Consider the following 57,671-nt stretch of genomic DNA (forward strand, 5'->3'; position numbering starts at 1 on the left):
AGAAGATGCAAGCAAGCGTACTGGCCTTGCGCGTTCGACACTTTCTAAGATAGAAAACGAACAAATATCTCCTACCTTTCAAGCTATGCAAAAGCTCGCGAATGGTTTGAAGATAGATATGCCGCAACTCTTTGAACCACCTAGAAAAAAGGTGGCGACGGGGCGCCGGGATTTGACTCGTTCCGGAGAGGGGAAACCGCACCCAACACCAACCTATGAACACGAGCTGCTGGCGACTCAACTTTCCAATAAGAAAATGATGCCATTTAAGAGCCGAATCCGAGCGCGGGATTTTGACGATTACAGCGACTGGGTGAGGCACGATGGCGAAGAGTTTTTATTGATCTTAGAAGGGGAAGTACTCTTCTATTCTGAGTTCTATGAACCTGTGCCTATGACGGTCGGAGACAGCGTGTATTACGATGCCAATATGGGTCATATGCTGGTCTCTACCAGTGACGAAGATGCACAGATTTTGTGGGTCACAGCAAAATAATTCGAATTCTTAAAAGTTTCCTATAGTGAAGGCAAACGTTTGCTTTGCTTCTCTAACCCTCTAATTTTGCGGGCATTTCCTTCCATTTAACTGATTTTTTCATTAATACAACCATGTGAAATAGTTGTGAAATGTCACAAAAATGTTGGTCTTGCACGCAAAGCTGGTTTAAAACCAAGTCAACTTTATCTACTATTGGAAACAAATCTTAACTTCGTGGAAACAAAAAGCGTAACCACCAGGTGAGAAAGTCACAACAGGGAAGGGGGAAACACGCCATTTTCGCGTTTCTTTTCACCTTTCAGACAAGCAAGGAAAAGCAGACAGCTTCTTCCGAAACCAGTTAAACGTCTAAATTGTCAGCCAGGGTTTGGCGATATGGAGAATACAATGACAGAACTACTGAAAACCCCACTACACGCACTGCACGTGGAAGTAGGCGCGAAGATGGTGCCATTCGCAGGTTATGATATGCCTGTACAGTACCCATTGGGTGTAAAGAAAGAGCACCTGCATACTCGTGATGCGGCGGGTTTGTTCGATGTCTCTCATATGGGGCAGCTTAGACTGCACGGTGCAGATGCTGCAAAAGCGCTAGAAGCGTTAGTACCTGTCGATATTGTTGATCTTCCTGTTGGCAACCAGCGTTATGCTTTCTTCACCAATGAAGAAGGCGGCATTATGGATGACCTGATGGTGGCAAACTTTGGCGATCACCTGTTTGTAGTGGTAAACGCAGCATGTAAAGAACAGGACATTGCTCACCTTAAAGCTAACCTGCCAGCATCGGTTGAAATGGAAGTGATTGAAGACCGTGCGCTACTTGCTCTTCAAGGTCCTAAAGCCGCTGCCGTGCTTGCACGACTTGCACCAGAAGTGTCTGACATGGTGTTTATGGACGCTCGTGAAATTGAAATTCTGGGTGAGAAGTGTCTGGTTAGCCGTTCTGGTTACACTGGTGAAGACGGTTACGAAATCTCAGTTTCAGAAGGCAAAGCCGAAGAACTGGCACGCGCACTGACCGATTTTGAAGAAGTTGAGTGGATTGGTCTTGGTGCTCGTGATTCACTTCGCCTTGAGTGTGGTCTGTGCCTGTACGGTCACGACCTGGATACAACAACAACGCCAGTAGAAGCTAGCCTTCTTTGGGGTATTCAGAAAGTGCGTCGTACAGACGGCGAACGCGCGGGTGGTTTTCCGGGTGCGGATATCATTCTTGAGCAAATCGCGACTAAGAATGTATCTCGCAAGCGTATTGGTCTGGTTGGTCAAACTAAAGCCCCTGTTCGTGAAGGCGCAAAATTGTTTGATGCTGATGACAATGAAATCGGTATCGTGACCAGTGGCACAGCAGGTCCAACGGCGGGTAAACCAGTTTCTATGGGTTACGTGAAAACGGAATTTGCCGCTGTGGGAACCGAAGTATTCGCCGAAGTACGCGGTAAGAAATTGGCAATGACAGTAGAGAAAATGCCGTTTGTACCTCAGCGTTACTATCGCGGATAGTGGCATTGCTGCTACTCAATTAAATGATTAGAAACGGCTGCCTTATGGGCAGCCGTTTTTCCTTACACGCAATTACATTTGTGACATCGGACCTAAGACAGGAATTGCTATAATTCGTGAAAATATTTTAAATACATAATGAGTATGGCTAAAAGTCATTCGTGAGCAATCTACCAATTCGAGGGATCTTGATGCGTAAATCAGTTACCGCCCTGTTGGCTTCGCTTCCTTTCGCTGTTTCTGCCTCTGGTGAAGTTAACCCTTTCATCATCAATGGAACAGACGCGTCCGTCCAAAACTTCCCGTCCATCGTGAACCTGTATCTCGATGCTTTTGAATATAACCAACAGTACGGTTCATTGTTCTGTGGTGGAACCACACTCAATGAAAGCTACGTGCTTACCGCAGCCCACTGTGTGGATGACCGAACAGACGTTCACCTCTTTACAAAGGTGGTGCCTCAGCTCCAATATCGCACCGACTATCCTGGTAACGTGACTCGTCATCAGGTGAGTGAGATTTATATTCATCCCGGTTGGGACAGCAACACGAGCAAAAATGACATTGCCATTCTTAAGCTGGAATCCCCAAGAAACATTGATGTAAACAATGTGGCAATAAAGCGTCCGACCAACAAAAATTACGCCACCTCGGGGACTTCGTTCGTCACTATTGGTCATGGTCTGACTAATGATTCAACCAAAACCACCAGTAATACGCTCCAGCAAACTGAGTTAACGTATGTTGATGCCGCGACATGTGGGTCGGCGTTTACCAACACAACGATAGATCAAACTCAGCTCTGTACAACAGGGGCATTCAACCCCAATACCCAGAGATACAATAGTGCTTGTAGTGGGGATTCTGGTGGTCCGGTTTACATTAATAGCGGCAGCAAAAACATTCAGGTCGGTATTACCAGTTTCGGTCATTCCACCTGTGGATTCTTGCCGCAGACGACAACTGTGTTTACTGACGTTTATGAGTACAAAAGCTGGATTGACAGCGTGCTAGCTGGCTCAGTATCGCCCAGCTTCACCTCGACTCATGACAAGCGATTAGCCTTTTTTGGTGGTTCAACTTCATCGGGCGGGGCGATAGGTATTTTCGCCTTACTAGGCATGTTCCTATTCGGTTTCACTCGTAGAAAGTAAATATTCGCCCCAATTACTGGGGCGTTTCAATTCCATTTAAATAATATTTCCCTGAACCTTTCTCGTTTATCCAATAAACACATAACACACTGAAAAATATAGCGATTGTGGATGATTTACTTTTGTATGAATGTCACATTGATTTGATGTTAAATGATATATTCTTAGTTTAAATAGGAATAGGGGGAGAACGGATTCATGCATAAACAGATTTTATTTTCGAGCGTTATATTGGCGAGCTCAGTTTGCTCGGCATCGACAATCAAGCCTTTGATCGTCAATGGGGAAGTGGCAAAAAGCGCAGATTACCCGAGTATTGCAACACTATTTGTAGACTCACTGGAATACGACGGACGATATTCCAGTGGGAATTTCTGTGGAGCCAGTATTCTGGATGCCAATCATGTTCTGACGGCAGCGCATTGCGTGTATAACAGCACAGTCACGAGTCTGTTTACTACAGTTGTACCGCAACTTGATAATGAAGAAGATTTTCCAACTCAGGTCCAACCTTTTGGTAGTAAACAAAGAGTTCGGGTTAGCGAAATCTATTACCCAGACGACTATTCAAACGCCAATTCTGACCTGTTACCGAATGATATTGCAGTGCTAAAGCTGGAAACACCGCTGACCTTTTCATCCAGCGTTTTTCCATCTATCCCTCTTACTATGACTGACACCACAGAATCGACATATCGTGGCGCAGCTGGTGCTGCTTTTACCGCAGTGGGGCACGGAAATACTCAAAGCAATAATGATGACCGTAAACAGAAGTTCGGCTATCTGCCACTTTTAAAAACCAATTTTGAGGTCGCGAGTCAGGCGGAGTGTCGGGCGACATTTTTTAACGGAAATAAACTGAGTGATAAACAGATCTGTTTCAAAGACACCACCACGTTTTCTGGTTTGTTGAACAGTGCCTGTCAGGGGGACTCTGGAGGACCAGTATATTGGACCGACTCTAATTCTCAGATTCAATATCAGGTGGGGGTAGCCAGTTTCGTGACCGGAACTTGCGGGGTATCGAGTTCTGGTGTGACATCGGTTTATACGGAAGTGAAAGACTACCAGAGCTGGATAACCAGCGTTATCAACGGTAATGAAACTCCGAAGGCAGTTTCAACCGATGCGCTTCGCAAAGAATGGCTTAGCAAATACAGTTTGAGCAATTCTACTGAGTCGAGCGGCGGCAGTTTGGGTTGGCTGGCGTTAGCTGTTTTATTCATAACTGGTACGATCAGAAAGAAATAATCGTGCGCTCTGAGCTTTTCCAGATACCGGCAAGTTATTGATTAATTTATCCTTACTGGCTGAATTTAAAGAATAAAATATTGTAAATCGGCTTTCTTTTTATTTATAAATTAGCTCATATCGTCTGACTGCTTTACAATTCTTTACGGGTAATAGAACAAATCTCTCCTACACTAGAAGTAGAGCTTTGAACATCTTGGGATGTTTACAGGGGAGAGTTCTATGCGCAAAATGTTTCTTACTGCTGTTTTCTTAACGGCTCAGCCTGTAGTTGGCGCTGAGCAAGTGTCTCCTTCCATTGTCAACGGCAGCAATGCCTATATCTCAAATCACCCATACATGGCGAGCCTTTACTACGACAGGCGAGATGACTATGGCTACTACAGCAACTACTGCGGTGCCACCATTCTGGATTCCAAACATGTCATGACTGCGGCTCATTGCGTGCAGGACAATTTCTACAACAAATACACAACGGTTGTATTGCAGCTTGAGCGAGACGGAGATTTCAGCTCAGCACAAAAAATCAAAGCGAAATCTTTCTACTACCGTGATGACTACAAAGACGGTTCTTACTACTTGTGGGAGAACGATATTGCGATTATCGAACTGGAATCGGAAATGGTAGGAGTACCTTCAAACCAGTTTGTGCCTTTGCCTTCTGCTTCGGATATTGCCAACTACCGTGTCAGTGGCGCAAAGTTCAAAGCCATTGGTCACGGCAATACCAAATCTAATTACGACACATCCGATCATCTTCTTCAGGTTGATCTGGACTACGTTACTCACAGCAGCTGTACCTCTTTTGCTTCGGTGAAAGGCGGGCATATCTGCACCCGAGGAAGCTACAGTGCTACAACAGGTTTGTATGGCGCAATTTGTCAGGGGGACTCAGGTGGTCCATTAGTTTGGTTTGATGGTGGCAAGTTCATTCAAATCGGTATAGCGAGTTTTGGACCAAGCATATGCGGTAATCCGTCTTCCTCTGTTCATGGCGTTTTCACTGAAGTGGCGGATTATCTTCCGTGGATAAGCAGTGTACTCGCGGGGAATGAAACTCCGAAATACAATACCTCTGATCCTGCTTCTCAAAATGTGACACCAAAATCGGAGCCTGAACCAACAAACAATGGTGATACAGAGGCCGGTAGCTTGGCGTGGTGGATCGTGCCACTGTTAGCGCTGCTTAGGTTTAGACGGCGTGGAGTATAGACGACGTTAGAAGTGATAAAGAAAGGTGCTCAATTGAGCACCTTTTTCAGTTTAAGCGGTAGCGGCTTTCATTTCGGCTTGTTTCTTAAGCGCCACACAACCAAAGCCGGTCAATGCTGTACCCGCCGCGATGGCTGCAAGGTACATCAGTACCGGGCTGATTGCATTCGGGATAAGCAGCACGAACAATCCTCCGTGCGGAGCCAGGAGTTCTGCACCAAACAACATAGAAAGTGCACCTGTCAGCGCGCCACCGGCCATACACGCTGGAATGACACGCATAGGATCTTTTGCTGCAAATGGAATGGCACCTTCTGAAATGAAGCACAGCCCGAGAACAAATGATGCTTTTCCTGCTTCTCGCTCACTGGCATCGAACTTATCTTTAGCCAGGAAGGTTGCCAAACCCATACCCAAAGCCGGAACCATACCAGCCGCCATAACCGCGGCCATCGGAGCATACGTTTCGGTTGCCAGAAGACCAACCCCAAAGGTATACGCCGCTTTGTTAACCGGACCACCTAGGTCAAAGCACATCATAGCGCCTAAGATAATGCCAAGCAGGACGGCGTTAGTGGAGCCCATGTTGTTCAGAAACTCTGTCAGCGCATTCATAGCACTGGCGACCGGGGTTCCTACGACATAGATCATGATCAGACCGGTGAACAAGCTTGCGACAAGCGGAATGATCAAGATAGGTTTTAGCGCTTCCATGGATTGCGGCAGGGATACTTTTTCTGCCAGCCACTTGGCGGAATAACCCGCAATAAAGCCTGCTGCAATCCCTCCAAGAAAACCCGCGCCGGTAGAGCTAGCCAGCATGCCGCCAATCAAACCCGGAGCCAGACCCGGTCTGTCTGCAATAGAGAAAGCAATAAAGCCTGCTAGAATGGGAACCATAAGTGCAAAAGCAGAGCCGCCACCAATCGTCATCAAAGCGGCAGCTAAGGTGCCTTCTTCTTTGAACGCCTCGATCCCGAAGACAAATGAAAATGCAATCGCCAAACCGCCAGCGACGACCAAAGGAAGCATATGAGAGACGCCTGTCATCAGGTGTTTGTATGCCCCTGTCTTTTCTTTCTTAAACGAATTACTGTCTTGTTTGGCAGTGTGGGTGTAAGTGGTGGCTTGCTGGAAGGCATTCTCAAATTCTTGTTTGGTCTTCTTCAATGCCGGCCCGGTTGTGGTTCGGTACATGAGCTTGCCATTGAATCTGTCCAGAGGAACATCAATATCAGCAGCGATAATAACCAGATCTGCATTGGCGATGTCGTCGTCACTTAACTGGTTTTTAGCACCAACCGAGCCTCGGGTTTCAACTTTGATGTTGTGACCTAAGCGTTTCCCTTCGTCTTCTAAGGCTTCAGCCGCCATAAAAGTATGAGCCACGCCCGTTGGGCAGGCAGTGATCGCAACAATATTTTTGCTGGTGCTTTCTGCCGATGGGTCCTCAACCTTTTCGACAGCAGCGTCACTAGCAGGCAACAGCGCTGCATTTTCAATGGCATGGGAAAGCCATGCTTCAGCATTTTGCGCGACGTTTGATACGCTATCCTGATACACCTTTTTGCCAATAAAACGCTGGGTATCAATACCCGGATAACCTGCAATCACAATAATGTCGGAGCTGTCGATGGCACTTTGCGATAGCTTGTCTACCGGCATCACGCTGGACTGGCATTCAATGTGAGCACGGATATTGAGTTGCTGCGCGGCATTTTTGAGTAACCCTGCTGCGATGATTGAGTTTGCAACACCACTGGGGCAAGCGGTAACTATGGAGATGTTCATATTCTTGACCTTATTAATCTATGGCTTCAGTTAGTGACGTTATTTTTATTGTTTGTTGTAGAGAGGAAACTTTTTCGATATCCGGGACGCCAACACCTACTTGGCTTACGGCAAGGGCAGACAGAGCCGTAGCAAAGGCTAGGGCATCTTTATCATCCCATTGATTCAGGTGAGCCCAGCACATTCCAGCCACCAGAGTGTCTCCGGCGCCAACGGTGCTCACGATGTCGACTTTGGGTGGTTTGGCGTGCAGCCAGCGTTGCTCTTTTTTCCAGAGCACGCCCTCTGCACCCAGAGAGATAACGAGATTGGGAATAGTAAACTGGTCAAGATAAGCGGCAGCATTAAGGCATTCTTCAATCGATTCGATTTTCTTATCAACCAGATAACCTAGCTCTTCCTCATTGGGTTTGATTAACCAAGGCGAGACAGCGAGACCAGTTTTTAAGGCTTCCCGGCTGCTATCGAATAACACTTGCTTGCCGGAACCTTGAAGCATGGAGATCCAGTTCTGGCACTCTTCCGGTGAAACGCCAACAGGCAAACTGCCCGCGAGGACAAACACATCGTATTCCTGTGATAACTCTTTCAGTTTTTGCTCGAACTTCTGTTTATCGGATGAAGAAACAGACACGCCGGGGAAGTTTACGTCGCTGACCTTATCATTACTTTCCACAAGCTTTACGTTGATTCTGGTTGCACCGTTTACACGAACGAAGTGATCTTTTGCGCCAATTTTCTCAAACAGTTGGCAGAACATTTCCTGATTGTCTCTACCAAGAAAGCCCGTTACCGCAACTTCCGCGCCCAGATCCCGAAGTACCTGTGCAACGTTTACACCTTTTCCTGCCGCATGAAAGCTGCTCTGCTCGACCAGACTGACACCACCTTGGTTGAGGGAATTTAGAGAACCCGTGAGATCCAGTGCTGGGTTCAGGGTGATGGTTACGACTTTTTTCATGGTCTATCCTTCTCCTAAACCTGAAGCAATCGCCTGACCGATGGCATCTATCGCCTGTTGTGCGTCTTCACCCTGAGCGATGAATTTAAGTTCATGCCCACGTTTAACGCCTAGGGCTATCACTTTCATCAGGCTTTTAGCATTGGCTGACTGCCCACCCCCATTCAGATTGGTAACCTTGATAGTGGCGTCGAATTTCTTGGCTTCCGCTACCAGCATTGCGCCCGGTCTGGCGTGTAAACCGTGTTCGTTTTTAATGGAGAAAATACCTTGAACGCCGTCTGTGCCAGCCGCCTGTTCTGGGAGGGAAGGTTGATTTTGTTCAGAAGACAGTAGCGCGATAACGTCATCTTTGTTTGCGTTTACTAGACGCTCTACATCTTTACTCTCAATAAGCTGCTGAAGACGTGTCAGATAGGGGAGGTGGGCATCATCTTTGGCGGCAAACGCAATCATGGCTTTTACGCTTTGGTGTTCATACTCAAAGGGTTCGCTGACAGAAACAAAAGACACGCTAGTGTGTTCGACCTGCTCATTGGTGCTGACCAACCACAACCCTTTGCCTAAATGGGTTGGAGAGCTTGAGATAAGGCTTGCGATGGCGTGCTGATTTTGCTGATGGCAATTGATTAGCCCTGCGGATACCGCTTTCAGTTGCATCATTTCGGTGGCTGGGAAATCGATTAGGACAGATGCCTCGGTTAAAACCGAATGATCGGCAGATTCGCCATTGATGATTTGAACAATGCTTTCCTGAGAGTCTGCGTTTTTTAGTCGCTGTTCCACACCATCAGCAGAAAGTACTTTTGTTAACTGTTTTAAGATGGAGAGATGCTCATCAGACTTAGCTGCAATACCTATCGCTAGGTAGACCGTATTGCCTTCTCCCCAGTCAACGCCATTCGGGAAGTGATGGATACTCACGCCTGTTTTTGTTACTAAGGTTCTGGTGTCTGTGGTGCCGTGAGGAATCGCAATTCCGTTGCCCAGAAAAGTAGACGCCTGAACCTCCCTTACTTTCATTCCTTCTACGTAATTGGAACTGACCAATCCTTTTTCAGTCAGGGCTTCGCCAATGAGCAATATCGCCTGCTGCTTGTTTTCAGCCGAGCAGTTTAAGGTGATATCGGATTTATCTAGTGTCAGCATGGTGACCTCTTTGCATTAGGGTACTGGCTTTCTAATAATTTAAGCTGAATCGTTTCAGCAGTATTTCCAAAAAAATTCAGCAAATGAAATGGACGTCATTTTGGTGTTTCAGTCACATTGATGGATTTGCTGAATCCTTTCAGCTTTTATACTGAAACGATTCAGCTTATAATTCAATTCCCAAATATCATTAGGATCCGGAAGTATGATCCATCGCACACAAGCTAGGTTTTGATATGACACTGGATGAAATCGCGAAACTGGCTGGCGTATCTAAAACCACAGCCAGCTATGTGATTAACGGTAAAGCGCAGAAATACCGAATCAGCGAAAAGACACAGAAGAAAGTGATGGCTGTCGTCGAGGAGCATAAGTTTCGCCCCGATCATGCGGCGTCAGCACTCAGGGCTGGCAGTAGCCGATCTTTCGGTCTGGTGATTCCTGATCTGGAAAACACCAGTTATGCGAGGCTTGCCAAGTTGCTTGAAGCGCACTCGCGACAGGCTGGCTTTCAGATATTGATTGGTTGTTCAGACGACGATTCCGAGATAGAAAAAAATGTCGTTCAGGCACTCATTAGCCGTCGTATTGATGCTTTGTTTGTTGCCAGCGCAATGGCGGATGGCTCGGACTATTACCATGCGATTCAACAAAGTGGTACGCCAGTTATTGCGATAGACCGTGCGTTAGATGACGAACATTTTGCCTGTGTCATCAGCGAGGATTTTGAGGGGGCTAAGTCTCTTACCCAATCTATTATGTCTGAACCGGTAAAATCTATCGGGCTGTTAGGGGCAATGCCAGAACTGAACGTGTCTAAAGAACGTGAGTTTGGTTTTCTGGAAGCGTTGAAAGACCTCGATTGTCAGACTCACAAGGCATACGGAAATCATTTCGACAGAGAAAACGGCAGAAGGCTGTTTGAAAAGTGGGTGAGAGAAAACACGGTCCCGGATGCGATCGTTGTGACTTCTTATACGCTATTAGAAGGCATTCTGGATGGGTTGCTGGAAACGCCTGAACTACTGAATAAGATTAAGCTGGCGACATTTGGCGATAACCGTCTTTTGGATTTTCTGCCTATCAAAGTAAATTCCTTACCCCAACAATTTGAGTTGATTGCCGACCACGCAATGGAAATGGGCATCAATGCGTCCGCTAAAAGATACAAACCCGGATTAGAGCTGGTCCACCGAAAGCTGGTGGTTCGTCAATAACGGCATATTAATTATTATATACCCAAGTAACCTCAAGATGCTCGGTTCAGCGAGAATTAACTGGCTTTCAGACAAGACAGCGATTTGAAGATCTAGTGGCTCTAAATCAAGAATCGGTAACGCAGTATGAAAGCCAGTTAAACTCGCCCTTGGGAGCCCATATTCTGTCCCATTTCATTGTCAAAGAACTTGGAAAGGACCAGTCATTCCGCTGCGTTCTTTTCCTTGAACTGAAACAGAATATGAGGCTCTGAATCCTGCATCTTGAGGTCCCTTGGGTATACCACCAGTAGGTCGAATACTTTTATCTAAGGTCAACCGACAGGATACATGGGCAGCATAATTTAGCTGCCCATTTTGTTTCTTCGTTTATCTAAAGCCTCTTTATATTAAATCTATTTATATGCCATTTCGGATTAATATGTGTTAAATACCATATGATTCCAAAGGAAAGATTTAACTAATACACCTTTTAAATTGTACGAAATGGAAATTGTGTGAGCTGCAATCAAAAAAAACATCTGGCTTTTACATCTAATTGACTTTGATTTTATAAAATCGTGTAAATATAATTATCAATTAGGTTTAAATAAGAGGATTTCAAATTAAAAAATAAATTATAACGGTTTCCTACCAATACTTAATTACGGCAAATAACACATGGTTGTAGGCTTTTATTTTATAAAGGTATCTAATTAACAATCAATGTTATTTGTAAGTTATTAATGATTTACATAAATAAACTGATGTTTTCTGCATGGGTTGGCTTTTAAGTTTCAACAAATTAGCGTTGCTATGTTTGGTTGGTTTTGTGCCCTCATATGGATTACATTCCTTTGGTGACTATGAAATAACAATAAAGGAGTCTATTGTGTTTGATAGCTTTTCGTCACAATTTAAATTCAATAACATTGTTAAGCCTATGTTCCTTTCTTCTGGGATATTCCTTCTGGCTTCCACAAGTGCTTTTTATTCTCAAGCCCAAGTTGATCCCGTTTCTTATGCGGAACAGTATTGTAAAACTCATATTTCTCAGAGTTCCTCAGTAAATAATTTTCCTCATAATCATTGTATCGCTCATGCGAAAGATAAATTATCTGCAATGCAGAGCTTACACACCAAATACCTCAGTATACCTAGGCACGTTTCTATTGATCACGTCGCAGCGGAAATTGTTGCCAAACGATTCTATGGCGTGGAAATCCCTTCTGAACAGCAAATCCAGGATGTATTAGAAACGCAATACGAGTTTTTTTTTGATGAACAAAGCAGTTCTCCGGGAAGCCCGACAGGCTCTGCGGCACCAGACGATAAAGGACCTATCTCCCAAGGGCATGCTACTTTGGTTCAGCTTTACAAAAAAGACATCTTACCTTACCTGGACTGGAAAAACGGCAACTCTCCATTAGGGTTTGGTCTGGTAACGATTCCTTCAATTCCGCTTCATATTCGTGAGAACTTATATACCTTCACTAGCAGCGGTCAATATCCAGAATTACAGACTGAATTCGATAAAAAATTCAATGAATTCCTGGCTTCTCCAGAGTTTTCTAACATTGCTTTTGACACGCTGAAGCAGCAGTTTGTTGATGAAGTCAATCAGTTACTTCAAGAGGATAAGATTGATGTCTGGGACTTAGAAAACCTGTTAGGGCTGCAGCGTGGTCATCAGTCTCTTTATGACAAGCATCCGGATGCCAATCTAATTAGTTGGACTCTATACGGACCTGCAAAAGACAATATCCACCACATCAGTTGGCATAGGCTTTTTGAATTCGGTGGTCACCCCGCTGAGTCAGCGGATGGTATAACTATTCCTGAAAGCTATCGCGGTAAGAGAATTGAACCGCGATATCTGGCAAGGCTTTACCAGATGTATTTTGATGTCTACCGACAGCTAAATGACGATACTGTTGTTAACCAGTACGAGTTTACTAGTAGCCTTTGGAAACGTGCCTTGGCACATATCCCAATTCTCGGTGGGATTGTTGATGGCGTTTGGGACTTGGCTGATGGACACACAAATCAAGGCATTTTTGAGATTTTGCATGGTGCTCTTCAGGTTGCTGATATCGTCACCGGGTTCCCAGTCGCCGAGGTGGAGCTTGCTGGTGAAGGGTTATTTAGATATTCCATTGGTGAGCATGATCAGGGCAGAGAAATGATGATTTCTGCTGGATTGGGAGCACTCGACTTAGGAACAGGAGCACCAATCTTCGCGACTGTTCAGGGAATTAGAGGCGCCGTAACAAACAACAAAGATTTGATTTTTGATGCAGTTGTTATGGGCACATTTTATCAGGTGGCGCACCTTCGCGGAAAGATGCATGAACAAGCAAATGAAGTGTATACCGGGGTCAGGACCCCAGAAACATTTTATGATGTTCAAGCTGCTGAAGCGATAGAGATGCAAACTCTATATAAGCCTGTACGAGAAATAAATACAGGACAACCACAAGTTGACACTGACACATTTAATACTCACCTACGCAAACTGACGACACCGGAAGCCAATATCGAACCTAACGGTGAGTATGCTCGTTTCGACGGGGTACGACACAAATTTGTGCGTGTTAGGCATCAAGGGGAAGTGTATATTTTTCCGGCTCGGGAAATCAGTGTCGCAGGAAGACCTAAACTAGAGATGAATAATAACCCAGGTTATGAGTTTTTCCCTCTGGATATCGAAGGTGAATTCTATGGCATTACCAGGCATGGGTTAAAAGGAGGGATGAATAAGTTCCTTGATTCTTATGTTGAACATGTGACTGCAATGGGTTCGCAGGATGCGCTTGATTACCCTTCTCGAGTACAGATTGAGGACAATGTGTCTTTAGGTATTCGTGATAGCTATCGAAGACTCATAGACAGATACACCGCAGATTCGATTGAGCGAACTGTCCATGAAGCGTTGCATTTGTCTGAAACTTTTCAGCACGCAATATCGTTCAGTAAACAGCGAAATTACGATCCGCTAGAAAGCATTTTGTATGAAAGCGAATACGAGTTGACTGATGCTGCTGAAGATACCTTCGGTTCATTAAGAAATGTCACTGCAGAGCATGTTTTGGGCGTTAATGATCCACAAAACTCACCGATCTATGTGCACATGCAATTCGCGGAAACGCCTGACGGTACACCATTGATTAAAGTCGGCGCTGCACCCGCACCGGATACACCTCGCTACGAGCATTGGCAGCTTGGGTTAATCCACGAAATTATGCATGTATTAACTGATGCTAAAGATCCATCTTCGGCGAGTGAAAATCGCCTTGGACCAACGGAGCTCTTAGCTCGCAAAGTGATGGCTGAAATGGGGAAAAACAACATTCCTGATTTTGCCAACTACTTCCAGCCTGAACGTGAGGCATGGATAAAGCAAAGAGATCACCTTGCTTTGGTCGACCTGATAGAACGTGTACCAGATAGAGCCGCTCTTATGAAACGTATTGATAAAGTAGCAAAACAAAGAGGCACTGCGAAACAACTGATCCAAACGGACCAGTATCCGCCAGCCCCGCTATTGCAACCTTAGTGGCGATCACCTGAGTTCTAGTAACTCTGAGTGGATATCAGAGCAGTAAGTGTGTAACCCATACTCCTGCTCTTTCCATTTAAGGCAATGGTCAGAACTGCCAGTCTGATTGTCTTATTGGGGTAAAATCCGAAGCAACAATCAGTTCTAACTGGTATTTCTAGCGACCTGTTGTCTCGAATTGGAGCAGAAAAGTGAGAATCATTTGCATATAAAGTGATCTGGTTCTCACTACGAGCCGATAATAAAAGAAAAATTTTGTAGAGGATTTTATAAGTTATTCGATTGCACTAACCCTTCCGACCTTGCACTGAGCGTATTTTTTCTTTCTTATTCAATCTCTTCTGCCTTTACAAAGCTTCCATATGCCATTTATAGCGATGTGATTTGCTTCGTAATTTAGGTTCTATACTTTCCCTAATCCGCGAGGATTCCTATCCCAACAACGAAATAGGGAAAATCATAATGGCAAAATCAACGAGATCGTTGCCGTTGTTGAAGACGCTCAAAGCCAAGCTAATCGCTGCATTTGGTGCAGTACTGATTACTTTGGCCGTCATTGGGCTTACCTCTTACTTGGCTTTAACAACAGCGTCAGATGGCTTTAAAAACTACCGGGAACTAGCAAGAGACAGCAACCTCGCTGGTATCCTTCAATCCAACATGCTGATGGTTAGAATGAACGTGAAAGACTTTCTTCTGACTGGCAGCCAGAAAGACATAAATCAGTACGACGACTATTTCAAAGAAGTAGAAAATCTGCTGAAAGTCGCAGACAAAGAAATCAACAAACCCGAAAGGGCAGAGATGGTTAAGCTGTTGAATGAAGAAATTCACAGTTATGGCGGCACATTTGAAATCATTAAGCGTTATCGCGTCGAGCGCGACGAACTGGTGAATGGCGTCTTGAACGTACGTGGTCCTCAAATGGAGAAAAGCCTGACCGCGTTAATGCTAAGTGCTTCAGAGAATAACAATTCTGAACTTGCTTACCGAACCGGTTTGGCGATGCGGAACCTGTTGCTTGGTCGTTTGTATGTCATCAAATACTTAGAAAGCAACGAAACTTCGGCAGCAGATAGGGTTCGTTCCGAATTCAGCGGCTTTGACAAAGAGATGCAGGAAGTCAAAACACTCATTGATAACGCTTCCGATCTGGCTTTGATAAACCAACTGTCGAGCATGGAAAAAGAGTACATGACGGCGTTCCAGAGTGTGGTTGATATCATCGTCGACAGAAATGACAAAGTCGCCAATACCTTGGACGTAATCGGTCCACAGTTTGCTGCTTTAGTTGAAGAGTTGAAGTTGTCCGTAAAAGCGGATCAGGACCAATTAGGACCAGAGTTGCGTGATAAAAACGAAAGCGCCGTGTCGACCATCCTTGCTGTGTTTGTTGTCGCCATTGTGGTGAGTATTGGGGTTGTGTACATGCTTACCAATGTTGTGATGAGGCAGTTGGGTAAAGACCCAAGTGAACTCGAACAGATTGCCAACGCAATTTCTCGTGGCGAATTGGATGAAAAATACGACGAGCGGGAACCGGAAGGTGTTTTCTATTCCATGCTGAAAATGCGCGACAGCCTCAGAGTTGGGCGTGATAAAGAAGAGGAAGAACGTAAGATCGCCAGTGTGAATGCCCGAATTAAAAATGCACTGGATAATGCCAGTTCCAATGTGATGATTGCGGATCGAAATTACAACGTCATTTATATGAACGAATCGATTCTTGGCATGATGAAACAGGCAGAGCAAAACATTCGTTCTGAAGTCCCTGATTTCAGTCATCAAGGATTAATGAATAATCCAATCGATCGTTACTTCCAGTACTTTGGTGCTAAGAAGCCGATGTTAGACGGGCTGACACAAACCTTTAAAGATGAACTTGTGTTGGGCGGTCGAACCTTTGCACTGGTCGCAAGCCCAGTGGTTGTAGACAGCCAACGTGTGGGTACCGTTGTTGAGTGGGAAGACAAAACCGAATGGTTGGCTGAGGAGCAGGAAAAAGCACGCGTGGCATCGGAAAATGCTCGAGTGAAATACGCACTAGACGGATCGTCTGGCAAAGTAATGATTGTAGATACCAACTATAAGGTCATCTACATGAACGATGCCATCAGCAAAATGATGCAACTGGCAGAAGGTGATATTCGTCAGGATGTACGTGATTTTCAGGCGAAAAGTATCGCAGGCAATAAAGTGGATACTTATTTCAAAGCACTGTCGGGTGATCTGAAAAGTCTGGATAAGCTCAGTGGCACATTTGAAAAAGAAATTGTTGTCGGCGGTCATACATTTGCCGTTGTGGCAAACCCAGTTTCTGTGAAGGGTGAACGTGTCGGTACTGTTTTCGAGTGGGATGACCGCACGGAGTGGCTGGTAGAAGAAAGGGAAAAAGCACGTGTGGCGTCGGAAAACGCTCGTGTGAAATACGCGCTAGACAGCGTTTCTGGCAACGTAATGATTGCCGATCCAGAGCTGAAAGTTATCTACGCCAATAAAGCGTTGGAAGAGATGATGCGCAGTGCTGAATCAGACATTCGTCAGCAGATCCCAGAATTCAGCGCAGAGAAACTGACCGACTGTGATGTCGCGAAATTCTTTAAAAATCCAATCCAGCAACGCGGCGTGCTCGCTGAGCTGAACGGAACCGATAGAACCATCGAAGAGATTGGTAATCGTGTATTCGCCCTGACTTCCAACCCTATTGTTGTAGACAGCAAGCGCATAGGTACGGTGGTTGAATGGGTAGACCGTACTGCTGAGGTCAATATCGAGAAAGAGATCGACGATATTGTAATGGCGGCTTCAAACGGAGACTTGAGCAAGAAAATCAATATCGAAGGTAAAGAAGGCTTCTTTGGTAATTTGAGTATGGGTCTGAACGATCTGGTCAGTACGGTAGAAGTGGCGATGAACGATGTAATGAATACCCTTGGGGCCATGGCGAAAGGGGATCTGACATCACGAATTACTAACGACTATGACGGCAGTTTCGGTAAGCTCAAAGAAGACACCAATGCGACGGCTGAAAAACTGACAGAAGTCATTAGCAGCATTCGCTCGTCTGCCAATGCGGTTGCTCAGGGCGCTAATGAGATTGCGCAGGGTAATACCGACTTAAGTCAGAGAACCGAAGCACAGGCGTCGAGCCTTGAAGAAACCTCTGCCAGCATGGAACAAATGATGGGTACGGTGAAACAGAGCTCGGAACGTGCTGAAAACGCCAATGAGCTGTCGAAAGAGGCGGAAATCCAGGCTGAGAAGGGTGGTAAAGTTGTCGACCAGGCCGTTTCAGCCATGAAGGAAATCAATAGTTCCAGTAAAGAGATTTCTGAAATCATTGGTGTTATCGACGAAATCGCATTCCAGACCAACCTGCTTGCACTTAACGCTGCGGTTGAAGCGGCAAGAGCAGGCGAGCAAGGTCGCGGATTTGCTGTCGTCGCGGGTGAAGTTCGTAATCTGGCACAGCGCTCCTCTCAGGCAGCTCGTGAAATCAAAGATCTGATTCGTGATAGCCAGACCAAGGTTGAAGAGGGAACCGAACTGGTGAATCAGTCTGGTGAAACTCTGAAAGAGATTGTCGATTCAGTCTCCAAGGTAAGCGCAATGATGCAAGAGATCACAGACTCTGCCAGAGAGCAAAGTGAAGGCATTGGTCAGGTGAATACAGCAATTGTCCAGATGGACCAAATGACTCAGCAAAACGCAGCCTTGGTTGAGGAAGCGTCTGCAGCAGGCGAGTCGATGGCGCAACAAGCCAACAACATGAACAAGACAATGGACTTTTTCAGGTTGAATGGCGTTCAGGGTGGCAAAGCGCAGATACTTAAACTGGGCTAGCCTCATACTCAATAAAAACCTCCGAGCCTTCGGAGGTTTTTTTATGTCTGAAGAGTGGGTTGGCCAACAGGTTACCCATTTTATGTCTGTCTCACATTTGTTTGAAAAATTAGCTGTCGATTTATTGCGCTAATTGTTAAAAAGAAAGTAGGAATAGGTGACAAGCGCAGGATGAATTTACATGGCTCAGAAACAGCAAGAACACGTGATCATAATTGGTGGTGGGGTCGTCGGCTTGACGTCAGCTTACGAACTGCTTAAGCATGGCTATAAGGTCACATTGCTGGAAAAAGAGCCTGATGTCGCATTGGGTACCAGCCACGCAAATGGCGCGCAGCTCAGCTATAGCTTTGTGGATGCGATGTCTTCACCTGGGCTAATTAAGAAAATCCCATCGGTGCTTGCAGGTCAGGACGCCGCTTTGAAATTTCAGTGGCAACTCTCCATGGACCTCAATATATGGGGCGCTCGCTTTCTATACAACGGTTTACCTTTTAACGAAGAAAAGAACAGCGAACAGCTATTCCGCTTATCGCTTTTTTCAAGAGAATCGATGGAATCGCTACGAAAAGAGTCAGATATAGAATTCAGTTTTCGTCAATCGGGTAAGCTGGTGGCGTATCAAAGCAGTCAAGCCTTGGAAGAAGCAAAACATGCCGTTGAGCGAAAAGCTCAATGGGGGTACAGGCAATCCGTTCTTACCGCTCAAGAATGTCTGGAAAAAGAGCCTGCCTTAAAGTATATCGACACAAACTTAGCGGGTGGGCTGTTTTCTGATATCGATGATATTGGAGATGCTGAGCAATACTGCCATTCCATGCTCGCTTTATTAAGAAAGAATCACGCATTTGATGCGAGATTAGGGTGCGAAGTACTGAGTATTCTCAGTGATGCAGACCTAGTCATCGGAGTTGAAACGCAATCTGAAAAACTGCTTGCAGATAAAGTCGTACTGGCCGCGGGGCATGGTTCTGGTCATCTTCTGAAGCCTTTGGGTATTTCCCTGCCCATCTACCCGGTACAGGGCTATAGCTTAACGTTCCCGGCTGTAGAAACGTCACCAAATGTCAGCATTACAGATATCGCCAATAAGTTTGTGATTGGACGAATTGGTGACAAAGTGCGTGTCGCAGGCTTTGCAGACTTTGTCACGAATACGCCACAGGGTACGAAAAACAGGGTCGACGAATTGCTCCGAACCTGTCGTGCAAGGTTTCCTGACGCAGCAGATTACACCAATGTTTTGGAAATGTGGGAGGGCAGCAGACCTTGTACGCCTTCCAGCATGCCACTTATCGATAAGCTAAAATTAGACAACCTATATGCCAATACCGGGCATGGAATGTACGGCTGGACGCTCGCTGCAGGTTCAGCTCGGTTGCTCGCCGATAGAATGACAGATGGTGAATTGTGGCAGCAGTATGGTGGTATTTCTTGTCAGGATCACTTTGCTTTTAGGAGAAAATGACACTGCCTTTTTAGTTCGGCGTCGAAAGACGCCGTTCTAATCATGAGTGATATCGTCTAGGTATAAGATGTGATTACGGGCGACTAATATTCAGCTTTCCATATTGGTACATCCAAGAACTCGCCTAAGCGCATCGCAGCGTCCTCAATGGCATCTTTTTTTGCATGATCCATCACATTCAGACGTTCTCCATTTCGAAATATAAGATTGAGTTCATGGCTTACATATTTTCTCTCACACCCCATTAACTCTCTAACGAGCTGAATGGCGTGAATGTCTTTAAGGTTTCCCTGTTCAGTCAGGTCGATCTTGTCATAGACATCCTGTTTGAACCCGAAGTAATACAAACCACAGCTTTTGTCGAAAATTACCTTTCGATTCCTTGTTAGTGTTCGAAGACCAAATGCACTAAACATACCTCCCCAAACCAGTAGGAATGTACTTAGCGTAGAGTCATCATTACTAGCCATTACAGTGAAACTACAAATAAGGGCAAATAATCCAGGAACGATGAAAGCGATACCGCGCAACGTTGCTGTCAGTGAGCGAGAGATCCTGACTTTATCAGGTTCTTCGAAAAGTGCCTGAGATTTATATCTGGTGCCTCCTGGAACAACTGGATCCCAACTAATTTTTGAAGCAATGGGATCTTTAGTATCTGCGAGTCTGACCTTTACTTTGTTTAATCTGATTTTCTTTATCTTACCCATCTTATTCTCATTTGAGTTCAATGCTTAAAATGGCATTAAGTGATTAAGTTTGTTGATGGGAAGTATTGTGTCATATGAAATCAGAGTGTTATGAGCTAAAAATGCAAAGTGTCACGAATTATTAATAAAAATTAATGGGTTAGGTAGCCTAGATATAAATTGAAATGGGATAGGGCGGCTATTAACTAGATTTCATTCTCAAATGACGGTTAGACAAATTTGTTTTCGGTAAATCGGGTACTTCACGCTTTTCATGGATAAGGTGTCGGATAGCCAGAATCGGATGATAAAGCAGCATTCTGGGACCTGAATAGCGCATGATGATTCGCATCTTTTCCTTTGGTTCAGGTTTGTAGCAATGGATAGGGCAGCAGTTACAGGTTGGTTTGTTTTCGCCGTAAGGGCAGCGATCTAGCCGAGTCTCCGCGTAGCTTTCCAGTGAATGGCAGTCTGAACAGGGTTGAGGGTGATGCGCTTTGCATAAGATTTCAATCATTGCGGATACAGTCTTGAATTCTGTGTTCAGTTTGCCACGCAGAATATCGCTGCCTTTTTTCATCATTTTTCTCACACACGTTTTTACGTCAGTAAAATTGTAAAGCGTTATAACGATGAAGCTCTTGATATTCTTCAATTGACTCAGTGATTATTGTGGGTTCAACAGGTATACTCTGCCTGTTTTTAACTGGCTGGATGACAAATGAGCAACGAGCAAGAAGCAATAATGACTGATGAACATCTTCGTGAAGTGGTGGAAAACCAGATTGCAGATGGCGACCCTATTAAAGTGAAAGAAACCTTAATGCGCTTAATGATGACGGGGCACAGTCGTGAAGACGCCATTGATATGATCGCCTGTGCGCTCATGTTAGAAGTTTTTGGGGTAATGAAAAACGACGAGGCGTTCAATCTGAAAAGATACAAAGAGCATCTTGATGAACTGCCTCAAATGAGCTGGCTTGAAGACGAGTAACTATACGAATACAAGTAACTCCCTTCCCCTGATGCGTCACTCATCTGGTGGCGCATATTGAGCAATGTAGTGTTTGAGAGATTTGGTTTCACTTGTCGTAAATCTGGTCTCTAAAACTTCCAGCTGAATAACCCTGTCGACCCGAAAATTGCGATAAGCCTCTCTGAGCTCACACCATGCAATCAGAGTCCATACCTTTCCCCAGAATATCTGTCCAAGAGGTTGGATCACTCTTTCGGAAACTGCGCCGTCTTCAGCCTGATACTTCATTTTTACCACTTGTTGCAACTTGGTGGCATTTCTAAGCATCTGACTTCTTGCCGCTGTTTCAGATTGAATGTGATAGTCCGGTACCAGCAATGGAAATTCTTCGACCTGTCGCTTAAGGTTGTCTGGCAGCACAGACATTATCTTTCGCGAGGCGGAACGACTTGCTTCGGCCAACTCCTTATCTGACCATGCTCTAACCATTCGCATGCCGAGTTCCAGTGCCATCATTTCTTGTTCATTGAACATAAGTGGAGGGAGGTGAGAGCCCGACTTTAGCAGATAGCCGACTCCCGCCTCTCCTTCAATGGGAACGCCAGACAAAATGAGTGACTGAATGTCGCGATAGATGGTTCGTTCACTTACCTCCATCACCTCGGCAAGATGTTTTGCTGTGACGGCGTAACGCTTAGAGCGAAGTAACGTCAGTAGCTCGAACAGTCTCTCTGATTTGCTCATTTTATCCGTTCCCTTGAATTAGTTTGAACAGCCGGTATCCGACTTGATCAATTGGTGCTGCATGTTAACAGATTCCATCTGAATCTTAGAGGCATACTCCTGAGTTTCAGGAGCCGACATAAACTCTGCAGACGCAGCCTTTGCATTATCTAGGTTCTGCCAGTAAACCGTATCTGTCCAGACATCATTTTCCGGGTTGAAGCTCAGAGAACGGTATAGAAATCCTTCCATACGATTAAGAAAGCCAACAATTTTATCCGATGCCGCCAGAAGTTGATCCTCAGTTACTCCGTCTGCCACTTTGTAGTTAACCACTTCGATTACCTGTTCCATTGATTTATTCCTTTGTGAGTGTGTTCAGGAACAGAATAGAAAGTCACTCTGACAGAATGTGTCAGTAACAAAAAAATCAAATGAAAATAGAATGTTGCAATATTTATGTAAGATTACTGTCAGAGGAGTGCAAACTAAACTCGGGCATAAAGTGTGATCTTCAGTGGATTTATCTGTATCAGGGACTGCAAACCGATTTAATCCAGAATTTGATGCAAATCAATAGTATATTTGCAATGCTATAAAATTTAGTTCTTGATACAAATTATCTCTGCCCTTGTTGCATAAAATTAACACATGTTTGCGAGTCATTTTTGAAATTGAATCTTTAATACGTGCCGAATTTGCGTCTCCAATCTATGGTTATTTTGCAACGCATTACAAGTTTTGATGCGTTTTGCAGTTTGATCTTTCTAATAGATTTTAAGGATAAAGAGATGAAACATTCGCACCACATTAATGAGAAAAAGGGTCTTTTCTCATTGAGCACGTTGGCTGCTTCTTGCATGTTGGCATTAAGCGCATTTTCAGCCCCAGTGGCAGCTACAACGGCAGTTGACCACGAAGCTTGTCGACCGGACGGTCTTCACCAAACTCCTGGTGTAACCGTTCCTTACTGTACTATTTATGACCAGGAAGGTCGTGAAAAAATGGGCGCCGATCACCCACGTCGTCTAATCGGTTACTTCACTAGCTGGCGAGCTGGTGACGACCCTCAAGCACAGTACCTTGTAAAAGATATTCCATGGGAGCAGTTGACCCACATTAACTACGCGTTTGTAAGTATTGGTGCAGATGGAAAAGTGAACATCGGTGATGTGAACGATCCTAACAACGCAGCAGTAGGTAAAACTTGGCCAGGTGTAGAAGTTGATCCAGCTCTAGGCTTTAAGGGTCACTTCGGTGCACTGGCGACAGCTAAGCAAAAACACGGCGTTAAAACACTGATCTCTATCGGTGGTTGGGCTGAGACTGGCGGCCACTTCGGTGCTGACGGTACGCGTGTCGCTGACGGTGGTTTCTACACCATGACAACCAACGCAGACGGTTCTATCAACCACGCTGGCATTGAAAAGTTTGCTGCGTCTGCTGTTGAAATGATGCGTAAGTACAAGTTTGATGGTCTGGATATCGACTACGAATACCCAACATCAATGGCTGGAGCGGGTAACCCAGACGACAAAGCGTTCATGGAACCTCGTCGTGCTTACCTATGGGCTTCTTACCAAGAGCTAATGAAAGTGCTTCGTCAGAAAGTTGACCAAGCTTCTGCTCAAGATGGTCACCATTACATGCTGACTATCGCGGCACCTTCATCAGGCTACCTACTGCGTGGTATGGAAACGTTCGACGTCACTAAGTACCTCGATTACGTCAACATCATGTCTTACGATTTGCACGGTGCCTGGAACGATCACGTAGGTCACAATGCAGCACTTTATGACACAGGTAAAGACTCAGAGCTTGCTCAGTGGAATGTATACGGTACAGCGGCTTACGGTGGCATCGGTTACCTGAACACTGACTGGGCATACCACTACTTCCGCGGCTCAATGCCAGCAGGTCGTATCAACATCGGTGTTCCATACTACTCACGCGGTTGGCAGGGTGTTAACGGTGGTGAGAACGGTCTTTGGGGTCGTGCGCCTCTTCCAAACCAAGCTGAGTGTGCTCCAGGCACAGGTGAAGGTGAGAAGAACAACTGTGGTTACGGTGCAACCGGTATCGACAACATGTGGCACGACAAAGATGCCAATGGTGTTGAAATGGGTGCAGGTTCTAACCCAATCTGGCACGCGAAAAACCTTGAGAAAGGCATCTACGGTTCTTATGCTGCAGCATACAACCTAGATCCAGTAAACAACCCAGACCATAAACTAACAGGCACTTACACACGTCATTATGACAGTGTTGCGGTTGCACCTTGGTTGTGGAACGCGAACAAGAGCGTATTCCTGTCTATCGAAGACAAAGACTCTATCAACGTGAAAGCGGACTACGTCATCGATAAAGAGATCGGCGGTATCATGTTCTGGGAGCTTGCAGGTGACTACAACTGTTACGTACTGGATGCAAACGGCAACCGTACAACAGTAGACGCATCTGAGCAGGCGTGTGCGACAGGTAATGGTGAGTACCACATGGGTAACACCATGACTAAAGCCATGTACGACAAATTCCAGGTTGCAACACCTTACGGTAACAAGGTAGCGGTACTTCCAACTCCTGCTGAAGCAGTAGACATTGCAGTATCTGTTGGTGGCTTCAAAGTAGGTGACCAAAACTACCCAATCAACCCGAAAGTAACGTTCACTAACAACACAGGTACTGAACTACCTGGTGGTACTGAGTTCCAGTTTGATATCCCAGTGTCTGCTCCAGACAATGCGAAAGATCAGTCTGGTGGTGGTCTGAAAGTTATTGCTTCTGGTCACACTCGTGCGAACAACATTGGTGGTCTAGACGGACCAATGCACCGCGTATCGTTCTCTCTACCTAACTGGAAAGCACTACCAGCTGGCGGCACTTACGAGCTAGATATGGTTTACTACCTACCTATCTCTGGTCCTGCTAACTACTCAGTGAAAGTTAACGGTAAAGACTACGCGTTCAAGTTTGAGCATCCGAACCTACCTATCGGCGACCTGACTGGCGGCGGTAACGGTGGTCCTGGTGGTCCAGGTGATGGTACTTGTGATACTACTGGTATCAACGTTTACCCTAACTGGCCTCAAACTGACTGGGCGGGTAACCCAAGCCACGCAACAGGTGGTGACCAAATGGTACACAACAATGTTGTTTACAAAGCCAACTGGTACACTTCATCTGTTCCAGGAAGTGACAGTAGCTGGACTAAAGTGTGTGCTGTGAAATAAGTAGACACTGATTCCACAAAATAAAAATGCGAGTGCTTTTGCACTCGCATTTTTTATATTCAATTAAACTCGCTTTTGGCACTTTATAGAACTTGTAAAGGTATATATGCATTCCAATGCCCTGATTTACGACTATGATTAAAAAACATACATATTTGGTCAGCAAACTTCAGGCTTTAAATAAGGATAAAAAGTGATAGTCAGACGAGCAGAGAGAAAAGACAAAGAAGACTGGGCGAAACTACGAAATGCCCTGTGGCCTGATGAACTTTCAGCACACAAATTGGATATCGAGTCATTTTTTGATTTGTCGAGTGTTCATATTGTCGAAGTCTTTGTTCTTGATAATGAAAATGACGAGGTAGTTGGCTTTATTGAACTCAATATCCGTAGCCATGCAGAAGGCATTGATGCCCGCGGTGTACCTTATGTAGAAGGGTGGTTTATTGATTCAGAATATCGCGGTAAGGGTTTCGGTAAACTGCTGTTGCGTCAAGCTGAAAGTTGGGCACAGCGTCAAGGCTATCAGTGGCTGGCCAGCGATTCTGACATCAACAACCATGCGAGTATTGCATGCCATAAAGCTGTTGGCTTTACTGAAATGGCGAGAAATGTTTGCTTTGCGAAGAACCTGAGACTGCATCAGGAATTGAAAGACTGATTCACGCGAGCTGACGGCTAGCTCGTCAGTTTGCTGTACTGCTCGCTGTTAATCACCCGATTTCTGCCGTGTTCCTTGGCAAAGTACAGATATTCATCAGCGGAATTGATGGCCATTTCCAGTGGATTATTCAGCATACTGTCGGTAAGCGTGACCACTCCAAGGCTAACGGTTAATTGGATATTCTGGGTTCCGTTAGTGACCACCATATTCTCAATACCTTCCCGGATCCGTTCTGCGACATCATTCGCCAGTTCGAGTGTGGCATTGGGAAGGGCAACAGCGAATTCTTCCCCACCTAAGCGACCCAGAATGTCGGTATCCCTTGTTACTTCACTTATCTTTTCAACCACTGAAATTAACACCTCATCACCAGCGGCATGACCATAGGTATCATTGATTTTCTTGAAGAAATCGATATCCAGAATGATTAGGGAAAGTGGTGATTTCATATGTTGGCAGGTACCGATGGCACGTTCAGTAAAGTCGTTGAAACTGCGCCGGTTATAAGCACCAGTGAGTGGATCGGTAGCCGCAAGAATTCGTAACTGCTTTTCCAACTGCTTGCGTTCGCTGATGTCGGAAATGGACATAATAAGCAATAGTTGGTCTTCGAACATCAATGTGCTTAGCGCGATTTCTGCTTGCATGTATTCATCAGAAGGGAGGGTAAGAACGATATCCAGTCTACGGTTATACTCCTCTTCCTGATTCTGTAACACATCGTTGATGTTCGCTTGTAAAGTAAGATGATGCTTGCTCGACACCAGTTCTGAAGGGTTCAGCCCAAGAAACTCACGCTTGGGCTTATCAAAGACATGGCTGATGTATTGATTGACCATGATGATTTCTTGGTTAGGGTTACAAATCACAATACCCATAGGTGCGGCATTCACCAAACCCTGCAACTGTTTCTGTGCTTTTTGTATCTGTTCAAGACGTTGTTTTTGCAGCATTTCAAGTTGTTTGCTGAGTGAAATGTCGCGCAGCACCAGCAACCAGCGATTATGGCTGATCGCTGTCAGTCTGGCTTTTACTTGATATTGGGTCTGGTTGGCATACAGGTTAAGTTCTGCAACGTACTTGTCTTTGGTCTGATAATTTTTCAGAAAATTGGCTAACTCAGGAGAACTTTTTACTATGCTGACTTCTTCCAGTTCTTTAAAGTTTTCCTCAGAAGAGATAAAGGAAGAAGGGAAGTTTCCGGGTCTGATATCACGCACCAAACCTTCTTTGTCTATCCAAAAGCTCATATCTGGTAACGCATCCAGAATGAGGCTGAGTGTGTTGTTTCGTTTCGTGAGTTCTGTGCAACTTAAATCGAGTGAACGCTCGGTAATGGTCAGTTGTTCTGCCATCGACTGATAGCCCTGATTGACCAGTTCAATGAATTTCTGAAGCTGTTTTGCATCTAGGGTGTCTCCTTCTTCAGGGACACCGTCTGGGAAAGCTTTGCGCAGTTGGCGTTTCAGCAGTCTATGCATATCACGATTCCGAAAACGCTGTGATGGTCATCGTCTGATTGTGCAGTTCGGAAGGAAAATTTTTGTCATAGGGGGCGATCTCTCCATAGGAATAGAAACCGCATAGAAGAGTCTGGTCACCGAGCTCTTCGTTTACGACTTCGATTTCGTCTTCCACCAACTGCTTGAGCAGCAGCTTTCTTCCAACACAACTAATAAGAATGGCGAACTGGGGGCTGCCGTCTAATTGATCACGGCATACTTCGGCTGCGTCCTGCGCTCCGTCGATCAAGGAATCGACATTTGCCCTCATGAGCATTGCTGTTGCTCCTCTTGGTACATTACCCGCGAAGGTGATAGAACCTGTGGTTTCATCAATACCTAATAAGGTTCGAACCAGCTTAGTGGATTTAGTCGGTTCAGTAATCTCAAGTGGGAACCTTAATCCGCTAGCGGGCAGCTCGCAAGCAAGTTCGCCGAGGTAACTTTTGTAGATATCCAGGGCGTTTTCGTCATCCAGTTCGTAAAGCACATTGTCTTCAGAATGAGTAATCTTTCTCTGCAATCCGAATGAGCTCCAGCCACCCCGAGAACCGTAGCTGACCGAGATTGCATCTCCGTAAAAGCCCACCGCCACCACCTGTTTCTCTTCCACTTCGTCCTGATAAAGCACCAAGGTTTTTTCGAATGCTTCGTTGTCGCCAGCCAGACCACCGGTCACTTTAATATGGTCTGGCACTGCGCATTCGAACCCTTCGGTAAGCTGGCAGCCGTTTACGTGTAAACCGTCACTCAAAACCAGAATGTGTTTTAGGTTGTCAGTTTCCATCAACTGCTTCGCCATTTGAATACCGACATCTTTTTGATCGGCATGTTCGTCGGTGATGCGTAACCTCAACATTCGGATAGGCGTTTTTTCGAAACAGACAAAAGTGGCGACAAGAGCATTTTCGTGCACCTGAAGACCGGAGACTTCACCAGCGGTTGTGCACCCTGTAAGCAAGGTATTCGGCATCGCTTCGCGTAAACGTTTTATTGCTTCCTGGCTGGAATCCAATGAGCCAAAGAGCAAAGCGAGCGTGTTTTCGCTGTCCAGAGCTTTTATATCCTCCAGACCTTTCCATTGCTCGCCTGTCCAAACCGACTGTAACGTTTTCATTGCGAATGCCTTTCGTTGTTTGTTGTTTCTATTAAAGTTAGTTTGTTTTGGTGCGAAATCAAGCAACGAGGGCGACACAATGTGATTGAATTTCAATTAGTTAACAAATTACATTTTAGTAACTATTTGTATTCTATCTATTTGTAATTACTAGGTTTATGTCTGTTAGTACAAGCGTATTTGATTGAATCATCAAAAAACTTGCCTGAAAACTAAAGTGAATGAGCTTTTTTGGAAGTGATTTTCTTGTGATTTTGAACCGGGTGGTCAGTCCACCACTGGCGTGGTGACCGCTGGCTTACGCTTAAACTGAGCCATCATGACACCTGATATGACAAACAAACCGCCGATTAAATGGAACAGTTGAATGGTTTCATCCAGAAGCGCTGCGGCTAAGGCGACAGCAAGGACAGGAAGTAAATTCAGGAACATCGCAGACGTATCGGCGCCGAGAAAGTCAATTGCTTTCACCCAAAGCCATGGGGCAATCACAGAAGCACCAAACCCAGCATACGCGATAAGTGGCAACGCTTCGTCAACGGGTGTCAGGTTTTCACTACTGAGCCAGAGAGGTGCCAGCATAGCGACGGCAAGTACTCCCTGAAGGTAAATGAACTGCAAATTACCGAAGGGCATTTTCCACTTTTTAACCAGCACGCAGTAAAGGGCGTAAACTATAGCCGCAAGAACCATAAGTAAGTCGCCTTCGGTGATGGCTTGCTGGAATATATAGAGTACGTCTCCTTGCCCCAGCATAAATGCCAGACCAAACAGGGAGATCGCTGCGCCCACGACACTAAGAAAAGAGACTTTTTTCCTCAGAAGAGGAACGCTCAGGAAGATGCTAATCAGAGGAACAAGTGAGGTAATCAACGCCATGTTAGACACAGAAGTTGTCTGCGCAGCATAGTAGCCAAGTGACTGATTGAGAACCATCCCAAGAAGCGCCAAAACAAGAAGTTTGGGTATATAGGGCAGAATAATTTTCCTTTTTGTCAGTGTGTATCTCAAGCAAAAAGGCGACAGAATAAGAACCGCGAGCAACCAGCGATAGAAGCTCATGGCGCTTGGCTCGACGATATCTGCCGACATTTTATTTACGATGGCATTACCACTCCATATAAGAACGGTAAAGAATGGAAACAAGTGATACATGTGAACTCCATCGCAATAAGTGACTGGTTTGTCAGTATCTCAGGTCTGTATAATAATACATATCCCTAAAAAGACAGTGTTGCTGTGTGATAAGACAAATGCGTGGACAACTTAATACCAATATTCATCCTGCTATCTCGTTCGACGAATTGCCCTCAGACGTTTACATGAACTTCGACGCGTTCAATTCCAATACGGTCACGCGTGAACATGCTCATATTTGGGGACAACTGCAATTTATTCGTGGTGGGATGCTAGAGCTTTTTGCGGAGGGGACTCGCTTTCTGGCACCGCCAAATCTGGCTATCTGGGTTCCTGCCGGTGTGTTGCATCATAGCTTCAACCGTAAGCCTCTGGATTACTGTTCAATGAACGTCAGTATCGAAAAAACGCGACATATGCCAAGCCATACTTGCTTGCTTGGCGTGACGCCAATCATGACGGCAATTATTGAAGACTTTCGTTTGCGAGGCGTATCTTCCGCAGAAACTGAGCAGGACAAACGCCTGATTGATGTTTTACTTGATCAATTAGCGATGGCTCCGGAAAAGCAGCACTTTCTGCCGACAAGCAGCCAAAAAATGTTAGCGCCGATTTTGCGAGGGTTGGAAGAAGATCCGACGAACAATTTGTCTTTAAAAGAGTGGGCATCCAAAGTCCACACCACTGAACGAACCTTGGCCCGACATTGCCAGAGTGAGTTGGGGATGAGTTTCACTGAGTGGCGACTAAGAATCCGGTATTTGCATTCTATGGAGTTGCTGCGTAAAGGAAAGTCGGTGAAGGAAACGGCCTTTATGTTGGGCTACAATCAGGCCAGTCCATTCATCACTATGTTTAAGCGTTACGCCGGTGTCACCCCCGATCAATACAAGGGGAATGCACGCAACGATCTCAGTTGTTAGGGTCTGTTGACCTTTCGCGGTTAAATTTTGTTCGAGTTCTATGCGTTTTAATCGCGGCGCAAGGTCTTTAGCTTAGTCATTCTAAGCAAATACCTTGCAACAAAGAGTAAAGCGCATAGAACCGAACCCTTCGGGCAGCATTTGTGGCTCCTTTTTACTGTGTTACCGCTTATTGATGTAGAGCGACTACACCGAATAAGCGCTGCCTTGTATAAAGAATCCACAAATTGCTGCAAAAATCAGCTCGAAAGGTCAACAGATCCTAGTGTTTGCTGATCTTTCGTAGCGACTGCCATTCAAAATTAACGGGATGCCTTTTTAATCGCATATACCACCGCACCAACAATCAATAACGCATTCATAGCAAGAAGTATTGCTGAAACTGGTCGCTCCAGAAATATCCATAAGCCATCATTAGATATCAGCAGAGACCTTCTCAGGTTGTTTTCCAGAAGTGGTCCCAATATGGTTCCAATCACTATCGGGGCGAGAGGAAAATCCGCAGCTCGGAACAGAATACCAATCAGCCCAAAGACCAGCATAACCCAGAGATCGAATACCGATGCCTGAAGTGCAAAGGTGCCTATGGCACACATCAGCAGCGCAATAGGAATCAAATGAGATTTTCGAATCCTGAGCACATAAACGAACAGGGGAGTGGTCAGTATCCCTGCAATCAAAAGAAACACGTTTGAAGCGAGATAAACAAGGAAAACGCCGCCAACGATTTCAGGTTGTTGTTCAAAGAGACCCGGACCGGGAAAAATTCCAAGGATAAGTAGTGCCCCAATCAAAACTGCTGAAGACGCATCTCCCGGAATGCCTAACGCAAGAGAGGGGACTAATGTGCCTCCTACCGTGGCATTGTTGGCACTTTCTGTTGCGACGACGCCACCTTCTGCCCCTTCTCCATAAACCTCTCCATCTTTTGCCGTCGCTTTGGCAACCGCGTAGGACGTAAATGAACTGATGACACCGCCAGCACCCGGCAGAGAGCCAAAAAACGCCCCTATCGCTGAAGAGCGGATAAGGTTTCCCCATCGTTTTAATGTTAATAGCAGGGAGGAGAAACTGGCTTTCACAACGGGAATGTTCGGTCGGTCTGTCAGCGATTTTCCCATGATTTGAAAAGCCATCTCAGAAATCGCAAAAAGACCGACAACGATGGCAACAATATGGAAACCATTTAACATGTGGTGCGAGTCAAAGGTGAACCGATACCCGGTAGAAAACTCGTCTGTACCTATGGTCGCGAGTAGCAAACCAAAGCATCCGGACAGTAACCCTTTAATTAAAGATCCTCCTGATATCACGACAATGGAGACCAGCCCGGTAATGGCCAAAGCCGTGTACTCTGGCGGAGCAAAGTTACTGGCAAACTGCGCAAGAAGGGGAGCCAAAAAGATCAGCGCTGTACCGCCAATTAAACCGCCAATCGCACTGGCGGAAATGGCGATTCCAATGGCATCTGCGGCTCTGCCTTTCTGCGCCATGGGATAGCCATCAAATAAAGTGGCGGCTGCAAGTGGTGTTCCCGGTATTCTGAGCAATATCGCGGAGATAGAACCTCCACAAGAGCCGCCAACAAATATCGCTATCAGGAATCCCATTGCTGCAATAGGAGGTTGCTCTATCGCCACTGGTAGCATGAGGATAATGCCCATAAGTGGTCCCAGACCGGGAAGCGCCCCTACGAGCAAGCCAAACAAGATTCCGAACAGAGTTAAACCAATGGTGAGAGGGGAGAGAAACAACTCAGCCCCGGCATTTAATGACTCTAAAAGCATACATTACCAAGCCACATTGAGTTGCCATAACCCTCCGGGGAGGACGACTTTTAAAAATTTCTCAAAGAAAAATGCAAACAGTAATGAGGATGCAACTGCAAAAATGACCGTCGACCAGATGTGACGAACACCCGTTAAAAACAAGATGCTCGCCAGCATCACAGGAGTGGCTAAATGGTAGCCAACGACCTGTAACCCGATTAAGTACCCAGCAAATAAGCAGATCAACACACTCGGTTTGATCAGTTCCTGCCAACGTATTCCGCTGCTTTGACTGCGCGTAGCTTTGGAGATGAAAGCTTGGATGACCAGAAGCACAACGATCAGTGACGCCAAAGCTTTAGGATAGGCGGCAGCGTTATCATACGCGCCGCCAGATGCGATTCCCTGCTCAGTCATAGAAGTATAGATTTGCTGAAATACAATGGCGGTTAAGGCGACAAAGAAAGCAATGACCATTATTTCAGCATGAATCCTTTTTAACATTCTGTTCTTCCTTGAGTTAAGACATTATTTCTTTAATGCTTTTAGAGAGTCCTCTTCCCATTTTAGTGCATTTCCCATCGCGCCTAACTGACCAGCAACAGGACCGACAATAGACTCATACTCAGTCCAGTCCCAATCTAGAGGAACAAAGCCGATTTTACTGATTGCCGCTCTAATTTCGGCGTTTTGCATGGTGGCTTTCATTGTGGTTCTTAGTACTTGAGTAACATCATCTGGCGTGTCTTTATGCACTAACCACCATGTCCAGCCCATGGGGGCTAACCCAGAAAGCCCTAAATCAATATCCAGATCGGTGATACTTGGTGCGCCGTCATAGGAGGCTTTTGCTCCGGGCAACTCTGATAGCACCAGCAAAATGTCGAAGCCCTTTTTGTCCTGAAGGTATGCTCCTACATTGATAAAAGAGAAATCCAGCACTCCAGATTTCAAATCTTTCCGTGCATCTCCATCTGTTTTATAAGGAATGTTCTGAGCGACAACGCCATAAGACTGAAGCACTTTGGCGATAACCATATGAGGCAGGTTATTTCGAGACCCCGAGGAATAGCGAAGTTTCCCTGGGTTGGCTTTTCCCCAAGCCATCATTTCCTCAAAGTTGCTCCAACGCTTTTCTCCCGGTCGGCTACCGATTGAAAAGGCATTCGAAACGGCAGCGTGTAAAGGCTTAAAGTCTTTGTAATTCCAGTCGGCGTTGCCCAGCATAGGTTGAAGGACGAGCGGTGCGACATACCCATCAAACAGGGTGTAACCATCCGCAGGACGATTCATCGCGGTTTTAAAGGCTTTTGTTCCGGCGGCTCCCGGAGTTGATATGACTGAGACAGACACACCGAGCTCATCTCCCATCCCTTTAGCAATTATCTGGCTGATAGACATTGCCGTACCAGCTGACCAGGGAAAAATATTCTCTATGGTGCGGTCGGGAAACGCTGCATTAGCGAAGCTGATTTGGCATGCCATTGCGACAAGCCCACCTGCGGTCAGTATTTTTTCAAACATAACAAGTATCCTCCGTGATAATGTTGCCTGTTTAGCGCGTGGCATATTCCTGTTTTATGCTGGTTGCCTGTGCGCAGTAAGTCCGTAATATTCGTAGATATCTTCTGGGGCGTCATGCCGTTCCAGATGTTCGACGATGGCGATGTTCAATCTCTCGGTCACATCAGGGTCGTCGATAGCATTCAGCTGTTTGGGATCGTTCGACAGATCAAACAGACACGAACCCTGATGACCCCAGTTTTTAACGCACTCGATGCCCGTTTCAGTGTTCTCCTGACTGGGCGTAATCTGAAGCACGGGCACACCCTTGGTAAAGTTGAAAGGAGAAACCAGCTCGGCTGTTTTCAATTCCTGACCAGTAAAGAGCTTATGCATGTGAGACGGCATTAACGTGTACGCATGCAAAGGGTCGCCATCCAAATCTTTAGGAAAACGGTAATAGGTGTATCGCCCGTCTGTGACGCAAATTGGTCCTGCAAACATACCCAGAATGGCCGTCTCGCGTGAATTGCTCTTTGCCATGATCAGTGGCGAGAGCGAGTGGGACGTGACTTCCTCTGGTATCGTTATCCCGTAGAAATCCAGAAGCGTTGGCATTAAGTCAGCCGTTTGCGTCAGTTGGTTTACTCGTGGTTCTGAGGATTGATCCGGGTGCCACATCATCAGGGGAATATGCGAAATTTCTTCGTAGTAGGGCATCTTGTTCTTTGCCCACCAATCGTGCTCCCCGAGCAGAAATCCGTGATCAGTGGTTAAAATAAGTGCGGTATTTCCCCATGCCTGATTTTCATCAAACCAGTCCAGAAGCTTTCCAAAGTATTCGTCACACATGGAGATTAATGCTGCGTAATTTGCTCTTATCTCGGCGATATCTTCAGCGGAGTCGGTGACTTTTTCGTACAACGGCCAATCCAGTATTTTGCCTTTGTATTCTGTTTTGTAGGATTCTCTGAATCTTGATGGGGCTGTGAACGGTTCGTGCGGGTCGAAACACTCAAGCTGTAAGAACCAGTTATCAGCAGACTGGTTTAACGCCAAAAACTCCATGGCACTTTGAAAGCATTTTGCAGTTGGATAGTCTGCTTCGTTCTCAATAAACATGGAGTTGATGGCATGGCGTGAACGCCGCCATGCGTTGGTGTCTGTCGATTCCCTTGTGATGGTTGAGCCAGAATCCAGGCTACCCATAGGGTAATGGCGTTCGTTGTATTTCTCACGTAAGCGATCAATTGGGGGCTGAACCAAGGCTTTAACGACGTCGTACTCCTGTCCTCGAATGAAATCCCAACTGTCAAAGGCATTCACATAACCTGACCCACCATTTTCAAAGTAATGAAGATGGTCAGAAACAATGTGGGTATAGACTCCATTCTTACTCAAAAGCGAAGCAAAACTGTTATCGAACGGTTCCAGTGGACCCCAGGGGCGATGCATAAAATTCAGACGTCCGGTATGCATATCTCTGCGCGCGGGCATGCAGGGAAGTGAACCAGCATAGTGCTTGTCGAATGTCACCGCATGTTTCGCAAATCGATCAAAGTTCGGTGTAGAAATCGCAGTGCCGCCATAACTTCCCAGGGCAGCCCGATTAAGAGAATCAAAGAGAACAAACACGGTTCGCATTACTAATATCGTCCTTGTTAAAAAAATGTTACTTGAAAAGGATAGGGAATTGCCTGACATTTAAAAAATGAAAAAAAGAGTATCTAGGTATAGAAAAAAGGAATGGATAAAAATCTTCAGACTTTCTTGATGGTTTCAGAAACACTGAATGTGACGCAGGCAGCGGAACGCCTTCATATCACGCAGCCTACGCTCACCAAGCGGTTACAGCAGCTTGAAGAGCAATATGGGTGTAAATTGTTTGAGCGGTTACCAAGAGGGGTTCAGCTTACCGAGTTCGGAACGCACTTACTTCCTTATGCCAGACGGATAGAGCAAGATTATCTTCACGCGAATGAAACAGTACATCTGCTGGCTAACGGGCATTTAGATGAGGTAAAGATAGGGGCGGGACCTCTGTTTCATTTGCGATATCTGGCTCCCGCTTTTGATCAGTTGCAGAAAGAGTTTCCCAATACGCGAATTCACCTGACGGCAGGGGTAAATGCATCTAACTTGCCAAAGGTGAAGAATGGTTCTCAAGACATTATGTTTGGCACCCGCGAGTATCTTGAGGATGATGAGCAGGTGGTGTTTTTCCCATTACTGGAGGTAGAGCAGGGAATTGTTATCCGTTCCGATCATCCGATGCTCGAAACGAAGGATGCATTGGATGCCAAGGATCTGTGCGAACTTCCATGGATTGTTTACAGTGATACGCCTGAAAACGAGTTGATGGTTCGCAGTTATTTTCACTCACGCGGTTTACCTCCTCCGCGGATTGTATTGCAAACTACTTCTTTTCATCTTGGATTCGATTTAGTGAAAAGGGGGGATTACGTGATGCCTGTGCCTTTTCAGCTAAAACCAGTGATAGACAGCAAAAGCCTCCATATTTTTCACCCAAACCCTCCCATTGTAAAAAAGCCGGCAGGGGCGTTTATCCGCCAATCTTCCACGCACGCTCCCATCATTACCCGCTTGATTGATATTGTTAGGGAACTGATAGACACGACTGAAAAATAAAAAAACCGAGAACAGCTTTGGGCTATTCTCGGTTTTTATTATTTTGAATGAGCGTTGAGCTAACGAGCCTTTACTATGCGATATCGAGCTGAGTGACTATTTCACTTTCCACTGAATTTGTTCGCCAGCACGGATTGGCACAACAATGTCGCTGCCAAATGGCATGGTTTCTGCCACGTCCCAAGATTCTTTAACCAGAGTCACGGTATCTGAGTTACGAGGGATACCATAGAAGTCAGGGCCGTTGTGGCTGGCAAAACCTTCAAGGTGTTCCAGTTTACCTTCTTGATCAAAAACCTCGGCGTAAAGCTCGACTGCTGCGTGAGCAGTGTAAGAACCTGCACAACCACACGCTGACTCTTTTGCGCCTTTTGCGTGAGGGGCTGAATCTGTACCAAGGAAGAATTTCTTGCTGCCGCTGGTTGCCGCTTCAATCAGTGCTTGCTGGTGGGTGCCGCGCTTAAGAATTGGCAGGCAGTAGAAATGTGGCTTAATACCGCCAACCAGCATGTGGTTGCGGTTGAACAACAGGTGGTGTGCTGTAATGGTTGCCGCTACGTTTTCGTTTGCATTTTTTACAAACTCTGCCGCATCTGCAGTTGTGATGTGCTCAAGAACGATTTTTAGGTTAGGGAAGTCGTTCACGATAGGAGCCAGAACCGTTTCCAGGAACGTTTTCTCACGGTCAAAAATGTCTACGTCATGAGTAGTGACTTCACCGTGAATAAGCAGAAGCATGCCGACTTCTTGCATGGTTTCCAATACGTGGTAAATGTTCTTTGCGTTGGTTACACCTGAATCGGAGTTTGTTGTCGCTCCCGCTGGGTAAAGCTTAGCTGCAACCACTTTGCCTGATGCTTTCGCTTTACGAATTTCATCTGGAGTTGTGTTGTCTGTAAGGTAAAGCGCCATTAATGGTTCGAACTGCTCACTTGGCTTCGCTGCCATGATACGTTCACGGTAGGCAATGGCTTTTTCTGTATCGGTTACAGGTGGGATAGTGTTTGGCATGATCAGAGCTCGGCCATTGTAGCGGCTGATATCGCGAACGGTGTCTGTTAGAACATCGCCATCGCGCAAGTGAACGTGCCAGTCGTCAGGACGAGTGATAGTAATTGTTGTCATTTGAAAGCTCCCACCAGGTTAAGATAAATCAGGAGCCTAAAAGCAGAAATTTCACACGAGGTGTAAAACGCAACCGTTTAGGCGACAGGATGATAGACAAAAACGCAGTGGGTTTCATCCCTTTTTTGATGGAATGCTTAATTTCATTTAGTTATGCGATACTTCTAAATGCATTGATTGTTGTAAAGAATATCAATGTGTAACAGAATACTAACTTCTTTTCTCGGTAACTTACTTTCATTTAAGCAGCTTGAATGAACAATACTTATACCCAAGTACCCTTATCCTGTGGTTAGAGGGCATTTGGGTATAAGAAGCCTGCAACGGAAAGTGAGAAGAGATGTCTACAATTCAACTATCCCAAATCAACGTATTTCCTGTTAAATCCATTGGTGGTATCAGCCTGTCTAAAGCTTGGGTGGAATCCCAGGGTCTGACTTTTGACCGTCGATTTATGGTTGCAACCCCTGACGGCACCATGGTTACTGCTCGCAAATACCCAAACATGGTCAATATTCATGCGGCTTTTCAACCAGATGGCTTCATATTTACTTATCCGGACGCTCCATCTTTTCACCTTCGTTACGATGATTTAGAACGCAAACCACAGCAGACTCAGGTTTGGAAAGACGAATTTGAAGCACTATCCACTTCCCAAGAGGCAAACCGTTGGTTTAGCGATGTCATTGGGATAGATGTGCAGCTACTTTATTGTGGTGAACAGTCTGCGAGGTTTCGTGAAAAGATCAAAACGAATGTGAGCTTTGCTGACGGTTATCCGCTACTTGTTATCAGTGAAGGTTCGTTAGAGGAGTTAAACGCGCGCAGCAGCGAGAAACACTCTATGGACCAGTTTCGAACCAATCTTGTCGTTTCGGGGACCGAGCCGTTTGCGGAAGACGGATGGAAGCGCATACGAATAGGTGAAGTAGAGTTTGAAGCGGTTAAACCTTGTGAGCGTTGCATTTTAACAACGGTTAACACCAAAACAGGCACCTTTCGTGAATCCAAAGAGCCTTTAAAAACATTGTCTGAGTTCCGGGCAAACGAGCGTGGCGGTGTCTTTTTTGGTCAGAATCTGGTCGCAAAAAATGAAGGGATCATTCGAGCGGGTGACTGTGTAGAAGTTTTGGAGACCAAACCAAAAGAAGAGTACGAAGACAAGTCTAAAGCGAAGTTAATTCTCACGTGTGTTGAACGAGAGACCATAGCCAGAGATTTCATTACCTTCTGGCTGGAACCATCCAAAGGTACTTTGCCCGGGTATCTTCCAGGTCAGCATCTTCCCATAGAAATTGATACTCCAGCAGGTAAGTTGTCGCGGCGTTACACGCTCTCTTCCAGCCCGACCCGTCCGGGGCGATATGCGATCTCTGTTAAACGAATCGATGAAGGCGCGGTGTCTAACTGGTTACATGACCGATTTCAGGTTGGCGATACTTTAGTGGCTGACTCACCAGACGGCGCATTTCACCTAACCAACGCGACTAACCCATTGCTGTTGATTTCTGCGGGTAGTGGCGTAACGCCTATGCTGTCGATGCTCAGATACCTGTCTGACCATGATCAAGTCAATAATGTCGTTTTCTATCATCAGTGTCGGTCTGAGCGAGATATTCCTTGTCGATCGGAACTTGAAAAGCTGAACATGATCTACCCAGGTCTGCGGGTTATGGTTTCTTTAACTCAGCCTGAAGATGCGTGGCATGGCTTAAAAGGTCGACTTTCTCTTAGCCACATCAAGAAAATTCCGGATCTGAACTCCAGGCAGGTTTTTGTTTGTGGACCTAATGGTTTTATGGCGCAAACCAAGAGCCTGCTGTTCAAGATGGGGTTGGACGAGAGCTTATATCATCAGGAAGCGTTTGGAGTTGCAAAACCCAATGCCATTGAAGAAAAAAGCATTCAGATAACCGTTAATGGTCAGTCTTTTACTGGCACCAATCAAAAACCGCTGTTAATGCAGGCGGAAGATGCAGGGATTAATATTGCGAATAGCTGCCGAGCGGGTTTGTGTGGAGCTTGCCGGGTAAAAGTGGTGAGTGGCGAGTTTGAAACGCCGGATGTGCCTGCCATTATGCCTGGTGACAAAGAAGACGGCATTATCCCTGCCTGTTGCAGTACACCACTGGGTGATGTTGAAGTTGATTCGAATTAAACATAGCAACCCAAAATGAAAACAGAGAGCTTAAGGCTCTCTGTTTTGCGTTTAAATCACCTCTAAAGTAAGAGGAATGATCTTAATCGTATATGGTTGGGATAGGCTGACGCTTGTGTTGCGTTGCTTTGTAGATTGCAATCAACTTATTTTTCACTTCGTCTGAAACAGGCTTCCCTTCCAAGAAGTCATCGATTTGGTCGTAGGTGAGGTTTAACGCATCTTCATCGGCTTTCTGTGGATCAAGTTCTTCCAAATCCGCTGTTGGGGTTTTCTGAACCAGAACTTCTGGTGCACCAAGCGTATCGGCCAGTTCGCGTACCTGACGTTTACTCAGACCAAATAGGGGAGCGAGGTCACAAGCACCATCACCAAACTTCGTGTAAAAACCTGTGATGTTTTCGGCTGAGTGATCCGTTCCTAACACCAACCCACCAACATAACCTGCGATCTCATACTGGGCAACCATACGAGCACGAGCTTTTACGTTACCTTTAACAAAGTCTACCTTGGCGGCATCGGTCGGGATAAGCGCTGTACCCTCTAAGGCTTCATGAGACGCTGCGTGCATACCATCGACACCTTGCTTAATGTTCACAGAGACAGAATGTGTTGGCTGGATAAAGCTAAGAGCCAGTTGCGCTTCATCTTCGTCCTTTTGAACACCATATGGCAGACGAACGGCGATGAACTGATAGTCATTACTGCCGGTTTCTTCGTTAAGCTTGTCTACTGCAAGTTGTGCAAGCTTTCCACAAGTAGAGGAGTCGACACCGCCACTAATACCCAGTACCAAAGATTTGCAGCCAGACTCCATAAGTTTGCGTTTAATAAAATCAACGCGACGCTGAATCTCAAAATGTGGGTCAATAGATGCCAAGACTCGCATTTCGTCACGGATTTGATGTTCCATTATTTTTCCTTTTCATGCAGCAGAGTTAATTCTGTTTTATCATACTCCAATCTTTCCATTATTAAACACTGATTTGAATGAATCGCGCATCTATTCCGGTTAAGAAAACGTGCCCGATTTAATCCGACGACTATGATGAAAATTGCAATATTTGGTAGCGCATTTAATCCACCAACACTTGGACACAAAAGTGTCATCGAATCACTGACTCATTTTGATAAAGTTTTACTGCTTCCAAGCTACGCTCATGCGTGGGGTAAGGAAATGGTGGACTTCGAAATTCGTTGCCAAATGGTTGAACTGTTTATTTCGGATTTAGCTCAAAATAATCTTGAGCTGTGCTCTGTGGAAGCTGAGATGTATGTCCCCGGAGAGAGTGTTACCACATTCGCTGTGCTGACTAAAATTCAGGAAATCTATCCGGATGCCGACATCACTTTCGTCGTTGGTCCAGATAATTTCTTTCAGTTTTCTAAGTTTTACCGTTCAGAAGAGATCGTTAAAAAGTGGACTGTAATGGCTTGTCCGGAAAAGGTGTCGATCAGAAGTACGCTTATTCGTGAGAAATTAGCTCAAAATGAATCGGTATCAGCTCTAACTACCAGTTCTGTCAATAATTTCTTGCTTAATCACAATTTGTATCAGAAGATATAGCCAGTATTTTTTAAAGGGCTCAAATCGATGACCAAACGTTGTTGCAAATTAGTTTGTATGCTTGGTTTCATTTCGATTCCAGTATTTGCATGCGAATCACTGCAGAACCACACATCTATTGTGATGGTGGACAAAGAGCAGGACAGTGTGTGTGCGTCAATCGTGAGAGGCTTCGATAATCTTTCTTCAGGCATATCTGAAGTAACGGATATGATCATCGCTCCTATCAAGCAAGAAGACTATTGGGAAGAATGGTCTCTTCAGTCTGGTAGCGACCCGCTTCTTTCTTCCAGCATTGAAAGCAATCACTTTGGTATTGGTGTCTGGATGCCAGAAGAATATGAAGAGAAGTATGACGATATGACATACTCAGAGCGCCTTGAAGCCACGGGTCTTATGTTCAGTCTGGGGCTAGGTGAGCGGAAGGAAGATGAGCCACGAATGCGAATTGACTACCGCTGGCATAATCAGCAACCTGGCGATGTTATGCTTCAAGTAGAAGTGCCTTTTTAAAGGCACTTTTGCGTTATACGGCTCGGTAATTTGAAGTGGGCTTATCTACAAACTTTCGCCCATAACTAACATTGCTAGCTGCTCGAACTCTTCTTCTCTTCCTGCAAAAAACTCATCAATAACCAATTCACGCTTGGCTCCCGACAGCATTTTTTTCTTCGCCTCACGCAGACTAAGTACCAGCAACAATTCTTTGCTCAGTTCACTTTCTTCATCCGCGCTCCATTGCGAAATCTGCAAGCTAAGCGGCGACATATCCAGTAAAGGTCGAAGTGAGCGGGATTCATCGCGCACAACCGCAAGCAGGTTTGACTTGTCTTGTTCGGTCACGTTTGCAGAAGACAGTTTCTCTAGAATGGCTTTTGAGACCGGAGGTAGGGAAACAAATCCAGCCTGTGTTGGGAACTTGTCCTGCAACCTCACCGAGAAATCGATCTGCGTAACACGTGAACCTGGGACAAAGGTGACAGAAGTCAGGCAATCAAACGGCAACCAGATGGCATTGTCCTGCTCGACAGCGTACTCATTCTTCCCTAACTTGACCAATACCAGCCCTGAATCAACATAAATCAGGCTATGCTTAATGCGTTTTTTTCGGGGAGTGGTGACAAGAAATGAATAAACCGTGTTTTGATGCTCTACCGCATAATTCATAAAGGTTTTCCGGATATTTTTACTGGTATGAAGAGTATCTTTTCTTAATGAAAATGCCAATGAAAAGTCTTGGTAATGCTGGTTAAGGTTTTGCAATAAATGAGAATTAGGTGAACTAGATAGGTGTCCGATTGTCTGTTTGCATGAGACACAAATGTTATAAATGAAGGTTTGGATCAGTAAGTTGTTACAAATAGATGATAATCTGGTCTGACCTTAACCAATAAACGCATTCATTAGCTGCGTACTTCTCTAAGTACGCGTAGAATATGCCGGATTTTTAATTGACGTATAGATTAAATGACAACTAAAACCGATCCTTATAAAGAAATTCGTCCTTATAATGATGACGAAATTCCTGCTGCCATTGAACGCCTGATCAACGACGAAGAGTTCATCTCTGCCATTTTAGAACATCGCTTTAGTAACCATGCTCCTTGGTTTAAGGCTCTGATGAGTCCGATCGTTAAGGTCTATCTGAAGTTTAAATGGGCAAAACTGGATTCGGTTTATGCCATTCAAATGGAAGTGGAAAAGTACCTTCGCAAAACGTTGGAAACCACAACGGATGGTGTGACTTACTCTGGTTTAGAAACACTGGACAAAAACACGCCTTATCTCTTTATCTCTAATCACCGTGATATCGCGATGGATCCTGCGTTGGTTAACTGGGGTTTACACCGCAATCAACACAAAACAGTACGTATTGCGATTGGCGATAATCTGCTTAAGAAGCCTTGTGCCACAGAACTTATGAAGCTGAACAAAAGCTTTATTGTTAACCGTAGCGCAAAAGCGCCTCGTGAAATGATGAAAGCACTGGGTCAGTTGTCTTCCTATATCAAGCATTCACTGGATACGGATAACTCTATCTGGATCGCTCAGAAAGAAGGGCGTGCCAAAGATGGAAATGACAAAACCGACCCAGCGATTTTGAAAATGCTTCATGTGGAAGGGCGTAAGCAAAAAATGCCTTTTGCAGACTACGTTAAAACGCTAAAAATCGTACCTGTTGCTATTTCATACGAAAACGACCCTTGTGATATCGCTAAAGCGAAAGAGCTTTACGCCAAGGCAGAAGAGGGCACGTATGAGAAAAGCGAGTTTGAAGATATCGAAAGTATCATTCAGGGTATTGTGGGTTACAAAGGACGTGTTCACGTTAGCTTCGGCGAAGTGATTGAAGATGATTTTGAAACTCCTGAAGCATTGGCGCAAGAGATCGACGATCAAATTCACTCTATCTATAAGCTTTTCCCTATCAACTACTACGCCGCCGAGACTGGTGAGCAGTCGGACGACAAAGCAAAAGAGTCGCTTGAAAGTAAGTTGAGAGAGCTACCCGAAGGTGCGCATGAGTTTCTGAAGCAAATGTACGCCAATCCGGTGGCAAATCAGTCTTAAACAAAAGGAGTGCATAGCACTCCTTTTTAGTTTTTGTCGATTACCTCGCTACAGCGCCGCCTAGCTTGAGATCTTTTGGCCAATAGGTAATTTGGTTGCCACCCAAGTAAATGTTTCCATCAACCGTTAGCTCGTCTGGGAGCTTGGTGATTTTGGAGCCTCCAATATAAAGGTCACCTTCTACAGTGAGTGGCTGAGGCAGCTCTTCTAGCGGTGTGCGGATAACGCTCAAATCCCCAGTAACGATAAGCCCTGGTGGTAAATTCTCAAGGGGGGTATCGGTAAAGTTGAGATAGCCTCCTACCTTTACGCCTGCGTTCCACTTTTTAATTTGGGAGCCAAGGAAATTCCCATAGCCTTTAATTTGGGTTCCTTTAGCGATAAAGGAGAGTTGACTGTTTGACGCGTCTAAACTTCCACCAATTTCTAAACCCTTAGGCAACTTTTCGATCTGTGTTTTCGCAATGTTTAAATTACCTTTCACTTTCATTCCATCTGGCAGGGAAGTGTAGTGAGTATTGCGAAGATGGACGTTGCCATAGTTATCTATGTGGTTAAGGATTTTATACTGGTCGAGTGGTTTTGCCTGTGCCCCAGTTGCCAGAAGAACACCAGCCAAAATAATACCAATACGCATGCTTTGATCCTTTGCCAGAAGTTATGTGACCTTGCTTTGATAGTAAGCCTACATCAAGGATAAGTATAGGATTTTGAACTATAACCTATACTCAGACTTCCTAAAGATACAGGATTCAGAGCTCTATCTTCTGTTTCAGTTTAAGCTTCTCTACTTCGAAATCAGAAGCACCTTGAGGTAGCCTGAGTATATAGTTCTTGAAGTCATCATTAGCTTGAGGATAAAGATGCGAAATTTTGTTCTGGTCGTGCTTTTGGTTATATCTGGAGTAGCACACGCGAAATCTGTCTCTACGCCCAAATCTCCAGTTGTTATTACAGATGGTAAATTGTTCGAGAGACTTTGTTATTACGAGGACAAGGCATACACCTTAGGATCAGTCATTAAGGTGGGGGAGATTTATCTGATCTGTCAGAAAGAGCAGGAGTTCGAACTCAACGGTGATCTGAGATGGTTACAATTGGATCAAGGTGGCTAACCTTAGGTTAGCCACTCAAAAAAACTCAACGGGCTAGCGAGCGAGTTTTCAGTTCAAAGATCAGCTTTTCGGCGCTGCATGTGAATTTGAATCTGACTTGTAAACCTGATTCTCCTTCCAACTTCTGAGTTTCATGCTGGACTTCGTCAGAAACCGTTTTCGCTAGTTTGACATACTTATTCAGCTCAGCGTCAAGTTGTGAGTCCTCGGCACCATAAAGGGTCACCTGAGCCACATCATCACCCTCTTTAATGATAAAGCCCATCTCGGCACTGCAACCGCATGCTTCACACACCTGGTTTTCTTGTACTTCAGTTGTCATAACGTATCCTCTTACAAAATATAAGGACATGTTACTCTTCTGTGTAAATGAAAACCACAGAATTTCAGCCTGTTGGAAACATTTTTTTACAATGAATAAAGAGTTGGAATAGTGTTTTGTAACGATATATTCATGGTGTTTATGTGATGCCCGTCACGCAAAAGTGAACGCGATTCAGGCTTTTTCGCGTCCTAAAATATGGCCGTATTGCCCAATTGAGTAATTTGTAAGAATATTTGGGAAATCGGAATCATTTGCGAAACGAATGTTTTAAATAAATCAAGTTTTACCGGTATAGAGTCGATCAAATGGGCGGAGTCTTGGAGATTTCGCCCCATTTAGATTTACTCCTAGCAAATCACAAATTTCGTGAATACTTGCTTATATATTCCTCAATCTGTTGAGATTTTTAAAATATCGAACATAATACTATAAGTCATTCTGACCTCGGTTGGGGTGTACTTAAACATATAAAATAGAAGAGCCTTAACATGCCAAAGCGTAGTAAAGAAGATACTGAGATTACCATTCAGAAAATTATGGATGCAGTTGTAGACCAGCTAATTACGTTGGGATACGACAAAATGTCTTACACCACTTTGAGTCAACAAACAGGCGTCTCTCGTACAGGTATCAGTCACCATTTCCCTAAGAAAACGGATTTTACAGCAGCATTAGATGGTCGCATTTTTAAAATGTTTGTGGCGCATCTGGTACTGGATGAAGGGATTGAGAGCTTTAAATCAAGCTGGGTTAAAGCCCTTGATAACGCAGAGTTTTTAGCAATTCTACGTTTACTTTTCCACCATATCGTGACGTCGGAGAATGCGCACGAATTCGCTCGAGCTGGAATTGAGCGTCTATATAAAATGGTAGAAGACAACTACGGTGATTCTACTCGCGAGGATCTGGATGTGTTGTTTGGAAAAAGCTTAGTCCGTATGGCAGGCTAATCCGAGTCTTAATCCTTTATAAAGAAACCCAGCCAAATGGCTGGGTTTCTTTTTTCTTACTTCAAAAGCTTACATGGCTGCCCGGAAGATTGAAGAGATCTCGTCCTGAGTCGCTTGCTTTGGGTTGGTGAGTCCACAAGCATCTTTTAGTGCATTTTCCGCTAATACCGGGATGTCATCAGCTCTAGCTCCGAGCGCTGCGAGCCCGGCAGGTATACCAACATCCTTTGACAGGGCTCTGATGGCTTCAAGAGCGGCTTCAGCACCTTGTTCGTCTGTCATCTGTGCTACTTCAACTCCCATTGCTGCAGCGACATCTTTCAAACGACCAGGGCATACTTGCGCATTGTATTTTTGAACGTGTGGCAGAAGCACTGCGTTACATACACCATGCGGAAGGTCGTAGAAACCGCCCAACTGGTGTGCCATTGCATGAACGTAACCCAGAGAAGCATTATTGAATGCCATGCCAGCCATAAACTGTGCGTATGCCATTTGTTCACGCGCTTCGATATCTTCACCGTTGCTCACTGCCGTTCTTAAATGCGCCTGAATGAGTTCAATGGCTTTGATTGCGACAGCATCGGTAATTGGAGTTGCTGCCGTGGATACGTATGCTTCAATAGCATGAGTCAGTGCGTCCATACCTGTTGCGGCTGTGAGCGAGGAAGGTTTTGCTAGCATTAGCTCAGGATCGTTGACAGAAATCAGCGGGGTAGTGTGCTTGTCTACGATCGCCATTTTGATGTGTCTTTCTTCATCTGTAATGATGCAGAAGCGTGTCATCTCGGAAGCAGTACCCGCCGTAGTGTTAATGGCAATTAAAGGCAACTGAGGCTTGGCTGACTGATCAACACCTTCATAATCGGCAATCTTGCCTCCGTTTGCAGCGACTAATGCGATACCTTTAGCACAGTCGTGTGGTGAACCTCCGCCCAGAGAGATAACAAAGTCACAATCATTTTCGGTCAGTAGCTCTAAGCCTAGCTCTACGTTTCCAATTGTAGGGTTTGGCTGAGTACCGTCGAATACAACGGTTTCTACCGCTCTGTCTGCCAGCAGATCTTGCACCTGCTTGACCACGCCAATTTGGTTCAGAACTTTATCCGTTACAATCAAACCTTTTTTGAAACCTTGGGATTGAATACTATCTGCGGCGTCATTCAAGCAGCCGGCGCCCATTAGGTTTACGGTAGGGATAAAAAATGCACTCGTCATTTCAGAGTCTCCATTATTGTTATATACATTGCTTTGTGTGCTCCCTTAAATAGGGAGTTGTAGTTGGTATGACTCTACTTTGCTTATGAAACAGGTTGGGTTTGTTGATCTAGAGCAACGAATGACAGCAATTGAAATAGATTTCAAATTTATGTGAATTAGCGCATATTTGTGTTGGGGAGAAGGCAATAAAAAAGCCAGTATAAAACCGGCTTTTGTTAATAAAAGTGTCTGTAGCTTTTGCTAAGCGGTGCTTACAGATTCTTCAAGTTGTTTCGCTCCGCGTAGCATCGCCTGAACCAGCTCAGTCGCGTCAAACTTGGTCAACGCTTCATGTGCACCAACCTGATGTGCTCTGTCTACACAAATTTCACTTGAGAGCGAAGTATGAAGAATTCGATATGAGTTACTTAATGTCGTGTCGTTCTGAATTTCAAATGCCAGCTCGTAGCCATCCAGCCCTGGCATTTCAATATCGCTGACCAGAATATTGACGGGTTTGTGGTTATTTGCGTCGTTCTTCATCAGCTCAAGTGCATCCGCCCCGTTTTTACATACCTGATAAGGAATGTTTATACTATCTAATGCATCGGAAAGCTGTTTTCGAGCGATACTTGAGTCATCCACCAACAAAATACTAAGTGGTTTCAACCGCTCGCGTTCGACGTCGGTCAAAATAGGAATACGCTGACTGTCGTGCTCTGGGTATATTTTCGATAGCAGCAACTCTACATCCAGCATTTGAACAATTTTGTCTTCGTGTCGGGTAATGCCGGTTACAAAGACGTTGTCTCCGACCGTGTCTGGAGCTGATTCAATAGAGCGCCAGTCGCACTCGATGATCTTTTCAATATCACGAACCATAAACGCCACAATAGTACGCAGGCAGTCGGTTACGATAAGGTAACTGTTTTCGTATTCTTCCGGTGCAATTGGTCTGAACCCAATGGCTGCAGCCATGTCGATAACAGGCACTGTAAGATCACGAATAGGGATAGTACCAACCACATGAGGATGAGAATAAGGGATTTGTGTGGTAGGCGCATAAGGGACGATTTCCCGAACTTTAAGTGTGCCGATGGCAAAGCTCTGCTGAAGCGTCAATTTGAACATCAGCATTCCTTGAGACTGATTGGCTTTGCTTTTCATAAATGATTCCGGGTAGGTAAACTCACTTACATTTTACAATTAAACTTGGCATTTGGCTTCGGTTTAGATCAATTTAAGTGCGTCTATTTGTTTCTTTTACGGCTCATACGGTATTTGTTGTCGTATGTTGTTGAATTTTAGATTGTTTGCTTTCTAGCAAGACAAGGCATGAAGTTGGGCTGGCTTTCGGTTACAATCCGAGCCTTTCAAAACACTGAGACATTCCTATGGCAAGAACCGCAGCAGCATTACACATTTTGGTGAAACACAAAGACAAAGCCGACGACATTCTCGCACAGCTCAAGAAAGGTGCGAAGTTTCAGGCACTAGCCAAAAAATACTCGACTTGCCCATCAGGTAAAAAAGGTGGAGATCTTGGTGAATTTAAAAAAGGTCAGATGGTGCCTCAGTTCGACAAAGCGGTATTCACTGGAGAAATTCTGAAACCTTTTATTGTGAAAACGAAATTTGGCTGGCACGTAGTGAAAGTTCTTTACCGTACTTAGCCAAACAAACCTTTTTTGTAAGAAGTGCTATTGGATGCACTTTTTTGCTCCCTTTTCTCTAAAACCGTGAGAATTCAACATCTGAACTTAACAACCTTTGAATTTGTTAAGTTCAGATGTATGAGCGTCGTACTTCTCAGCGGTGAAAGCTCTTACTCCTAATCTCAGTCGAAAAACAACACCCCCTACACAACATTTATCCTAATAGTGAAAACTTTGGTATTAGAGCAATCATATGTGATCTCAGTGTGTTTAGTTATCGAACTGGCGTAGGCATCCCATCAAATAAACTCTATTTCAAAGTTGAGCAAAAAGCTTTACACGTGGGTCATTATCAATATAATGGATAAGGTTTAATATTAAATTAAATTGGATAAGAATGCTCAGTGACTAGATTTTGTGTGATTATTTTATTTCTTTTGTCATTCAATGTTCAATGTGATACTAATAAAATGATCGGTGTAAGTGCAACATATTCTAATGATCCAATATTTGCTCAGCGATATATAGGCTTAGAGGTGAGCCACTTCAATCAGTGGGGGCGATAGGTCACTATGGCAAAATTCAGTATTCCGAAAATAGCTTTGGTGCGGGTCTTGGTGTTATGACTCGATTGGGCGATTCACCTTTTCATCTTTATACCGGTGTTTCAAACAATATTTACGACGAATCTACTTCGATGATCGCATCGTATGGTTTAGACATCGGGTTCAAATACTCTGAAATGAACTCTTTGACGTATGGCTTTGGCTATAACGAAGCAAACAACGCCCTACAGTTTTCATTCGGGTTTTCTTTCTAACATGTTTCAAATGTATGGCATTACGCATATACCAAACTGATTCGTAATAAAAACATAGAATCAAGTTCATTCTGAACAAAATAAACCAGAGCTAAATTCCAAAATATAAAGAATTATTCGAAGTAAAAACTTATTCAATAGAATTGAATAGGTAGCTCAAGTTCCGTAACAAATGTTTCAATTTTCTTAAAATTGATATGTGGCATGAGGATAAACTTAGATTTACTAAGTTTTAAAGAGATAAGAAATGAAAATTATAGTAGTAACTTTGTTTTTATTCGTAAATTTTGTGAGCTTTAGTAGCAATGCCAATGTAATGAAATCTGGTGACTGGAAATACATTCAATCAGTTAATCTAGACGCGGGATTTAAAGAGACACTCGCTATGTCACTTGAGCGAGATAAAGTATCAGGTTACATAAAAACAGGTATGTCAATACAGCAATTGAAAGATGGATACAGTGTTCGATTCCTAAATCAGAATGTAAGGCTACACAGCTTAGATGACGTAAACGTAGACTACAGTGTCAACGAAAAGGATTTCAAGGCAGTAATGAGTAAGCCATACATCAATGAGGGAGGGCACAAGTATTTCACGCTCTATGAAGAGTTTATTGAAGGGTTTCTAAGAGATATTCAGCATGCCAACAAGTTGTTTATAAGAATCACACATAATGGAGATATTTTCGATTATTGTGTGAGCCTTAAAGGATTGGACTACATATCTAAGCATGTATTATCAATTCCATGACACGAATAAATTAATATGTTTGTTTTTGATGGAAGCATCATTGTGAAATACACTTCTCATTTCATTTTAATACATGTAATTAAGAATCATTCTAATTTAAGGTAATGGCAGGATTTATATTAGATAATGAAACTTGTATCTTATATTAAAATTTTTAATATGCTTAGCTGGGATAGTAGAAATACTATTTCTAAGAAGTAAAAGTCGACCAAGCAATTAACTTGGTCGACTTTGTTAGCAATTAGTTTGCTTTTGGAGTGAACTTCTGTGTACTACGATCTGCTTCAGCAACAGGTTTGATTTTCTGACCGTTAGCCGTCAAACCACGAACGTAATCGATGAAGGTTTCGGTGTAGAGCTTCAAAGTGTCTTCGTACTTAGACTTGTCAGCCGATACTTCACCAAAGGTTAGGTATCCATCTTTACCACCAGCGATGTAGTTGTTAGTTACAACAACCAGTTCTCTGTCGTCACTTAGCTTAGACCAAGTGCCGTCACCTTTCGCTTTAACTTCGAAATTGTGAACACGCTGACCCGCAGGGCGGTTGAAGTCTACGTCGTAACGAATACCCGCTGAGTATGGGTATGCACCGTCAGAGCCGTCTGCACTGTTATCTACAAACTCTAGGTACGCTTTATCTACCGCTTCGTTCAGTACTTTCTTAACCTGAGCACCAGTCATGGTCAGATTAACCATGGTGTTGTTGAAAGGAAGTACTTTAGTTGCACCAGCGACAGTGAACTTACCTTGAGTGATGTTTGCACGAGCACCACCACCGTTCTGAATTGCAACGTCTGCACGCTTTGTTTCAGCCAGGAACGCTTGCGCCACTAGGTCAGCAACTTGAGAACCGTGCTGGATGGTGTGAGTATCACAGCCGTCTGCACCGTTGTGTTTTTGTTGACCAGGAACACGCTCGTAGCAAAGTAGCTCTGTTGACTGAGCGATTTCTTTGTCTTTCAACTCATCCAGTTTCTGGGAGTAAGCAGACAGTGTTTTCTGTGTTGCTGCATCTGGCGTAACCTGAACCAGGTTTGGTTGAGCATTGATGTCTGCAACGATGGCTTCTAGCTCTGCACCAGTCACAGGCTGTCGTTTACCGTTTGAGTCTTTACGCTTAAAGTCTTGACCCATTAGCAGGTGAGGAGTACCAGAACAAGACGCGACTTTGTTGCCATCGAAGGAAACGGTTAGTTCACCTAGGATCTGGCTGTATTGCCAAGCCTGAGCGACACAAACTTGATCGCCGTCTTTGTTAGTTCTTAGTGTCGGGTAAGGCCCTTCGCTCTTAAGACCGACTGCGTCAAAGTCACCAAGCAATGTGTGTGAGTCACCACCGATGATCACATCAACGTCTGTCAGAGCTTCTGCAAGTTGCAAATCATTTGAGTACTGGTAGTGCGTCAGAAGAACGATTTTAGAAACGTCCTTAGACACTAACTCATCAATGTATTTTTGCGCTGTTTCGACTTCGTTCAAGAACTGAGTTGTTTCATCAGGGTTTGATGAGTTCATCGTCTTGTTAGCGATGTCGATACCAACAATACCGATTTTGTGATCGCCGTATTGTTTGATCGTGTATGGCTTGAAGTAATCATTTGCAGAATTTTGAGCAAGTGGAGAAACACCCTGCTTAGGAATAACGTTTGCCGCAAGAACTTCAGGAGGGCAGTTGCCCGCGTTCAACCAGTCAAGGAAGCGCGCAAGACCTGCATCGCCATCATCAAATTCGTGGTTACCAAGTGCGAAAGCATCGAAACACGCGTGGTTCATCAAGGCTGCATCTGCTTCGCCTTTGAACAGCGCGTAGTAAAGGGTACCTGAGATTGCATCACCCGCGTGGAGTTTTAGCACATTCTCATTTGCTTCAGCACGTTGGTTCAGCGCTGTAACCAGTGCCGGGAAACCACCAACTTGTGCATAAGTAGATTGACCAGCTAGCTTGAGCTTTTGACGAGAAGGCTCTAAGTGCGAGTGGTGATCGTTAACGTGTAAGATTGTCAGATCGAATGGAGAAGTATTCGATTTGCTTGTTGCGCATCCTGAAGCAACCACTGCCGACAAGATGGCCAATGCCAATGGGCTAGTTTTCATTTTTCGTCCCTACAATTTGATTATTAGAAGGTTGGCGTTTTCACAGCTCCTCATTATAGGTTTGAAATGAAAATTTTTTTGAACTTACATAGGAATATTGAGAATAACGTCGAAAAATATTATTTGGTTACAATAAAAATGTGAGATTTATCAATAAGAGTAAGTAAAATGTAACCTAAATGTGGTTCTGGCTACTCAAAAATGAGAATCGCTTCCAAGAAAAAAGATCTTCAAAAGACTTCTGACAGGTAAGGTCAGCAACTGACGATGTTGCCCTGCACATGAGTGAATACAAGGCAAACCGCTTTTCGTTATCTCGTTATCCGTAAGCCACTCCAGGTAGCCAGGTCACGATTTGTTGGAAGTTGAATACAATTCCCAGAGCGATAACCTGCAGAATAATAAAGGGTATAACGCCCCGATAAATGTTACCTATAGTGACGCCATCTGGCGCAACTCCCTTCATGTAAAAGAGCGCAAAGCCGACTGGCGGGGTTAAGAATGACGTTTGCAGGCATACTGCGAATAAAACTGTAAACCAGATCAAATCAAACCCAAGTGAAGAGACAACGGGTGCTACCAGTGGTAACACAATTAACGTTATCTCGATCCAGTCCAAAAAGAAGCCCAGTAAAAATACGGCAATCAGAATCGCGATAATAATACCGTTAGGGCTCATATCTAGGTTCGTTAACGCACCCTCTATTAATTCATCCCCTCCAAGACCTCTTAGCACCAGTGAAAACGCTGTTGCTCCAACAAATAAAGCGAAAATAAAGGCCGTCGTTTTTGTGGTTTCTTCACCGACTTCTTTCAAAACCGTCCGGTTTAATGCACCTTTCGACCAGGCAAGAAGCGTTGCCCCTGCTGCTCCCACACCTGAAGCTTCAGTCGGGGTCGCGATGCCAAAGAAAATCGACCCCAATACCGCCACAATCAAACTGGCAGGAGCAAGCACCGCTCTGAAAACCTGCAAGATTACAAAGATTGATACAGGCTCGGCATTTTCTGCAAGAGGTGCTTTTTGAGGGAAAAGAAGCCCCGTTATGGCGATGTAACCGACATAGAGGGCAGCAAGCAGAAGACCGGGGAAAAGCGCACCCAAAAACAGATCGCCCACGGACAACCCAATTCTATCTCCCATCATCACCAGCATAATGCTCGGCGGAATCAAAATTCCCAGTGTTCCCGTCGCGCAAACTGTCCCACAAGCCAAAGACTTAGAGTACCCTTGTTTAAGCATTAGGGGGATACCAAGCACAGACAGAAGCACCACGGCAGCGCCAATAATTCCTGTGGAAGCGGCTAGCAGCAACCCTACAATAGTGACGGTGATTGCCAAGCCACCACGTACCCGACCAAACAAACGAACGAGATTCGTCATCAGATCCTGTGCGACACCCGATCGATCCAGCATCAGACCCATGTAGATAAACATAGGTAGGGCAACCAGAACCCAATTGTTCATGGTGTCCCAAATGCGTGGAATCACAATGGAAACGTATTGCCAGTCTATACCAATCCACGTATCAGCCCATGTATCTAGGCTAAGCGCGATGGCAGAAAATAAAATTGAAACTCCACCCAAAATCCAGGCGACCGGAAAGCCTGAAAAAAGAAGAATAATAAAAGTGGCAAACATACCTATCGCTAGAATCTCATTAATTTCCATTCGTCCCTCCAATACGGCTGAACTTTCCTGAAATCAAAGCCGCAATGATTCGAGATAAACGAGAAACCACGGCAAAAGAGAGAAACACAAAGCCAACCAAGAGTATAGACTTGATGAACCAGCGATAAGGCAAACCACCAGGGGCGGCTGAAACTTCACTCAGTTGCCAGGAATAGGCGATAAACGGAATCGAGTAGTAGACAACCACAAATACAAACGGAGCAAGCAGAGTCAGGATACCGACAAGCTCAATCCAGCATTTGGTTTTTATCGAGAAGTTATCGTAAAGAATGTCAACCCGTACGTGGGAATCGGTGATGAAACAGTAGCTCAAACCAATGAGCCAGCCTGCAGAATACAAATGCCATTGAAGCTCTTCAAATTCCACCCGACCTTCTCCTATCAGGTAGCGCATAAGTACGTTAAAAACGATGATGGACATCAGTAATGGCCAGATCCAAATCATGCCGTCGTTCACTCGGTTAATGACTTTGTCCAGCACAGAAGACAAGGCAGTATCTGGTAGGTGGTTAAGAAGTGCCTTGTTATTGGAATCTGGCAGTAATACAGAGCTCATGTACAGCTTCCTCCGTAAAAAACTGGCGCCAAAACAAGGCGCCATAAATTGTGACTATTCGCAAATCCTAATATTTGTTTGGCAGGTAAGCTCGGGACTTCCATACCTTATATTCCTCGGCAAAGGCTTGCTGAGATTGGTAGATTTCTTTGAAGTCAGCGTCTTTCGCGGAAATTTCGCTCATGACTTCGTCGGTCAAAGATTTCAGCTGATCCAAAACATCGTCGGGCAATTGTCTTGCCGTTACATTCTTGGCTTCAAAACCATTGATGACTGACCCCTGAAGTGCTTCGCCTCGCGTCAGAGCGCGGAAAGTGCCCGCAGTACACGCCATGTCGATCATCGCTCTCTGACCATCGGTTAATGAGTTCCAAGTGTCGGTATTCACAACGAGGTGAGACGCCGTAAAGGTCTGATGCCATCCTGGGAAATAGTTGTTCTTGGCGATTTTATCGAAGCCCATCATTTGGTCGATTGCTGGCATCGAGAACTCACTGGCGTCTATCGCCCCTTTTTCCAGTGCAGGGAAAATTTCTCCACCCGGAAGAACGGTGACAGAAGCTCCTGCTTTTTGCATGACTTTGCCACCAAGACCAGCAAAGCGAATTTTCAAACCTTCAATGTCTTTAAGACTTTTTAGCTCCTTCTTAAACCATCCCGCCGTTTCAGGACCAATAACCGAACACAAAACAGGGTGGATGTTGTGTTTTGCATAGAGCTTTTCTGCGAGTTTTTTGCCTTCTCCGTCATACCACCAGGACGCATAAGCCCATGGTTCCATCCCAAATGGCACAGCAGCAAACAGAGCAGCGGCGGGAATTTTGCCCTGATCGTAACCGAGCCAGGTGTAGCCAGCATTAAGCTGTTTGTTTTTCACCGCTTCCGTTATCCCGAATGGCGGAACCAGTTTCCCAGGCTCGTAAATCTTAAACTGGATATTGCCATTACTCGCTTCCTTGATTTGTTCTGAAACGTATTTGATTGGGTCACCAAGTGCGGGTAAATGAGTACCGAATACCGCTTGTACTTTCCATCGTACTTTTTCATTTGCCGATGCAGGCAAACTGATCAGTGTTGAAGCAGAAATGGCGACGGCAATTGCGATGTTGAGGCGTTGCTTTTTTGAATTAAGAGTAAGAGTTTTCATAGTAAACACCTTTTTTATTAGGGGCAGATGTGGCTACCCCATAAATTAATAAGAGACGACTATTGGCGTGTAAGCTAAAGCCCCAAATCTGCCAGAAGGCTTGGTAATGAATTAATGGCGAAGTTGGTTTGCCAGAAAAGAATGTCTAGCGTGTCGTCTGTCCAGTCGACATAAAACATCGCAGTGAAACTGTTGATGTCGTTGTCTATGGAGGTGTAGTCGTTCGTATTTACTCGATAGATTGGCTGAGATAAGAACATCAGCTCCTCTTTGAGAGGCGTTGTAAAATGGCGGGTTAGTCCGTTGTTCACTATAAACAGAGGTGTGAATCGATCTGCTGACAAGTAATGGATATCACCGTATTGCTTGGATGTCGGACCCAAGGTATCGGCATCTTGCTGGTAGTCGAGATCGGAAACAAATTCTCCCTCTAAATTGTAATTGGTAATTTGGCTCGCATTGGTGTTCCACTGGTTAGAAGGTTTACCTTGATTGCTATGGACGAGCTTAATTTCTTCCAGCACGGCATTTGCCAAACCAGCAGCATCAAATACGGTTGCAGGATCACCCGTTGTTATTGCAGCCGCAGTGGCTAAGCCTCCGCCTAAACTGTGTCCGGTATAGTGAATCTGATAGCCCGAATATCGGTTCTTAATGTCTTGCGATTTTTCAATCGCCATCGCGTACTGCGCTGGCACCATGTCCTGAACCATAATGCCGTTGGTTACCCAGTCTGATGTACCCAGTTCACTTCCACGAAATGCGACAACCACCTTATTTGATTTGGTGTAGATGCCCGCGTAAAAACCCGAATCATAATCAACCACGTTTTCAACTCGATTCCAGCCTTGTGGAGCGCCATTGGTGGTGTGTACGACTTCGGCAAATTCCAGGTATTTCAACGCATCAGCAGATTGATTAATAGAAGGTGGCTGATGAGTTTTGTAGGTCGTACCCGTCGTGTTGGCGGTGTCGGTGTAGTTTGGAACCAGTACGGCTTCAATATAAGCGCCGACACTGTTGGCTTCATCTGTGGTTAAGGCGAAACTTTGAGTCGAAGCGAGACCCAGACAAATCGTTCCCGCAAGCGTGTATTTCAGTTTCATGCTCATTTCCTTAAGTCTTATCGTTGTATCCATTCAGTGATATTCATTCCATTGTAGGTAGGTAATGGCGTTCATTAGAATATCCTTTTTTATTATATTGAGACCAAAAGTCTCAATATAACGATAGGCTAGTGTGTTTATGGCTCAGGTTCAATACGATTTTGGTCACGTATTTCTGATGAACTAACAGGTAGATGTGGTTTGTTTTGGCTATTTATTGAGCTTAATGTCAGAAAAATAAAGAGATTTGGACTCAAGGAAAGGGAAGGATGATGTTTACAACCATTTAACATGAATGGTTAATTGTGTGATTGGGATCTCTTTTGAAATAGGATGCGCGGGATCAACTAGAGTGATCCCACGGTTTTA

General features: G+C 44.9%; 49 protein-coding genes (1 of these 49 only partly in view). 23 read left to right on the plus strand and 26 right to left on the minus strand.

All coding sequences use genetic code 11. The features are described 5' to 3' along the window. The 5 genes from INR79_RS22835 to INR79_RS22855 all read left to right on the plus strand — a co-directional run. Window positions 1–496: the 3' portion of a helix-turn-helix domain-containing protein gene (locus tag INR79_RS22835; protein WP_223100166.1), read on the plus strand. 128 nt of this gene lie to the left of the window's left edge; the window shows 496 of its 624 coding nt (coding positions 129–624); its start codon lies off the left edge, out of view; its stop codon occupies window positions 494–496. A gap of 378 nt (window positions 497–874) precedes the next feature. Beyond that, window positions 875–2,002: a glycine cleavage system aminomethyltransferase GcvT gene (gcvT, locus tag INR79_RS22840; RefSeq protein ID WP_223100168.1), complete on the plus strand. Its 1,128-nt coding sequence runs from the start codon at window positions 875–877 to the stop codon at window positions 2,000–2,002. Between the two features lie 191 nt (window positions 2,003–2,193). Next, complete coding sequence (locus tag INR79_RS22845) at window positions 2,194–3,156, plus strand: trypsin-like serine protease (RefSeq protein WP_223100288.1); 963 nt, start codon at window positions 2,194–2,196, stop codon at window positions 3,154–3,156. Between the two features lie 198 nt (window positions 3,157–3,354). Beyond that, window positions 3,355–4,407, plus strand: a complete 1,053-nt coding sequence (locus INR79_RS22850; protein ID WP_223100291.1) for a trypsin-like serine protease — start codon at window positions 3,355–3,357, stop codon at window positions 4,405–4,407. Window positions 4,408–4,629: 222 nt separating this feature from the next. Then, the gene (locus INR79_RS22855) at window positions 4,630–5,619 is read left to right on the plus strand and encodes a S1 family peptidase (protein WP_223100171.1); all 990 of its coding nucleotides are present in this window, start codon (window positions 4,630–4,632) and stop codon (window positions 5,617–5,619) included. A gap of 51 nt (window positions 5,620–5,670) precedes the next feature. Here INR79_RS22855 and fruA read toward each other — a convergent pair whose 3' ends face one another. From fruA to fruB, 3 genes are read right to left on the minus strand one after another with little or no spacing between them, the layout of a single operon-like run. Beyond that, window positions 5,671–7,410 (minus strand): PTS fructose transporter subunit IIBC, encoded by a 1,740-nt coding sequence (gene fruA, locus INR79_RS22860; RefSeq protein WP_223100173.1) that lies wholly within the window; start codon window positions 7,408–7,410, stop codon window positions 5,671–5,673. Window positions 7,411–7,423: 13 nt separating this feature from the next. Beyond that, complete coding sequence (gene pfkB, locus INR79_RS22865; RefSeq protein WP_223100175.1) at window positions 7,424–8,371, minus strand: 1-phosphofructokinase; 948 nt, start codon at window positions 8,369–8,371, stop codon at window positions 7,424–7,426. Between the two features lie 3 nt (window positions 8,372–8,374). Continuing rightward, a complete protein-coding gene (gene fruB / locus INR79_RS22870; RefSeq protein WP_223100177.1) occupies window positions 8,375–9,520 on the minus strand; it encodes a fused PTS fructose transporter subunit IIA/HPr protein in 1,146 nt (381 codons plus the stop codon). 236 nt (window positions 9,521–9,756) lie between these two features. On the opposite strand from fruB, the gene cra reads away from it, so the two are divergent. From cra to INR79_RS22890, 4 genes are all read left to right on the plus strand, one after another. Beyond that, a complete protein-coding gene (cra, locus tag INR79_RS22875) occupies window positions 9,757–10,737 on the plus strand; it encodes a catabolite repressor/activator (RefSeq protein ID WP_223100179.1) in 981 nt (326 codons plus the stop codon). Window positions 10,738–11,839: 1,102 nt separating this feature from the next. Next, entirely contained in the window at window positions 11,840–14,272 is a 2,433-nt protein-coding gene (locus INR79_RS22880) for a M85 family metallopeptidase (RefSeq protein WP_223100181.1), read from the plus strand. A gap of 465 nt (window positions 14,273–14,737) precedes the next feature. Continuing rightward, window positions 14,738–18,118, plus strand: a complete 3,381-nt coding sequence (locus INR79_RS22885; protein WP_223100183.1) for a methyl-accepting chemotaxis protein — start codon at window positions 14,738–14,740, stop codon at window positions 18,116–18,118. Between the two features lie 181 nt (window positions 18,119–18,299). Then, window positions 18,300–19,586, plus strand: coding sequence for an FAD-dependent oxidoreductase (locus tag INR79_RS22890; protein WP_223100185.1), 1,287 nt, complete (start codon window positions 18,300–18,302; stop codon window positions 19,584–19,586). 83 nt (window positions 19,587–19,669) lie between these two features. Here INR79_RS22890 and INR79_RS22895 read toward each other — a convergent pair whose 3' ends face one another. Beyond that, window positions 19,670–20,296: a hypothetical protein gene (locus INR79_RS22895; RefSeq protein ID WP_200768610.1), complete on the minus strand. Its 627-nt coding sequence runs from the start codon at window positions 20,294–20,296 to the stop codon at window positions 19,670–19,672. Window positions 20,297–20,477: 181 nt separating this feature from the next. Beyond that, entirely contained in the window at window positions 20,478–20,855 is a 378-nt protein-coding gene (locus INR79_RS22900) for a nitrous oxide-stimulated promoter family protein (RefSeq protein ID WP_223100293.1), read from the minus strand. Window positions 20,856–20,996: 141 nt separating this feature from the next. Between INR79_RS22900 and INR79_RS22905 the strand changes: the two genes are divergently transcribed. Then, window positions 20,997–21,269 (plus strand): hypothetical protein, encoded by a 273-nt coding sequence (locus INR79_RS22905; protein ID WP_004400614.1) that lies wholly within the window; start codon window positions 20,997–20,999, stop codon window positions 21,267–21,269. A gap of 36 nt (window positions 21,270–21,305) precedes the next feature. Here the strand turns inward: INR79_RS22905 and INR79_RS22910 are convergent, their stop codons facing one another. Together INR79_RS22910 and INR79_RS22915 are read right to left on the minus strand one after the other, a co-directional pair. Continuing rightward, the gene (locus INR79_RS22910) at window positions 21,306–21,995 is read right to left on the minus strand and encodes a helix-turn-helix transcriptional regulator (protein WP_004400616.1); all 690 of its coding nucleotides are present in this window, start codon (window positions 21,993–21,995) and stop codon (window positions 21,306–21,308) included. A gap of 18 nt (window positions 21,996–22,013) precedes the next feature. Next, the gene (locus tag INR79_RS22915; protein WP_004400619.1) at window positions 22,014–22,328 is read right to left on the minus strand and encodes a hypothetical protein; all 315 of its coding nucleotides are present in this window, start codon (window positions 22,326–22,328) and stop codon (window positions 22,014–22,016) included. Between the two features lie 437 nt (window positions 22,329–22,765). Here INR79_RS22915 and INR79_RS22920 point away from each other — a divergent pair, with 437 nt between their 5' ends. After that, on the plus strand, window positions 22,766–25,204 hold the full coding sequence (locus INR79_RS22920; protein WP_223100187.1) for a chitinase C-terminal domain-containing protein: 2,439 nt from the start codon (window positions 22,766–22,768) through the stop codon (window positions 25,202–25,204). Window positions 25,205–25,397: 193 nt separating this feature from the next. After that, window positions 25,398–25,865: a GNAT family N-acetyltransferase gene (locus tag INR79_RS22925; protein ID WP_004400621.1), complete on the plus strand. Its 468-nt coding sequence runs from the start codon at window positions 25,398–25,400 to the stop codon at window positions 25,863–25,865. A 17-nt stretch (window positions 25,866–25,882) separates the two neighbouring features. Here the strand turns inward: INR79_RS22925 and INR79_RS22930 are convergent, their stop codons facing one another. The 3 genes from INR79_RS22930 to INR79_RS22940 all read right to left on the minus strand — a co-directional run bounded on the left by INR79_RS22930 (window position 25,883) and on the right by INR79_RS22940 (window position 29,642). Then, a complete protein-coding gene (locus INR79_RS22930) occupies window positions 25,883–27,349 on the minus strand; it encodes a sensor domain-containing diguanylate cyclase (RefSeq protein WP_223100190.1) in 1,467 nt (488 codons plus the stop codon). Between the two features lies 1 nt (window position 27,350). After that, entirely contained in the window at window positions 27,351–28,487 is a 1,137-nt protein-coding gene (locus INR79_RS22935; protein ID WP_223100192.1) for an FIST signal transduction protein, read from the minus strand. 267 nt (window positions 28,488–28,754) lie between these two features. Next, window positions 28,755–29,642, minus strand: a complete 888-nt coding sequence (locus INR79_RS22940) for a DMT family transporter (protein WP_223100194.1) — start codon at window positions 29,640–29,642, stop codon at window positions 28,755–28,757. A 98-nt stretch (window positions 29,643–29,740) separates the two neighbouring features. Here INR79_RS22940 and INR79_RS22945 point away from each other — a divergent pair, with 98 nt between their 5' ends. Then, window positions 29,741–30,547, plus strand: a complete 807-nt coding sequence (locus INR79_RS22945) for an AraC family transcriptional regulator (protein WP_022561214.1) — start codon at window positions 29,741–29,743, stop codon at window positions 30,545–30,547. A gap of 302 nt (window positions 30,548–30,849) precedes the next feature. Here INR79_RS22945 and INR79_RS22950 read toward each other — a convergent pair whose 3' ends face one another. From INR79_RS22950 to INR79_RS22965, 4 genes are read right to left on the minus strand one after another with little or no spacing between them, the layout of a single operon-like run. Next, on the minus strand, window positions 30,850–32,334 hold the full coding sequence (locus INR79_RS22950; protein WP_223100196.1) for a tripartite tricarboxylate transporter permease: 1,485 nt from the start codon (window positions 32,332–32,334) through the stop codon (window positions 30,850–30,852). Window positions 32,335–32,337: 3 nt separating this feature from the next. Further along, window positions 32,338–32,820, minus strand: a complete 483-nt coding sequence (locus INR79_RS22955) for a tripartite tricarboxylate transporter TctB family protein (protein WP_223100199.1) — start codon at window positions 32,818–32,820, stop codon at window positions 32,338–32,340. A 24-nt stretch (window positions 32,821–32,844) separates the two neighbouring features. After that, the gene (locus INR79_RS22960; protein ID WP_223100201.1) at window positions 32,845–33,840 is read right to left on the minus strand and encodes a Bug family tripartite tricarboxylate transporter substrate binding protein; all 996 of its coding nucleotides are present in this window, start codon (window positions 33,838–33,840) and stop codon (window positions 32,845–32,847) included. Between the two features lie 54 nt (window positions 33,841–33,894). Then, on the minus strand, window positions 33,895–35,463 hold the full coding sequence (locus INR79_RS22965) for a sulfatase (protein WP_223100203.1): 1,569 nt from the start codon (window positions 35,461–35,463) through the stop codon (window positions 33,895–33,897). A gap of 102 nt (window positions 35,464–35,565) precedes the next feature. Between INR79_RS22965 and INR79_RS22970 the strand changes: the two genes are divergently transcribed. After that, window positions 35,566–36,468 carry a LysR family transcriptional regulator gene (locus tag INR79_RS22970; protein ID WP_004401034.1) on the plus strand — a complete coding sequence of 301 codons (903 nt, stop codon included), beginning with the start codon at window positions 35,566–35,568 and terminating at the stop codon, window positions 36,466–36,468. Window positions 36,469–36,564: 96 nt separating this feature from the next. On the opposite strand, the gene pyrC is transcribed toward INR79_RS22970, so the two are convergent. Continuing rightward, the gene (gene pyrC / locus INR79_RS22975; protein ID WP_004401033.1) at window positions 36,565–37,593 is read right to left on the minus strand and encodes a dihydroorotase; all 1,029 of its coding nucleotides are present in this window, start codon (window positions 37,591–37,593) and stop codon (window positions 36,565–36,567) included. A 340-nt stretch (window positions 37,594–37,933) separates the two neighbouring features. On the opposite strand from pyrC, the gene INR79_RS22980 reads away from it, so the two are divergent. Beyond that, complete coding sequence (locus INR79_RS22980) at window positions 37,934–39,751, plus strand: hybrid-cluster NAD(P)-dependent oxidoreductase (protein ID WP_223100205.1); 1,818 nt, start codon at window positions 37,934–37,936, stop codon at window positions 39,749–39,751. Window positions 39,752–39,833: 82 nt separating this feature from the next. Here the strand turns inward: INR79_RS22980 and nadE are convergent, their stop codons facing one another. Then, window positions 39,834–40,664: an ammonia-dependent NAD(+) synthetase gene (gene nadE, locus INR79_RS22985; protein WP_223100207.1), complete on the minus strand. Its 831-nt coding sequence runs from the start codon at window positions 40,662–40,664 to the stop codon at window positions 39,834–39,836. Between the two features lie 132 nt (window positions 40,665–40,796). Between nadE and INR79_RS22990 the strand changes: the two genes are divergently transcribed. Next, window positions 40,797–41,318 carry a nicotinate-nicotinamide nucleotide adenylyltransferase gene (locus tag INR79_RS22990; protein WP_223100209.1) on the plus strand — a complete coding sequence of 174 codons (522 nt, stop codon included), beginning with the start codon at window positions 40,797–40,799 and terminating at the stop codon, window positions 41,316–41,318. Between the two features lie 57 nt (window positions 41,319–41,375). Beyond that, on the plus strand, window positions 41,376–41,831 hold the full coding sequence (locus INR79_RS22995; protein WP_022561223.1) for a hypothetical protein: 456 nt from the start codon (window positions 41,376–41,378) through the stop codon (window positions 41,829–41,831). 45 nt (window positions 41,832–41,876) lie between these two features. Here INR79_RS22995 and INR79_RS23000 read toward each other — a convergent pair whose 3' ends face one another. Beyond that, window positions 41,877–42,485, minus strand: a complete 609-nt coding sequence (locus tag INR79_RS23000) for a hypothetical protein (RefSeq protein ID WP_045966944.1) — start codon at window positions 42,483–42,485, stop codon at window positions 41,877–41,879. 300 nt (window positions 42,486–42,785) lie between these two features. Here INR79_RS23000 and INR79_RS23005 point away from each other — a divergent pair, with 300 nt between their 5' ends. After that, on the plus strand, window positions 42,786–43,889 hold the full coding sequence (locus tag INR79_RS23005) for a lysophospholipid acyltransferase family protein (RefSeq protein ID WP_004398295.1): 1,104 nt from the start codon (window positions 42,786–42,788) through the stop codon (window positions 43,887–43,889). A gap of 40 nt (window positions 43,890–43,929) precedes the next feature. On the opposite strand, the gene INR79_RS23010 is transcribed toward INR79_RS23005, so the two are convergent. Next, on the minus strand, window positions 43,930–44,526 hold the full coding sequence (locus tag INR79_RS23010; RefSeq protein WP_022594143.1) for a hypothetical protein: 597 nt from the start codon (window positions 44,524–44,526) through the stop codon (window positions 43,930–43,932). Window positions 44,527–44,752: 226 nt separating this feature from the next. Between INR79_RS23010 and INR79_RS23015 the strand changes: the two genes are divergently transcribed. Continuing rightward, the gene (locus tag INR79_RS23015; protein WP_004398297.1) at window positions 44,753–45,004 is read left to right on the plus strand and encodes a YnjH family protein; all 252 of its coding nucleotides are present in this window, start codon (window positions 44,753–44,755) and stop codon (window positions 45,002–45,004) included. A 25-nt stretch (window positions 45,005–45,029) separates the two neighbouring features. On the opposite strand, the gene INR79_RS23020 is transcribed toward INR79_RS23015, so the two are convergent. Beyond that, window positions 45,030–45,326, minus strand: a complete 297-nt coding sequence (locus tag INR79_RS23020; protein WP_223100211.1) for a YfcZ/YiiS family protein — start codon at window positions 45,324–45,326, stop codon at window positions 45,030–45,032. 491 nt (window positions 45,327–45,817) lie between these two features. Here INR79_RS23020 and INR79_RS23025 point away from each other — a divergent pair, with 491 nt between their 5' ends. Further along, on the plus strand, window positions 45,818–46,279 hold the full coding sequence (locus INR79_RS23025; protein WP_004398299.1) for a TetR family transcriptional regulator: 462 nt from the start codon (window positions 45,818–45,820) through the stop codon (window positions 46,277–46,279). A 69-nt stretch (window positions 46,280–46,348) separates the two neighbouring features. Here the strand turns inward: INR79_RS23025 and yiaY are convergent, their stop codons facing one another. Together yiaY and INR79_RS23035 are read right to left on the minus strand one after the other, a co-directional pair. Continuing rightward, window positions 46,349–47,497 carry an L-threonine dehydrogenase gene (gene yiaY, locus INR79_RS23030; RefSeq protein ID WP_223100213.1) on the minus strand — a complete coding sequence of 383 codons (1,149 nt, stop codon included), beginning with the start codon at window positions 47,495–47,497 and terminating at the stop codon, window positions 46,349–46,351. A gap of 243 nt (window positions 47,498–47,740) precedes the next feature. Next, window positions 47,741–48,646, minus strand: coding sequence for a chemotaxis protein (locus INR79_RS23035; RefSeq protein ID WP_004398301.1), 906 nt, complete (start codon window positions 48,644–48,646; stop codon window positions 47,741–47,743). A 227-nt stretch (window positions 48,647–48,873) separates the two neighbouring features. Between INR79_RS23035 and ppiC the strand changes: the two genes are divergently transcribed. From ppiC to INR79_RS23050, 3 genes are all read left to right on the plus strand, one after another. Then, window positions 48,874–49,152, plus strand: a complete 279-nt coding sequence (gene ppiC / locus INR79_RS23040) for a peptidylprolyl isomerase PpiC (protein ID WP_004398302.1) — start codon at window positions 48,874–48,876, stop codon at window positions 49,150–49,152. Window positions 49,153–49,687: 535 nt separating this feature from the next. Further along, complete coding sequence (locus INR79_RS23045; protein WP_223100216.1) at window positions 49,688–49,954, plus strand: hypothetical protein; 267 nt, start codon at window positions 49,688–49,690, stop codon at window positions 49,952–49,954. A gap of 247 nt (window positions 49,955–50,201) precedes the next feature. Continuing rightward, window positions 50,202–50,705, plus strand: coding sequence for a hypothetical protein (locus tag INR79_RS23050; RefSeq protein WP_004398303.1), 504 nt, complete (start codon window positions 50,202–50,204; stop codon window positions 50,703–50,705). A gap of 241 nt (window positions 50,706–50,946) precedes the next feature. Here the strand turns inward: INR79_RS23050 and INR79_RS23055 are convergent, their stop codons facing one another. The 5 genes from INR79_RS23055 to INR79_RS23075 all read right to left on the minus strand — a co-directional run bounded on the left by INR79_RS23055 (window position 50,947) and on the right by INR79_RS23075 (window position 57,302). Continuing rightward, window positions 50,947–52,800 carry a 5'-nucleotidase C-terminal domain-containing protein gene (locus INR79_RS23055; RefSeq protein WP_022594151.1) on the minus strand — a complete coding sequence of 618 codons (1,854 nt, stop codon included), beginning with the start codon at window positions 52,798–52,800 and terminating at the stop codon, window positions 50,947–50,949. 319 nt (window positions 52,801–53,119) lie between these two features. After that, on the minus strand, window positions 53,120–54,472 hold the full coding sequence (locus INR79_RS23060) for a TRAP transporter large permease subunit (RefSeq protein WP_223100218.1): 1,353 nt from the start codon (window positions 54,470–54,472) through the stop codon (window positions 53,120–53,122). Continuing rightward, complete coding sequence (locus tag INR79_RS23065; RefSeq protein ID WP_223100220.1) at window positions 54,462–55,049, minus strand: TRAP transporter small permease subunit; 588 nt, start codon at window positions 55,047–55,049, stop codon at window positions 54,462–54,464. The genes INR79_RS23060 and INR79_RS23065 overlap by 11 nt, the downstream gene beginning before the upstream one ends. Before the next feature lie 67 nt (window positions 55,050–55,116). Next, window positions 55,117–56,196, minus strand: coding sequence for a TRAP transporter substrate-binding protein (locus tag INR79_RS23070; protein ID WP_022613891.1), 1,080 nt, complete (start codon window positions 56,194–56,196; stop codon window positions 55,117–55,119). 74 nt (window positions 56,197–56,270) lie between these two features. Next, on the minus strand, window positions 56,271–57,302 hold the full coding sequence (locus INR79_RS23075) for an Mbeg1-like protein (RefSeq protein ID WP_223100222.1): 1,032 nt from the start codon (window positions 57,300–57,302) through the stop codon (window positions 56,271–56,273). Window positions 57,303–57,671 lie beyond the last annotated feature (369 nt).

It is taken from the genome of Vibrio sp. SCSIO 43132, assembly GCF_019904195.1.
Taxonomy (GTDB): Bacteria; Pseudomonadota; Gammaproteobacteria; order Enterobacterales; family Vibrionaceae; genus Vibrio; species Vibrio nigripulchritudo.

What these genes read in the sequence shown, in the direction of transcription:
- INR79_RS22930 (WP_223100190.1), bottom strand. Translation starts at nt 27,349, where the DNA reads ATGCATAGACTGCTGAAACGCCAACTGCGCAAAGCTTTCCCAGACGGT.
- INR79_RS23065 (WP_223100220.1), bottom strand. Translation starts at nt 55,049, where the DNA reads ATGAGCTCTGTATTACTGCCAGATTCCAATAACAAGGCACTTCTTAAC.
- INR79_RS23050 (WP_004398303.1), top strand. Translation starts at nt 50,202, where the DNA reads ATGAAAATTATAGTAGTAACTTTGTTTTTATTCGTAAATTTTGTGAGC.
- INR79_RS22845 (WP_223100288.1), top strand. Translation starts at nt 2,194, where the DNA reads ATGCGTAAATCAGTTACCGCCCTGTTGGCTTCGCTTCCTTTCGCTGTT.
- INR79_RS23035 (WP_004398301.1), bottom strand. Translation starts at nt 48,646, where the DNA reads ATGAAAAGCAAAGCCAATCAGTCTCAAGGAATGCTGATGTTCAAATTG.
- fruB (WP_223100177.1), bottom strand. Translation starts at nt 9,520, where the DNA reads ATGCTGACACTAGATAAATCCGATATCACCTTAAACTGCTCGGCTGAA.
- INR79_RS22855 (WP_223100171.1), top strand. Translation starts at nt 4,630, where the DNA reads ATGCGCAAAATGTTTCTTACTGCTGTTTTCTTAACGGCTCAGCCTGTA.
- INR79_RS23025 (WP_004398299.1), top strand. Translation starts at nt 45,818, where the DNA reads ATGCCAAAGCGTAGTAAAGAAGATACTGAGATTACCATTCAGAAAATT.
- yiaY (WP_223100213.1), bottom strand. Translation starts at nt 47,497, where the DNA reads ATGACGAGTGCATTTTTTATCCCTACCGTAAACCTAATGGGCGCCGGC.
- INR79_RS22880 (WP_223100181.1), top strand. Translation starts at nt 11,840, where the DNA reads ATGCAGAGCTTACACACCAAATACCTCAGTATACCTAGGCACGTTTCT.
- INR79_RS23060 (WP_223100218.1), bottom strand. Translation starts at nt 54,472, where the DNA reads ATGGAAATTAATGAGATTCTAGCGATAGGTATGTTTGCCACTTTTATT.
- INR79_RS22970 (WP_004401034.1), top strand. Translation starts at nt 35,566, where the DNA reads ATGGATAAAAATCTTCAGACTTTCTTGATGGTTTCAGAAACACTGAAT.
- INR79_RS23070 (WP_022613891.1), bottom strand. Translation starts at nt 56,196, where the DNA reads ATGAAAACTCTTACTCTTAATTCAAAAAAGCAACGCCTCAACATCGCA.
- INR79_RS22965 (WP_223100203.1), bottom strand. Translation starts at nt 35,463, where the DNA reads ATGCGAACCGTGTTTGTTCTCTTTGATTCTCTTAATCGGGCTGCCCTG.
- pfkB (WP_223100175.1), bottom strand. Translation starts at nt 8,371, where the DNA reads ATGAAAAAAGTCGTAACCATCACCCTGAACCCAGCACTGGATCTCACG.
- INR79_RS22915 (WP_004400619.1), bottom strand. Translation starts at nt 22,328, where the DNA reads ATGGAACAGGTAATCGAAGTGGTTAACTACAAAGTGGCAGACGGAGTA.
- INR79_RS22890 (WP_223100185.1), top strand. Translation starts at nt 18,300, where the DNA reads ATGGCTCAGAAACAGCAAGAACACGTGATCATAATTGGTGGTGGGGTC.
- INR79_RS23075 (WP_223100222.1), bottom strand. Translation starts at nt 57,302, where the DNA reads ATGAAACTGAAATACACGCTTGCGGGAACGATTTGTCTGGGTCTCGCT.
- INR79_RS22980 (WP_223100205.1), top strand. Translation starts at nt 37,934, where the DNA reads ATGTCTACAATTCAACTATCCCAAATCAACGTATTTCCTGTTAAATCC.
- INR79_RS23020 (WP_223100211.1), bottom strand. Translation starts at nt 45,326, where the DNA reads ATGACAACTGAAGTACAAGAAAACCAGGTGTGTGAAGCATGCGGTTGC.
- INR79_RS22850 (WP_223100291.1), top strand. Translation starts at nt 3,355, where the DNA reads ATGCATAAACAGATTTTATTTTCGAGCGTTATATTGGCGAGCTCAGTT.
- INR79_RS22905 (WP_004400614.1), top strand. Translation starts at nt 20,997, where the DNA reads ATGAGCAACGAGCAAGAAGCAATAATGACTGATGAACATCTTCGTGAA.
- INR79_RS23000 (WP_045966944.1), bottom strand. Translation starts at nt 42,485, where the DNA reads ATGAATTATGCGGTAGAGCATCAAAACACGGTTTATTCATTTCTTGTC.
- INR79_RS22910 (WP_004400616.1), bottom strand. Translation starts at nt 21,995, where the DNA reads ATGAGCAAATCAGAGAGACTGTTCGAGCTACTGACGTTACTTCGCTCT.
- gcvT (WP_223100168.1), top strand. Translation starts at nt 875, where the DNA reads ATGGAGAATACAATGACAGAACTACTGAAAACCCCACTACACGCACTG.
- INR79_RS22990 (WP_223100209.1), top strand. Translation starts at nt 40,797, where the DNA reads ATGATGAAAATTGCAATATTTGGTAGCGCATTTAATCCACCAACACTT.
- INR79_RS22960 (WP_223100201.1), bottom strand. Translation starts at nt 33,840, where the DNA reads ATGTTTGAAAAAATACTGACCGCAGGTGGGCTTGTCGCAATGGCATGC.
- INR79_RS22900 (WP_223100293.1), bottom strand. Translation starts at nt 20,855, where the DNA reads ATGAAAAAAGGCAGCGATATTCTGCGTGGCAAACTGAACACAGAATTC.
- INR79_RS22885 (WP_223100183.1), top strand. Translation starts at nt 14,738, where the DNA reads ATGGCAAAATCAACGAGATCGTTGCCGTTGTTGAAGACGCTCAAAGCC.
- INR79_RS23055 (WP_022594151.1), bottom strand. Translation starts at nt 52,800, where the DNA reads ATGAAAACTAGCCCATTGGCATTGGCCATCTTGTCGGCAGTGGTTGCT.
- INR79_RS23015 (WP_004398297.1), top strand. Translation starts at nt 44,753, where the DNA reads ATGCGAAATTTTGTTCTGGTCGTGCTTTTGGTTATATCTGGAGTAGCA.
- fruA (WP_223100173.1), bottom strand. Translation starts at nt 7,410, where the DNA reads ATGAACATCTCCATAGTTACCGCTTGCCCCAGTGGTGTTGCAAACTCA.
- INR79_RS22920 (WP_223100187.1), top strand. Translation starts at nt 22,766, where the DNA reads ATGAAACATTCGCACCACATTAATGAGAAAAAGGGTCTTTTCTCATTG.
- INR79_RS22940 (WP_223100194.1), bottom strand. Translation starts at nt 29,642, where the DNA reads ATGTATCACTTGTTTCCATTCTTTACCGTTCTTATATGGAGTGGTAAT.
- pyrC (WP_004401033.1), bottom strand. Translation starts at nt 37,593, where the DNA reads ATGACAACAATTACTATCACTCGTCCTGACGACTGGCACGTTCACTTG.
- INR79_RS22950 (WP_223100196.1), bottom strand. Translation starts at nt 32,334, where the DNA reads ATGCTTTTAGAGTCATTAAATGCCGGGGCTGAGTTGTTTCTCTCCCCT.
- INR79_RS23005 (WP_004398295.1), top strand. Translation starts at nt 42,786, where the DNA reads ATGACAACTAAAACCGATCCTTATAAAGAAATTCGTCCTTATAATGAT.
- INR79_RS22945 (WP_022561214.1), top strand. Translation starts at nt 29,741, where the DNA reads ATGCGTGGACAACTTAATACCAATATTCATCCTGCTATCTCGTTCGAC.
- INR79_RS22895 (WP_200768610.1), bottom strand. Translation starts at nt 20,296, where the DNA reads ATGGGTAAGATAAAGAAAATCAGATTAAACAAAGTAAAGGTCAGACTC.
- INR79_RS22955 (WP_223100199.1), bottom strand. Translation starts at nt 32,820, where the DNA reads ATGTTAAAAAGGATTCATGCTGAAATAATGGTCATTGCTTTCTTTGTC.
- INR79_RS23010 (WP_022594143.1), bottom strand. Translation starts at nt 44,526, where the DNA reads ATGCGTATTGGTATTATTTTGGCTGGTGTTCTTCTGGCAACTGGGGCA.
- cra (WP_223100179.1), top strand. Translation starts at nt 9,757, where the DNA reads ATGACACTGGATGAAATCGCGAAACTGGCTGGCGTATCTAAAACCACA.
- nadE (WP_223100207.1), bottom strand. Translation starts at nt 40,664, where the DNA reads ATGGAACATCAAATCCGTGACGAAATGCGAGTCTTGGCATCTATTGAC.
- INR79_RS22935 (WP_223100192.1), bottom strand. Translation starts at nt 28,487, where the DNA reads ATGAAAACGTTACAGTCGGTTTGGACAGGCGAGCAATGGAAAGGTCTG.
- INR79_RS22995 (WP_022561223.1), top strand. Translation starts at nt 41,376, where the DNA reads ATGCTTGGTTTCATTTCGATTCCAGTATTTGCATGCGAATCACTGCAG.
- ppiC (WP_004398302.1), top strand. Translation starts at nt 48,874, where the DNA reads ATGGCAAGAACCGCAGCAGCATTACACATTTTGGTGAAACACAAAGAC.